We start from the raw sequence: 53,608 nt of genomic DNA, 5'->3' as shown, positions 1-53,608 counted from the left end.
CGGCGGCGGCGATGATGGCGACGACCGTGGGCGGGCCATGGGCCATCCCGACCGGGCTTGCCGTGGGACTCCTCGTCGGTCTCCTCAACGGCTTCGGCGTGGCTTACCTGCGCATTCCCTCGATGATCTTCACGCTCGGCGTCGACTCGGTCCTGCGTGGCCTGATGGTCGCGCATACCGGCGGCTTCGCGCCGCAGACCACCGCCTCGCCGCTCATGCGCTTCCTCGCCGCGGACCGCATCGCGGGTATCCCCGTGGCGATCTTCGTCTGGGCCGGCGTGTCTCTTGTGATCGCAGGCATCCTGACGCGCACCGGCCTCGGCAAGGCCATCTACGCCACCGGCGCGAAAGAGGGCGCCGCCTACCTGTCAGGCATCCGCACGCGCGGCGTCATCGTCGCGGCCTTCGTGATCTCGGCTCTCTGCGCCTCGACGGCCGGCGTCCTTCTCGCCGGGTACTCGGCCAAGGCCTATCAGGGCATGGGCAACGCCTTCCTTCTGCCCGCCATCGCCGCCGTCGTTCTGGGCGGCACGCACATCCTCGGCGGGCGCGGTCGCTATGCCGGAACGCTCGTGGGCGTGATCCTGATCGTCTTCCTCAATTCCGTCCTGTCGATCATGCAGATGCCGGAGGCCTTTCGCCAGATCATCTACGGCGTCGTCATCGTGGGGATGCTGCTGGTCTATGGCCGGGAGGGCGGATCGCGCACCTGAGACTCTTGTCGGTTTGACAGCCCTGCCGCCGGACGCCACCCTGACGGCAGGGAGGTGCCAGCCATGCCGCGCGACGTCGTGATCGACACCCATCACCACCTCTGGCGGATCGACCGGGGCGATTACTTCTGGATGTCGCCCGACTTGGGCGTGCTTTACCGCGACTACGGACCGGACGACCTCGCCCCGCATCTGAACGCGGCGGGCGTCACGAGGACGATCCTCGTCCAGGCCGCCGATACCGAGGCCGAGACCGATTTCCTGCTCGACCTCGCCGCGCGGACCGACTGGATCGCCGGCGTCTGCGGCTGGCTCGACCTCGACGACGAGGCCTTTCCCGACCGACTTGCCGCACGAATGGAGAACCCGTGGTTCAAGTCGCTGCGTCCGATGCTTCAGGACCTCGCGCCCGACGACTGGATCCTGAAGCCGCGCGCCCTGAAGAACCTCGCGCACATGGCAGAGACGGGCGCCCGGTTCGAGGTGCTGACGAAGCCGCCGCAGCTTCCGCACGCCGTCGAGGCGCTGCGCCGCACGCCGGGCCTCAAGGCCGTGGTCAATCACCTCTCGAAACCCGACATCGCGGGGCGCATGTGGGAACCCTGGGCGGGCGCGATGGACGAACTCGCGGCGATACCGGACGTCTTCTGCAAGATCTCGGGTATGGTGACCGAGGCCGGACCGGATTGGACGACGGACGACCTGACCCCTTATGCCGTCCACGCGCTGGAATCCTTCGGTCCCGACCGCTGCATGTTCGGCTCGGACTGGCCCGTTGCGCTTCTGGCGGCAGAGAGCTACGGCGACGTGCTCGACACCGCGCGGACGATCCTGGCGCCCTACCTGGACGCCACCGCACGGCGGAAGGTCTTCCATGACACCGGCGCGGCGTTCTACGGGATTTGAGTCTCAGCCCGAGTGCAGGAAGTGCAGGACGTCGCCGTCCTTCACGTCATAGGTCTTGCCCTCGACGCGCATCTTGCCCGCGTCCTTCGCCCCCGTCTCGCCGTTCAGCGCGACATAGTCGTCATAGGCGATGGTCTCGGCGCGGATGAAGCCCTTCTCGAAGTCGCCGTGGATCACGCCGGCCGCCTGCGGCGCCAGCGTGCCCTTGCGGATCGTCCAGGCCCGCGCTTCCTTCGGGCCGACCGTGAAATAGGTCTGAAGCCCCAGAAGCCCGTAGCCCGCCCGGATCAGCCGGTCGAGGCCTGCTTCCTCCAGTCCCATCTCGGAGAGGAACATCTCCGCCTCCTCGCGGTCGAGCTGGCTGATCTCCTCCTCGATCCGGGCCGAGATCACGACCGAGGCCGCACCCTGCTCGGCCGCCATCTGGGCCACCCGCTCGGACTGCGCGTTGCCCGTCGCCGCCTCGGCCTCGGAGACGTTGCACACGAACAGCACGGGCTTCGACGTCAGAAGCTGAAGCGCCTTCCAGGCCTTCTGGTCCTCCTCGTCGACCGCGACCGACCGCGCCGGACGCCCCTGCTCCAGGGCCGCCTGCGCGGCCTTCAGCAGACGCTCCTGCGCCACGGCTTCCTTGTCGCCGCCGCGCACCTTGCGCACGATGTTCTGCAGCCGCCGCTCGATGGACTCGAGATCGGCGAGCATCAATTCGGTCTCGATGGTCTCGGCATCCGCGATGGGATCGACGCGACCCTCGACATGGGTCACGTCGCCGTCCTCGAAGCAGCGCAGGACGTGCGCGATGGCATCGACCTCGCGGATGTTGGCCAGGAACTGGTTGCCCAGACCCTCGCCCTTGGACGCGCCCTTCACGAGGCCCGCGATGTCGACGAAGGTGATCCGCGCCGGAACGACCTGCTTCGACTTCGCGATCGTTGCCAGCTTGTCCAGGCGCGCATCCGGCACCGCCACCTCGCCCACGTTGGGTTCGATGGTGCAGAAGGGAAAGTTGGCCGCCTGCGCCGCGGCGGTCCGCGTCAGCGCATTGAACAGCGTCGACTTGCCGACGTTCGGCAGGCCCACGATCCCGGTCTTGAAGCCCATCGCGGACCCTCCTTCGGCAAAGACGACGCCTTCTACGGCGGCGCCCCGCCCGCCGCAACCCGGGGGTTGCCAGCCGCCGTCCACCCTATGTAAGTTGATATCAACACAATAGGGAGTCGACCGATGCAGCCGATCATCTACCTCTTCTTTCCGGGCAACTGCCGCGAGGCGTTCGAAACCTACGGCCGCGTCTTCGACGCCTCGCCCGAGATCATGTCCTTCGCCGACATGCCACCCGAGGCCCAGGGCTCGATGCCCGGCGTCACGAACGACATGGTGATGCACGCGTCGCTCAAGATCGGCGACGGCTGGATCTACGGCAGCGACGATCCCTCGATCTCGACGCAGGAGATGGCCGGCTGCAACGTCTCGCTCGCCTTCCCGACCGAGGCCGAGACACGCCGCGTCTGGGACGCCCTGTCCGAGGGCGGAGAGATCAGGATGCCGCTGCAACCGGAATTCTTCGCACCGCTCTACGGCGCCATGTCCGACCGCTTCGGCATCCGCTGGATGATCATGCAGGACGGCGAGGCGTCGTGACGCCCTAGTCGCGCGCCCGGCTCTCGCGGCCCTGGAAGATGATGAACCATGCCAGGAGCACGAACATCGGATGCGTCAGCCCGCCCGAGAAGAAAAGCGCGGGCAGCCAAATGAAGAAAATGATGACGCCCAGGAAGGGTCGACCGGCGAAGACGATCGACAGGGGCGGCAGAAGGATGGCGAGCAAGTAGTTCATGACCGTCATTTGGGGCGCGCCCTGCCGGTTGTCCAGTCCCGGCGCGGCGCTAGGTCAGGAGGTATGAACGGACCTGCCATCATCCTCGGCGCCGGCCCCGGCTTGGGCCAGGCGCTTTCCCGACGTTTCGCCGCCGGCGGCTTCGATGTCGCGATGCTCGCCCGCGACGGCTCGCGTCTGAACGCCCTGTCGCGGGACGTGGCCGAGGAGACGGGCCGCAGGGTCTATGGCTATCCCGTCGACGCGACCGACCTCGTCGGCCTCCGCGCCTCGCTCGAAAGGGTGACGGGCGACATGGGACCGGCCTCGGTCTTCATCCATTCGGTCAGCCGATGGATCCCGGGCCGAACGCCCGACATCGATCCCGCGACCCTGATGGCCGAGATGGCGCTGTCGGTCGGCGCGGCCCTCCTCGGTTCGCAGCACGTCCTTGCGGGGATGGAGGCAGCCGGCAAAGGCACGATCCTCTGGACCGGAAGCCGCATGGGGCTGAACCCCGGCAAGAACGCCGCGGCCCCTGCCCTCGGCGCATCGAAATGCGCCATTCGTGCCCTCGCCCTGTCGGGCGCGAAGGATTTCCACGACCGCGGCGTGAACTTCGCCACCGTCACCATCGACGGCACCATCAAGCCGGGAACCGCCTTCGACCCCCGCGCCATCGCCGACGCCTTCTGGGAGGTCCACGCCGCCCCGCGCGAAGACTGGGTCGCCGAACGCATTTTCACCGGCCGCGATTGATCTTCCGCCGGGCATCGGGCAAAGGAAGCCCGACCCAGAGGGAGGCCCCCATGACCCGCATCGACCGGACGTTCCAGCGCCTGCGCGCCGAAGGCCGCAAGGGCTTCGTCTCCTACGTCATGGCGGGCGACCCCGACTTCGACACCTCGCTCGCCATCGTGAAGGGCCTGCCCGCCGCCGGCGTCGACGTGATCGAGCTGGGCCTGCCCTTCACCGACCCGATGGCGGACGGCCCGACGATCCAGCTTGCTGGCCAGCGCGCACTCGAGGCGGGCATGACGCTGAAGCGTACGCTCGAGCTTGCCCGCCGCTTCCGCGAGGACGACGACACCACGCCCATCGTGCTGATGGGCTACTACAACCCGATCTATTCGCACGGCGTCGACCGCTTCCTTGTCGATGCGAAGGTCGCCGGCATCGACGGGCTGATCGTTGTCGACCTGCCGCCCGAAGAGGACGAGGAACTGTGCATCCCCGCCCAGAAGGCCGGCCTCAACTTCATTCGCCTCGCAACGCCCACGACCGACGACAGGCGGCTGCCCAAGGTGCTGACCAACACCTCGGGCTTCGTCTACTACGTGTCGATCACCGGCATCACCGGTGCGGCCAACGCCGTGGCCACCGACGTCGGCCCCGAGGTCGCCCGGATCAAGGCGCAGACCGACCTGCCCGTGATCGTGGGCTTCGGCATCAGGACCCCCGAGACCAGCCGCGACATCGCGCGCGTCGCCGACGGCGCGGTGGTGGGGTCGGCCATCGTCGACCTGATCGGCAAGGGAAAGTCGCCCGACGAGGTGCTGGAGTTCGTGCGCGGACTGGCCGAGGGCGCGCATTCCGCGTGACGTGAAGGGCTCTGCCCCTCGCCCCTGTCGGGGCTCACCCCGGAGTAGTTGAGGACAGAAGAAGCTCAGGGATCGCCCGCGATCTCGAACACCTTGTCCCGGCTCGTCGCGCCCCGCACCAGTGTCAGCCGCGAGGGTGCCACGCCAAGCGCCTTCGCCAGCGCCTTGCGCACCGCCGCATTGGCCTTGCCATCCTCCGGAGGGACAGTGACCCAGACGCGGACAAGCCCGGCGTCCTCCTCGATCCGCGCGCGCGAGGCTTTCGGCGTCACCCGCACCGCGATGCGGGCACCGGGCCGGGCGAGGTGCGACAGGTCCGTCATGGATCGAGCCTGCCGCGCGGCCGCCCGCGCTTCAAGACTTCCGTCCGCCCCGCCGGCCGTCTAGGCTTTGCCCATGACGACGGCATTCTACTGGGACGAGAGGTGCTTCTGGCACGCGGGCGGCACCTATTCCTTCATGGTGCCGCAAGGCGGCCTCGTGCAGCCCGGCGCGGGCCTGCCCGAAAGCCCCGAGACCAAGCGGCGGCTTAAGAACCTCCTCGACGTCACCGGCCTTCTGGCCGACCTCGACGCGCGTTCCGCCCCGCCTGTCACCGAGGAGGAATTGCGGCGCGTCCATCCCGCCGCCTTCCTCGCCACCTTCCGCGAGACGGCTGCGGCGGGCGGCGGCGAGACCGGCCTGCGCGCGCCCTATGGCCCGGACGGCTACGAGATCGCGGCCCTCTCGGCGGGCCTCGCCACCTCGGCGCTGCGCTCGGTCCTGTCAGGCGAACACCAGAACGCCTACGCGCTGTCGCGCCCGCCCGGTCACCATTGCCTGCCCGACTGGCAGAATGGCTTCTGCCTTCTCGCCAACATCGCCATCGCGGTCGAGGCGGCGCTGGCCGAGGGTCGCGCAGGGAGGATCGCCGTCCTCGACTGGGACGTCCACCACGGCAACGGCACCGAGGCGATCTTCCTCGACCGTGCCGACGTGCTGACCGTCTCGATCCACCAGGAGCGGAACTATCCGCTCGACACCGGCGACTTCGCCGTTCGAGGCGAGGGTGCGGGCGTAGGTTTCAACATCAACATCCCCCTGCCTCCCGGGACCGGCCACAAGGGCTACATGGCGGCGATGGAGCGCCTCGCCCTTCCCGCCATCCGCGCCTTCCGGCCCGACGCCATCGTGGTCGCCTGCGGCTTCGACGCCTCGGCCTTCGATCCGCTCGGGCGGATGCTGGCGACGCAGGACACGTTCCGCCAGATGACGCGCATGACGAAGGCCCTGGCCGAGGACGTCTGCGGCGGCCGCCTCGTCCTCGTCCACGAGGGCGGCTATTCCGAGTTCCACGTCCCCTTCTGCGGCCATGCCACCATCGCCGAACTCGCGGGCAGCGCCATCGACGCGCCCGATCCCTTCGCCGCGACACTGGCGAAGCGGCAACCGGGCCCTGCCTTCGACGCCTTCCTCGACGGGCTGATCGGCGATATGGCGGAAGCCCTTTGAGCAATCTCGCCGGCAGGCCTGACCCGCTGGAAATTCCGCTCGGCTGGCCTTACCTCTGGCGCAGCACAGGAGACCCGATGCCAGACCCGAACCCCAGCGCGCTCGCCTTCCTCGAAACCCGGCGCTCGCGCCCTGCGAAGACACTGGCGGGACCGTTTCCCGCCCGTGACGAGGTAAGGCGCCTGTTGACCGTCGCCGCCCGCGCGCCCGACCACGGCAAGCTCGAGCCCTGGCGGTTCCTCGTCCTCGAGGCGCCGGCACTCGCCCGCCTCGCCGGGACGCTGGCCGAAAAGGGCGCCGAGCTCGGGATCGAGCCCGAGAAGATCGACAAGGCGCGGGCCGAGATGGGGGGCGCAGGCCTTGCCGTCGTCGTCGTGGCCAGTCCGAAACCCTCAGACAAGATCCCCGGGATCGAACAGACGCTCTCGGCCGGTGCGGTCTGCATGAACCTGCTGTCCGCCGCGCTCGCCGCCGGCTGGGGCGCGAACTGGCTGTCGGGCTGGGCCAGCCACGACGCCGACTGGCGCGAGAGGCAGCTGGGCCTCATGCCGCACGAATGGATCGCGGGCATCGTCCACCTCGGCACCGAGACGTCTCCTCCCCCCGACCGCCCGCGCCCCGACGTCGATGCGCTGACGGAGTGGATCGAGGCGTGATCCCGGCGTCTTTCCTCGCCGCCCTCGGCCAGATGGGCGACGCGCGGTTCCAGCGCGTGCTGGTCATGGGCGTGGGCCTGACGGTGGCGCTTTTGATCGGCGCCTACGTCCTTGTCTTCTGGGGCGTGCAGTGGCTTTTGCCCGACAGCTTCACCCTGCCCTGGGTCGGAGAGATCTCGTTCGTGGACGAGATGCTGTCCTGGGGATCGGTTCTTCTGATGATGGTGCTGTCCATCTTCCTGATGGTGCCCGTCGCCTCGGCCTTCACCGGCATCTTCCTCGACGACGTTGCCGACGCGGTCGAAGAGACGCACTATCCGACCCTGCCGTCCGCGCCCCGCACCAGCTTCGCCGACGGGATGGGCGAGGCGTTGACCTCGCTCGGCGTGATCGTCGTGGCGAACCTCGCCGCACTTGTCTTCTATTTCACGCCGCTCGCGCCCTTCGTCTTTTACGGGCTGAACGGGTTTCTTCTCGGACGGGAATACTTCCGCATGATCGCGCTCCGGCGTCTGGGCAAGCCGGGCGCCCGCGCCGCCTTCCGCCGTCATATCGCGACGATCTGGGCGGCGGGCGCGCTGATGGCGGTGCCGCTGACGATTCCGCTGGTGAACCTCTTCGTGCCGATCCTGGGCGCGGCGACCTTCGTCCACCTGTTCCACAGGCTGGAGCGACAGGCCTAGTTCCGCTGCGCTCCCAGGCGGTCGAATATGTCGATGTCCGCGACGGTGATCCCGCCCCAGATGATGACGGCGCAGATCAGGGCCCAGACCGGCAGCGCGATCAACGTCACCTGCTTCAGCTTGCGCCTCATCGAGAACGACGAGGCGGGCGACCCGGCGTGCGTGCCCTTCAGCGTCTCGCCTTCGTCGCCCTGCGTGCGCAGCCCCACGGGCAACAGCACGAAGAGCGTCATGAACCAGACGATGGCAAGCAGGACGATGGCGGAGACGACGTTCATCAGACCTCCTCCAGCTCGATCAGGGTGCCGGTGAAATCCTTCGGATGCAGGAACAACACCGGCTTGCCGTGCGCGCCGATCTTCGGCTCGCCGGTGCCGAGGACGCGCGCGCCCGATGCGGTCAGGCGCGCGGCGGCGGCGCGGATATCCTCGACCTCGTAGCAGATGTGATGGATGCCGCCCGAGGGGTTCTTTTCCAGAAACCCGGCGATGGGAGAGCCTTCGCCCAAGGGATGAAGCAGCTCGATCTTCGTGTTCGGCAAGGTGATGAACACCACCGTCACCCCGTGATCGGGTTCGTCCTGTTCGGGGCCGACGTCCGCGCCCAGCGTGTCGCGATAAAGCGCAGCGGCGGCCGTCAGGTCGGGCACCGCGATGGCGACGTGATTGAGGCGTCCGATCATGCAGGTCTCCCTCGTCCGGCTTTTCGCCATATGGTCCCGCAAGACCCCCGGCGGCAAGGGACACGCCGCCGCAGAGCCGCGATTAACGCGACATTAGCCAATTCCGGTCCGTAATGGCGAACGCGTCCATTCAGGGAGAAGACCCTTGCCCAGCACGCTCGAAGACCTCGTCATGCTCCAACCGCCCACGGCGGAACGTCCGCTGCTCGGCACCGTCATCCTTCTGGTCGAGGACAGCCGCCACGCCTGCGAGGCGATGCGCCTGATCTGCCAACGCTCGGGCGCGCGTATCCGTCGCGCCGAAAGCCTGGCCTCGGCCGAACGCCACCTGAGGACCTACAGACCTCGCATCGCGGTGGTCGACCTGGGTCTGCCGGACGGCTCGGGCCTCGACCTCATCCGCCGCCTCGCGCGCGCCGAGCCACGCATTGACGGCATCCTCGCCGTTTCGGGCGACGAGGCTTTGGGCGCCGCGGCGCTCGACGCGGGCGCCGACGCCTTCCTGTCGAAGCCCCTGGCGTCCGTGTCGCGCTTCCAGGCGGTGGTGGTGGCTCTCCTCCCCGAGCCGATCCGCACGACAACCCTCGCCCGTCCTGTCATCGACACGGTCGAGCCCGATCCCATCGCGCTTCGCGACGACCTCTGCCTTGCCGCCGACCTCCTGCGCAGCGACCCCGAGGCGCGGACGATCGCCTATGTCGCCACCTTCCTCGCCAGCCTCGCCAAGGACGCGGGCGACCCCGCCCTTGCCGAGATCGCGGGCCGCATCGCGGCGCTGTCCGACGGAACGGGCGGCGTCGCCACGGCCCGACGCCTCGCGACCGAGGTGCAGTCCCGCATCGACCGTCTGGAACTGGTTTAGCCCAGGTGGACAGCGCGCACATGTTCGCCTAATGTTCCACTGGCAATCGGGGGCATGACGAACCATCATGTTGGACATGGGGCAGACGGCAGCACAACACCTGGAAGGCTTCCTGAACGGCGACCGTTTCGGCACCGTTCTGGCCGATCCGCCGTGGCGCTTCGTCAACCGCACCGGCAAGGTCGCGCCCGAGCACAAGCGCCTCGCGCGCTATCCGACGATGGACCTGGCGGAGATCTGCGCCCTCCCCGTCGCGGACCATCTCCAGGATCGCGCGCACTGCTATCTCTGGGTTCCGAACGCCCTTCTGCCCGAAGGCCTTCAGGTCCTGACTGCCTGGGGCTTCGACTACAAGTCGAACATCGTCTGGCACAAGGTCCGCAAGGACGGCGGGTCCGACGGACGCGGCGTCGGCTTCTACTTCCGCAACGTGACCGAGATCCTGCTCTTCGGCACCCGCGGCAAGGGTGTGCGGACCGAGGCGCCGGGGCGGCGCCAGGTCAACATGATCCAGACCCGCAAGCGCGAGCATTCGCGCAAGCCCGACGAACAGTACGGCATCATCGAAGATTGCTCCTGGGGCCCGTACCTCGAGCTGTTCGGGCGCGGCGTGCGCGACGGCTGGACGGTCTGGGGCAACCAGGCCGACGCCGACTACAAGCCCGACTGGAACACCTACAGCTACAACTCGGGCGTGGCAGCCGAATAAGGGAACGCATCCCGGCCGGACGCGTTGGCGTGCCGACTGAAGGGAGCGACACGCCATGCCGAACATCTACGACGCCATCAAGGCCGACCACGACACCCACCGGAAGCTTCTCGACCGCATCGCCGACACCGAGGGCGCGTCGGACGAGCGGCAGGATGCCTGGGACACCTTCTACGAGGACGTGAAAAGCCATTCCGCGGCCGAGGAAGAGACCTTTTACTCCAAGCTGATGTCCAAGACCTGGGGCCAGGACGCCGCCCGGCACTCCGTTCAGGAACACGCCGAGATGAACGACCTGCTGGAGGAATTGCGCGAGATGGACATGAGCCAGGGCTCGTGGATCGAGAAGTTCAAGCAGCTCAAGCACGACTACGAACATCACATGGACGAGGAAGAGGACGAGGTCTTCGAACGCGCGAAAGAGGTCATCCCCGACGACGAGATCGCGGGCTACGGCGACCGCTTCCTTGCGCGGAAGAAGGAAGAGCGCGGCCTGATCGAGGAAAAGCGCGAAGACGCGCTCGAGGATTGACGCCTCAGCCGTCGGTGGTCAACACGGCCGCCGGCAGACCGATCAGGAGGAGCGGACAGGGATTGCCGACGCCGCGCAGCACCCGCTCCTCCAGCTTCGCCCAATGCGTCGTCGCCTGCCCGAACTTGTCCGACACGAACTTGCGCGCGAAGGCCTCGTCGAACGCCATCCCGCGCGCCACCAGCCCCGCCACCGTCTTGCGCTGCGCGATCGTTCGCGCGCCAATGCCAAGACGGTCAAGATCGTCTTCCGAGGACAACCCCCGCTCCCGCATCCACTCGGTGATCCTCGGCAGGAAGGCCTGCTGCATCGTCGCGCCGCGCGTGACGACGACGCCCAGGCTGATGGCACTCAGAGCGTGAAGCCGCTGAAAGTTCTCCAGGTCGCGGTCGAAGAACGGATCCTTGTTGTTCCACTCGATTTCCAGCGCCAGCGTGCCGCCCGTCGCGAACTTGACGTGGTCGACCTCGTGGCTGACCCCCGCGCGTTCTACTCCGTCGACGATGGTCTGGACCTGGAAGCGGTGCTTCCGCCAACCGACATCCGACAATTCGTGACGAAGGCGCTGCGTCAGCCCCGCCTCGCCGCCGCCGCCCATCACGATCTCGCCCAGCGAGATGCGGAACTCGGACAGCACGCGCACCAGCATGTCGAATTCCGCCGGGAAATCCTGCGCCAGGATCGCACCCGCGTGGTTGCGCGTCATCACGTCGAAGCCGAGGTCGGAAAGCGCGGACAGCATGGCTCGCCTCTTACCGCGAGGGACGCGCGCGCCGCAACGTCCCTTCATCTTGCCTTAAATACGCAGATCCGCCCTCAGCCCGGATCGCGCGTGACGAGGATCGGCGCCGTCATCTCCGCCAGCGCCGTCTTCTGCCGCCCGTCGCCATCGAAGTTCGACGGGTCCAACCAAGCCTCGTAAGCCTCCCGCAACGCAGGCCATTCCCTGTCGATGCAGGCGAACCACGCCGTGTCGCGGTTCCGCCCCTTCACCACCGCCGCCTGCCGGAAGACGCCTTCGTAGGAGAAGCCGAACCGCTCTGCCGCGCGCCGCGAGGGCCCGTTGGCCGCGTCGCACTTCCATTCGAAGCGGCGATAGCCCGCCTCGAAGACCCAGCGCATGAACAAGTATAGCGCCTCGGTCGCCTCGCGCGTCTTCTGAAGCCGGGGTGTGTAGACGATGTATCCGACCTCTATCGTCCCCGCCGCGGGCGTGATGCGCATCAGGCTCATCGTACCGCCCAGCCGCCCATCCACCATCCGGACCGCGAACTGCAAGGGATCGTCGGCGGCGGAAACCGCCCGGACCCAGACTCCCAACTCCATCTCCGACGCGAAGGGACCGACGGGGATGTAGCGCCAGGTCTCGGGATCGGTCTGCGCCTCCCAAAGCTCCGGCACATGCGCCTCGGTCAAGGGCTCCAGGCGGACATACCGGCCCTGAAGAGGCGCGCGGGTCGGTACGGGCGGCGGGGTCCAGCGGGACAGGTCGGTCAAGGCGGCGCTCCTTCTTCGGTCGTCCGCGCCACAGAACCCCACCGCCCCTCCGCCCACAATGGCCAAACGAAAACGGCCGGGTCCGCGAAGGCCCGACCGGCCGGCGGTGGAGGCCGTCAGACCCGCACCGAGAAGAAGAGCGGGACCGCCCTTCACGTTCAGCGCGTCGACGGCAAGGCTGTCGCCCTCGTTCAGCGACAGGCGGCCGTGACTGCCTATCGGTCACAGGGCTCTGCACGGGCGGTCAGCGGCCTGAAAAGCTGAACCCCGGCGCATAGCTGTGCCAGCCGTCGAAGTCCGACTTGCCGACATCCAGACCCTCCGCCCGCAGGATCGCGAAGGCCATCGAGAGGTGGAACCACAGGTTCGGCAGCGCGAAGAGCCGCAGATAGACGTCGCCGTCCTGAGACAACGCCGCGTCGCCCGCGATATGGTCGACCGTCCGCCCGAAGGCGCCCGTGAAGTCGGCGGGGTCGAGAGATCTCACCTGCTCCGCCGCGAGTCTCAGCCGCGCCTCCAGACCCTCGGCGCCGTCCGCAAACCCACCCTGGACGATGTCCCTCGGCCAATCGCGTCCCAGAAGCGTGAAGGTCGAACGCAGGGCGAAGATGCCCACGGTGCGAAGCTGCGTCCCGCAGTCGAACATGCCGGGCGCCAGCGAGCGCGAAAGAAGATCCTCGCGCCCCGCCTCCGTGGTCCGCGCCAGCAGGTGCAAGGCCCTGCCGATGGCGACGAGGGCCGGCGTCACCGCCTCGCCGTACTCCGGGGGATGACCGTCCGACGCGGCCGCCATGTCAGTCCTCAGCCGGCAGCACCCGCAACCGCAACTCCCGAAGCTGCTCGTTCGTCGGCTCCGACGGCGCGCCCATCATCAGGTCCTCGGCCCGCTGGTTCATCGGAAACAGCATGACCTGCCGGATGTTGCTCTCGTCCGCGAGCAGCATAACCGTCCGGTCGATGCCCAGCGCGCAGCCCCCGTGCGGCGGCGCGCCATAGCGGAAGGCGTTGACCATCCCGCCGAAGCGCTTGCGCACCTCGTCCTCGCCGTAACCCGCAATAGCGAAGGCGCGGAACATGATGTCCGGGCGGTGGTTCCGGATCGCGCCCGATACCAGCTCGTATCCGTTGCACGCCAGATCGTACTGGAATCCAAGCACCTTCAGCGGATCGCCGTCCAGCGCATCCATCCCCCCCTGCGGCATCGAGAAGGGGTTGTGGCTGAAGTCGATCCCGCCCTCGTCGTCCTTTTCGTACATCGGGAAATCGACGATCCAGGCGAAGGCGAAACGGGTCTTGTCAGTGAGGTTCAGTTCCTCGCCGATGACATTCCTCGCCAGACCCGCGACACGCTCGAAGCCCTCGGGCTTCCCGCCGAGGAAGAAGGCGGCGTCGCCCTTGCCGAGGCCGAGTTGCGTTCGGATCGCCTCGGTCCGCTCGGGTCCGATGTTCTTGGCGAGCGGACCTGCGGCTTCCATGCCCGAGCCGTCTTCAGCCTCCCGCCAGAAGATATACCCCATCCCCGGCAGCCCTTCATTCTGCGCGAAGGCGTTCATCCGGTCGCAGAACTTGCGTGAACCGCCCGTGGGCGCCGGAATGGCACGGATCTCCGTCCCCTCCTGCTCCAGCAGCTTCGCGAAGATCGCGAAGCCCGAGCCGCGGAAATGTTCGGACACGTCCTGCATCTCGATGGGGTTGCGCAGGTCCGGCTTGTCGGTGCCGTACTTCAGCGCGGCGTCGGCATAGGTGATCTGCGGCCAGTGCTTGTCGACCGCGCGGCCGCCGCCGAACTCCTCGAAGATGCCCTGGATGACCGGCTGAACCGTCGCGAAAACATCGTCCTGCGTGACGAAGCTCATCTCGAGGTCGAGCTGGTAGAAGTCGGTCGGCGAGCGGTCGGCGCGCGGATCCTCGTCGCGGAAGCAGGGCGCGATCTGGAAATACTTGTCGAAGCCCGACACCATCAGAAGCTGCTTGAACTGCTGCGGCGCCTGCGGCAGCGCATAGAACTTGCCCGGATGCAGCCGTGACGGCACCAGGAAGTCGCGCGCGCCCTCGGGCGACGACGCCGTGATGATCGGCGTCTGGTACTCGCGGAAATCCTTTTCCCACATGCGCTTGCGGATCGACGCCACCACGTCCGAGCGCAGCGTCATGTTCTTCTGCATCTCGGCCCGGCGCAGGTCGAGGAAGCGATACCGCAGCCGCGTCTCCTCGGGATATTCCTGGTCGCCGAAGACCTGAAGCGGCAATTCCTCGGCCGCCCCCAGCACCTCGATGTCGCGGACGAAGACCTCGATCTCGCCCGTGGGCAGCTTCGGGTTCACCAGTTCCGGGTCGCGCGCCTTCACCTCGCCGTCGATGCGGATGCACCACTCCGACCGCACCTTCTCGACCGCCTTGAAGACCTTGGAGTCCGGATCGCACAGCACCTGCGTGATCCCGTAGTGGTCGCGCAGGTCGATGAACAGGATGCCGCCGTGGTCGCGGATGCGGTGGACCCAGCCCGCGAGTCGGACGGTCTCGCCCACGTTCGACGCGTCGAGGTCGGCGCAGGTGTGGGTGCGATAGGCGTGCATGGGCATTCCCTTCGGGGCGCAGGGGGCGTTAGGAGATCCGGGCCGATACACCGCGCGGCGGCGCGGAAGTCAAGGCGGCGGTCAGTAGATCGCGGCGCGGATCAGAAGCGCCACGACGCCAAGCGCGGCCACGCCCGCGATCCAGAGCGCCGCGAACCACAGAAGCCGCCGCGCCATCAGTGATAGCCCTCGTCCGGGTCGATCTTGCCGCGGAACACCCAATAGGAATAGGCGGTATAGATCAGGATGATCGGGATCAGGATCAGCGCGCCCACCAGCGCGAAGCGCAGCGAGGACTCGGGCGCCGCCGCCTCGACGATGGTAAGGGAGGGTGGCACGATCATCGGATAGAAGCTGACCCCGATGCCGACGAAGGACAGCACGAAGATCGACAGCGACGCGAGGAACGGCGTCACGTCGTGGCGATAGGCGATGCCGCGCCACAGGACGAAGGCCGCCGCCGCCATCAGGACCGGCACGATCACCGACCAGTACCACGTCGCGCCGGTGAACCAGCGCTCGAAGTAGACGCGGTCCTGGAACGGCGTCCAGAGGCTGACGATCCCGATGAAGACCAGCGTCGCTGCGCCAAGCTGAAGCGCGTGCCGCCGCATCCGGTCGGCGACCGTGCCCTCGGTCTTCATGATGATCCACGTCGCGCCCAGAAGCGCGTATCCCGTCGCCACCGCGACACCCGTCATCAGCGAGAACGGCGTCAGCCAGTCCCACCAGCCGCCCGCATAGGCGCGGTTCTCGACCTCGATGCCCTGCACCAGCGCGCCAAGCGCGATGCCCTGAGACAGCGCCGCAATCAGCGAGCCGCCGAAGAAAGCGATGTCCCACACCCCGCGCCACCGCGTCGTCTTCCAGCGGAACTCGAAGGACACGCCCCGGAAGACAAGCGCGAGCAGCATCAGGATGATCGGCATGTAGAGCGCCGGCATCACCACGGCATAGGCCAGGGGAAAGACCGCCATCAGCCCGCCCCCGCCCAGGACCAGCCAGGTCTCGTTGCCGTCCCAGACCGGGGCGACCGAATTCATCATCACGTCGCGGTGCTTCTCGTTGGGATAGAACGGAAACAGGATGCCGATCCCCAGGTCGAAGCCGTCGAGCACGACATAGGTCAGCACGGCGAAGGCGATGAGCCCGGCCCAGAGGAAGGAAAGCTCGTATCCGAACATCATTGCTGCATCTCCGGCCGTTCGTCCTGAACCTGCTGCGCGGGCGTGGTGCCCGCCGTCCGCGTCGGCCCCTCGACCTTCGCCTGTCCCGGCCCCTTGTCCATCAGCCGCAGGATGTAATAGATGCCAGCGCCGAAGACGAAGAAGTAGACGATGATGAAGGCGACAAGCGACGAGGCCACGGCCGGCGCATCGATGGGCGACAGCGACTCGGACGTCCGCATCAGCCCGTAGACCGTCCAGGGCTGGCGTCCAACCTCGGTCGTGATCCATCCCGCCAGCACCGCTATGAATCCCGCAGGCCCCATGACGACGGCCGCGCGCTGAAGCCACGTCGCCTCGCCCAGACCGCCGCGCCACCGCGCCCAGAGGCTCCACAGCCCGATCCCCAGCATGGCGAAGCCAAGGGCGACCATTACGCGGAACGTATAGAACACGATGGAAACCGGTGGCTCCTCGTCGTCGGGGATGGTGTCCAGCCCGTCGAGAGGAGCGTCGAGGTGGTGCTTCAGGATCAGCGAGGACAGCTTCGGAATCTCGATCGAATAGTCGATCCGCTTCTCGTCCTCGTTCACCAGCCCGAACAGGATCAGCGGCGCGCCGTCGGGATGGCTTTCGAAATGGCCTTCCATCGCCATGACCTTGGCGGGCTGATGCTCGAGCGTGTTCAGCCCGTGCATGTCGCCCGCGAGGATCTGCAAGGGCGTCACCAGCGTCGCCATCCACATCGCCATCGAGAACATGACCAGCGCCGACCTCCGCCCCGGCGTCCTGAGCAGGTGCCATGCGCCCACCGCTCCCACCACGAAGGCCGTCGTCAGGTAGGCCGCAAGCACCATGTGTGTCAGGCGATAGGGGAAGGACGGGTTGAAGATGATCGCCCACCAGTCGAGCGGGATGAACTGCCCGACGTCGTTCATCCCGAACCCCTGCGGCGTGTGCATCCACGAGTTGACCGACAGGATCCAGGTCGCCGACACCAGAGTGCCGACGGCCACCATCCCCGTCGCCATCATGTGCAGCCCGTCGCCCACGCGCTTTCGGCCGAACAGCATGATCCCCAGGAAGCCGGCCTCGAGGAAGAAGGCGGTCAGCACCTCGTAGGCCATCAGCGGCCCCAGCACCGGCCCCGTGCGGTCCGAGAAGACGGACCAGTTGGTCCCGAACTGGTAGGACATCACGATGCCCGAGACGACGCCCATCCCGAAGGCGATGGCGAAGATTGCCTTCCAGAAGTCGAAGAGCGTCAGGTAGACCCGGTCGCGCGTCCAGAGCCACAGCCCGTTCAGCACGGCAAGGTAGGACGCCAGCCCGATCGAGAACGCGGGAAAGACGATGTGGAACGACACCGTGAACGCGAACTGGAGGCGGGCAAGTGTCTCGGCGGTATAACCGGCCAGCATGGGCGACCCCTGTTGGTTGGAACAGAAGGTAGGCGCCTTTGCGCGCGCCGCCACCGGACGCGCTGTCGCAGGTCAGAACGGGCGGCGCACGTTGCCCGAGTAGAAATAGGCCCCCATCCCCACGGCGAACAAGACGATGCCCGCCACCGCATGGACAACGACCGCCTCGGGGAAGTTGCGGCGGACCCTGTGGCTCCAGCCAAAGAGCAATCCGCCCGCGAAGGTCATCCCCAGGACGATCCAGCTCCAGTACATCAGATGCGCGAAGGAAAAGACAGCCGCGTTCAAAAGCACCGCCGGTCCCGCTTCGCGCGGCAGGATCGCGACATAGCGGCCGAAGAACAGCGCGCGGTAGACCAGCTCCTGCGGCAAGGCCGACACGAGCGGGTAAAGCGCCGCGATCATCAGCATCAGCCCCGGATTGCCACGGACGAGGCCCAGGAAGGAGCCAGGCGCCGTGGCGAGCACGACGGCGCTGCCGACCCCCGCCGTCACCACCGCGACGCCCAGAACGAGACGAAGCGAAACCCGCCGCCAGCCCTCCACAAGCTCTAGCAGGTGGAAGCTGGGCGTGACGAGAAGAAGGGCGATACTGAGAAGACTGAAGACGCCCAGCACCGGAAACAGCCACCCCGGAGGCACCGCGACCGCCATCACGGCGGGGGCCGCAAGATATAGCAGGGCGAACTCGATATGCAGGCGGATCGGCGGGGACATCGGTCCGTCTTGTTGCGATTTCACAACTCGCCCCTTCCTCGCACGCCCACGGCCATTGTTCCGCCTTCGACCCTGCATAACCTGCGCGCGCGAACAAGGAAGAAGAGCAGGCTCGCAGGCACATGGACTACACGCGCTCTGAAGTTGCGATCCTGATCGCGATTGCGGCTACGCTCGTAGCAAGCATTGGGTTCCCGTCTTCTTCAGACCTGCTTGCCTTGTGGTTGGCTGGGAACTTCTGGAACGACGGTTCGGTGCCCGAACTGATCTACCGGGGGTCGGACGGCCTCTTCACGATGCGCCCGCCTCAGCCGTGGATCGACACCGTCGTCGCGGAAGGACGGGAAACGGCGGTGTACCCGTTCATCTATCCCCCGCTCTGGGCCTGGGTCATGTCCAAGGTCGTCGCAATTTCGACCTTCAAGTCCTTCGGATTGTTCATGGCGGCAGCAAATCTTTCGATGATCGCCGCAATGGTCGTCCTCGTTCCCCGTATCACGCAGCTCGCCATCCCGCGTCGCCTTTACCTGCTTCTGGCGTGGCCGACCGCGAGCGTGACCCTTCCCTTCATGTTGGCGCTCGATGAAAATCAGCCTCAGATCCTCGTGAGCTTCCTCATTCTCCTCGGGATCGAGCGTACCACCCGTGGCGCCCCCATTGCAGGAGGCGCAGCAATGGCGCTTGCCGCCTCTCTCAAGCTCTATCCGGTGCTTTTCGCCGTCTTCTGGCTTGCGGGAGGCGAGCGGCGGGCGTTCACCTCATTCGCGCTCATGGGCTGTGCGCTGGGACTTCTTTCCATAGCCGTCGCCGGATGGCCGATGCACGCCGCCTTCCTGAACGAGATTCGCGCCATCTCTGGCAGCGTGCTCTATACACTTGCCAACTATTCCTTCGATCCCATGATCGCGAGGCACCTGTACTGGGATGAGTTGACTCGCTTCAGCACCGAAGAGACGGGGCTGAAGATCGGGTGGCACGTCATGCTGAAGACGCCCGCCTGGCGGATCTTCGACGTCGTGCTGCAGATGACGGTCGTGCTCGGCGTGTCGTGGCTGGCGTGGCGTCGGGGAACCCGCGCGCCCTTCTTCTGGCCGGCCGCGATCATCGCAGTCGCCGTCGTGTCTCCGCTGACATGGGTATACCACCTGATCCCTGCGCTGGTCTTTCTGCCGGCGCTTTATGGCTACGTATCGCCCTGGGGTGTTGTCCCGCTTCAGGTCCTTCTGACCTTCGTACTTCGTTCGCCTTACGTCTATCCGTCGTTGGGACTGACGATCATGCATCCCGGAGGGCACGAAGTCGCGTTCCTTGCCGTCTGCGCCTTGGGAGCGCTGTGCTTGTGGGTCGCAGCCCTCCCACCCAAACGCCCCTTGCACCTCGGACCCCAATCCCTATAACGCCGACAATTTGCGTGACCTATGGGGGATCGGCCGATGCCGAAGAGAACCGACATCCAGTCGATCATGATCATTGGAGCCGGTCCCATCGTCATCGGTCAGGCCTGCGAGTTCGACTATTCCGGCGCGCAGGCCTGCAAGGCGCTCCGCGAGGAAGGCTACCGCGTCATCCTCGTCAACTCGAACCCCGCCACCATCATGACCGACCCGGGTCTGGCCGACGCGACCTACATCGAGCCGATCACCCCCGAGGTCGTGGCCAAGATCATCGAGAAGGAACGCCCCGACGCCCTTCTGCCGACCATGGGCGGGCAGACCGGGCTCAACACCTCGCTTGCGCTCGAGGAGATGGGCGTGCTGGCGAAATACGGCGTCGAGATGATCGGCGCCAAGCGCGAGGCCATCGAGATGGCCGAGGACCGCAAGCTCTTCCGCGAGGCGATGGACCGCATCGGGCTCGAGAACCCCAAGGCCGCCATCGTCTCGGCGCCGAAGATCTCGCAAGGCCGCTACGACATCGCCAAGGGCCTCGAAGCCGCGATGGAGGCACTCGAGGAAGTCGGCCTGCCCGCGATCATCCGCCCCGCCTACACCCTCGGCGGCACCGGCGGCGGCGTCGCCTACAACCGCGACGAATACTTCGAGACCTGCCGCCGCGGGCTCGAGGCCTCGCCCGTCGCCCAGATCCTGATCGACGAAAGCCTTCTCGGCTGGAAGGAGTTCGAGATGGAGGTGGTTCGCGACCGCGCGGATAACGCCATCATCGTCTGCTCGATCGAGAACATCGACCCGATGGGCGTCCACACCGGCGACTCGATCACCGTCGCCCCTGCGCTGACGCTGACCGACAAGGAATACCAGGCCATGCGCACGGCCTCGATCGCCGTCCTGCGCGAGATCGGGGTCGAGACGGGCGGATCGAACGTCCAGTGGGCCGTGAACCCCGCCGACGGCCGCATGATCGTGATCGAGATGAACCCCCGCGTGTCGCGCTCCTCGGCGCTGGCGTCTAAGGCCACGGGCTTTCCCATCGCCAAGATCGCCGCGAAGCTCGCCGTCGGTTTCACCCTCGACGAACTCGACAACGACATAACCAAGGTCACGCCCGCCTCGTTCGAGCCGACCATCGACTATGTCGTGACCAAGATCCCGCGCTTCGCCTTCGAGAAGTTTCCCGGCGCCAAGCCCGAACTCACCACCGCGATGAAGTCGGTGGGCGAGGCGATGGCCATCGGCCGCACCTTCCACGAAAGCGTGCAGAAGGCGCTGGCCTCGCTCGAGACCGGGCTGACCGGCTTTGACGAGGTCGACATCCCCGGCGCGCCCGACAAGGCCGCGATCACCGCCGCGCTGTCGAAGCAGACGCCCGACCGGATGCGCACCATCGCGCAGGCGATGCGCCACGGGCTGTCGGACGACGACATCAACGCCGTCACGGCCTTCGACCCCTGGTTCCTCGCCCGCATCCGCGAGATCGTAGAGACCGAGGATGCCGTCCGGGCCGAGGGCCTGCCTGCGACCGAGACGGGTCTGAGACACCTCAAGATGATGGGCTTCACCGACGCCCGCCTCGCCACGCTGACGGGCAAGACCGAGGAGCAGGTCCGCAAGGCGCGGCTCGACCTGGGCGTCATCGCGGTCTTCAAGCGCATCGACACCTGCGCGGCCGAGTTCGAGGCCCAGACGCCCTACATGTACTCGACCTACGAGGTCCCCATGATGGGCGAGGTCGAATGCGAGGCGCGGCCGTCGGGCAAGACCAAGGTCGTCATCCTCGGCGGCGGCCCGAACCGCATCGGCCAGGGGATCGAGTTCGACTACTGCTGCTGCCACGCCTGTTTCGCGCTTTCGGACGTGGGTTACGAGACCATCATGGTCAACTGCAACCCGGAGACGGTCTCGACCGACTACGACACCTCGGACCGGCTCTATTTCGAGCCGCTGACCTTCGAGCACGTCATGGAGATCCTGCGCGTCGAGCAGCAGAACGGCACGCTCCACGGCGTCATCGTCCAGTTCGGCGGCCAGACACCGCTCAAACTCGCCAACGCGCTCCACGACGCCGGCATCCCGATCCTCGGAACCACGCCCGACGCCATCGACCTCGCCGAGGACCGCGAGCGGTTCCAGGACCTCGTCAACCGGCTCGGCCTGAAGCAGCCGCACAACGGCATCGCGCGGTCCGACGAGCAGGCGTTGGAAATCGCAGCCGAGATCGGCTTCCCGCTGGTCATCCGCCCGTCCTACGTCCTTGGCGGCCGCGCGATGGAGATCGTGCGCGACATGGACAACCTGCGCCGCTACATCCGCGACGCGGTCGTCGTCTCGGGCGACAGCCCCGTCCTTCTCGACCGCTACCTCGACGGCGCGACGGAGGTCGACGTGGACGCGCTCTGCGACGGCGAGGCCGTTCACGTCGCGGGCATCATGGAGCACATCGAGGAAGCCGGCGTCCATTCCGGCGACAGCGCCTGCTCGCTCCCGCCTCACACGCTGCCGAAGGCCATCATCGACGAGTTGATCGTCCAGACAAAGGCGCTGGCGCGCGAGCTGCACGTCGTCGGGCTGATGAACATCCAGTTCGCGATCAAGGGCGACGACATCTACCTGATCGAGGTGAACCCCCGCGCCTCGCGCACAGTGCCCTTCGTCGCCAAGGCGACCGACAGCGCCATCGCCTCCATCGCGGCGCGGCTCATGGCGGGCGAAAAGCTCTCGGCCTTCCCCGCCTCTCCGCCGCATGTTCAGGTGGACGAGGATACCGTGATCCCGATGTCCGACCCGATGGCCCTGTCCGACTTCCGCACGCCCTGGTTCAGCGTCAAGGAAGCCGTCCTGCCCTTCGCCCGCTTCCCCGGCGTGGATACCCTCCTCGGCCCCGAGATGCGTTCCACCGGCGAGGTCATGGGCTGGGACCGCACCTTCGCGCGCGCCTTCCTCAAGGCGCAGCTAGGTGCCGGAACCGTCCTGCCCGAACGCGGCACGGTCTTCATCTCGATCAAGGACTCCGACAAGACGTCCATGCTGGTCGAGACCGCGCGGATGCTGACCGGGCTCGGCCTCAAGATCCTCGCCACGCGCGGGACGGCGAAATTCCTGAACGAGAACGGCATCTCGTCCGACATCGTCAACAAGGGCTACGAGGGTGGACGCACCATCGTCGACGTGATGAAGGACGGCGAGGTCGATCTCGTGATGAACACCACCGAGGGCACGCAGGCCATCGAGGACTCGCGGTCCATGCGCAACGTGACGCTGATGGACAAGATCCCCTACTTCACCACGGCCGCCGCCGCCCACGCCGCGGCGCTGGCGATGGTCAGCCGGGCCGAAGGCGAGATGACGGTGAGGCCGCTTCAGGGCTAGGGCGGCGGGCAGGTGCCTGAAAAGGCCTCGCCCGCGAACCGCGCCCGCGTCCAGCCGATCAGCTCGGCGGTCAGCGGCGAGACCGGCTGCACGACCGAGACGTGGTCCTCCTCCGGATAGGTCCGATAGTCCACGGCCTCGCCCGCCGCGCAGAGGCTCGCGACATAGCCGTCCTGCACCTCCGGCAGGACAAGGTCGTCGCGCCCCCCGTGACCGACAAGAAGCGGCACCGGAAAGGGTCCGCGAGGCACGTTCATCCTCAGCCGGTCCCCGAAGGCGCCCTCTCCCGGCAAACGCGCGAAGACCCCCCGTTCCGGGATCAGCCCGGCCTCGGCGATGGACATCCAGATGTCGGGAAACTCGATGCAGCGCCGCGCCATGTCGCGGACGAGCGGCTGCACCCTCCAGTCGACGTGACCCCAGGCGTCGATGTCGGGATAGGCGCGGTCGTACCCCGCCACGAGGTAGGCCTGGATGATCGTGCCGAAGATCGAATGGCCCGCCGCCGCCAGAAGCGCGGGCAGGTCGCTGGCCGGCGAGATCGCGGCCACGCCCGCCAGATCGAGGTCGGGCGCATAGTCGCGCACAATCTGCGCCGTCCAGAGCGCCGAGTGACCGCCCTGCGAATGGCCCCAGACCGCCACGGGGCCGCCAAGGGGCGCTTCGGCCAAGGTCCGGGCCGCCCGGACCGAGTCGAGCACCGCCCGCGCCGCGTCGGGTCCGTCGAGGTAGCGGTGCCCGCCCCCTGTCCCCAGGCCGACATAGTCCGTCGCCACATAGGCCCAGCCTTCGTCGAGAAGTGCGGGAAAGCCCGGCACGTTCGGGAAGGGATTGTCGAACATCGACGGCGCGCAGCCCGCCGCGACGCCGGTGGTGCCGTGGGCATAGGCAACGACCGGCACCTGACCCTCCGCGCCCTCCGGCGCCACGATCACCGCGCTCGCCACCGCCGGCGACCCGTCGCCCCGCGTCGTCGTGTAGAGGATGCGCCAGCCCCGCGCGCCCTCGGGGACACCTCGGGTGAAAGCCTCCGCCGCGATCAGGCGTCCCGGAGGTCCCGGCTCACCGTCACCCGCGCGGTAGAACCCATCCGGACGGGAGGGCAGCGCCACGATCCAGACGGTCACGATCAGAACCGTCAGCGCCGCCGCCACACCCCCGAGCCATCGTCTCATGCCAGCCTCCGGTCACCGTTTCAGGACAGTCTCGGCTCGTGTCCCGCACCGACGCAATACCGACGTGATACCGACGCGATACCGAAGGCCCTCATCGCAGCATCCACCGCCCCTCCGGCCAGAACGCATGGAAGGCGAAGAGAACATCATGCGCCACGTCCGCCCCCGAGCCGTCCCGCACCCGGATCGTGCCGACCTCTCGCCCTTCGCCGATCCGCGCCGCGTCCAGCGCCGACGCCTGACCCTGAGACCACGAGATCGTCACGCCCGCCTCCGTCACCTGACCCTCGCGCCGGATCCGCTCCACCGGCCAGGCACGCTCGCCGACGCGAACCACGCGGGCCAAGGGGTTTATGCCATGCGGCGGCAACTCCCCCGAATAGAGAAACGGCCGCGCGGCGGAATCGTAGGAAACATAAGGGTTTCGCCCGTAGGATCGCCCCGAGGCGGGCTCGGCCATCACCAGTGCGTCCGGGTTTCGCATACGAAACTCGTCCCAGCTTTCCATCCACGACGGCAGGGGCCGCAGGTCGCGCCCGGTCATCTCGCCCACGATCCCCTCGCCCGTGGCCTGCTGCCACCAGCTTTCGGTCTCCCGGTCGTACATCACCATGTCCGAATTGCGCAGCTTCCCCGTCACCCCGAAGGACAGCACGCGCCCACCCACGCGCCGGTCGAACACGATGCCGGAATTGCACAGCGGGCAGAACGTCACCGCCACAGGCATCCCACCCACAGTGTCGTTGACGATCTCGTGCCACATCAGGTAGCGCACGGGATAGGCGCGGGGCGTTTCGCCTTCGACCTCGAGAGCGATCACCGGCTCCCGATCCTCGATCCCCCGCTTTGCCGCGACTTTCACGAAGCCCGGCGCGTCGAGAGCCGGGATCCCGTCCCGCGGCGGTCCGCCCGACTGGATCTCGACCCAACTCTCCACGGCGGTGCGCCCGAAATCCGTCCGTGGCCACTCGGACTTCCAGAACTCCGGATCGGCACCGGCTCGACCTCCCGCCAGACACAGAAAAACAAGACAGGACAGCACAGCGCGGCGATGCATCCCCGGACCTCCTCTTCCCGAGGTCACCCATACCACGGACCCACCAAGGCCGAGGTCACGCCTCGGTGAGACCTCGCCCGCCTTGCACCAGCCTCGACCGGACGCCATTCTGAGGCATGGACGCGGATCTCTGGACGCAGCTCGCCGACCTCTGGAACCAGGCCCTGCTCCAGGGTCGGCTGCTGCTGCAGCCCTCGCGGCTTTACCAGATCGGGATTCTCGTCGTCTGTATCGCCTTCGCCTGGGGCGTCTCGCGCTGGATCAAGCCGCATTTCAACGCATGGATGCACACGCTCGAAGGCAGGCCGAAGTGGCAACTGCGCTGGCTTCTTCTGATCCGCCGACGCATTTTCCTCATGGCCTTCACGCTTTTCGTGTGGATCGCCGCGCGCATCATGGCCGAGATCAACCCCTTCCCCTCGCGCCGCTTCCTGCTCGAGCTCGTGGGCACCATCGCGATTGCCATCCTCCTCGTGGGTCTGGCGGCGCGCCTTGTTCGCAACGAGCTTCTCCGCCGCATCGTGTCCTGGGCGCTGTGGATCTTCGTGACGCTCTACTACCTCGGCGTCGCGGACGAGGCGTCGCGGCTTCTCGACAGCCTCGCCATCGACATCGGCGACTTCCACCTCTCGATCCTGACGGTGATCCAGGCCGCGGCGGCCATCGCCGTCCTCTTCACCCTCGCCCGGCTCATCAGCCAGACCACGGCGAACCGCATCCGCGCGAACGACGACATCTCGCCTTCGATGCAGGTGCTGGCGGTCAAGATCCTCCAGATCCTCCTCTTCGGCGCGGCCTTCTTCATCGGCCTCAAGTTCGTCGGGGTCGACCTGACGGGCCTCGCCGTCCTGTCCGGCGCCATCGGCGTCGGCCTCGGATTCGGCCTCCAGAAGGTGGTCTCGAACCTCGTCTCGGGGGTCATCATCCTCCTCGACAAGTCGATCAAGCCGGGCGACGTCATCTCGATCGGTGACACCTTCGGATGGATCAACGCCCTTGGCGCGCGCTATGTCTCGATCACCACGCGGGACGGCAAGGAGTATCTGATCCCGAACGAGGATCTGATCACCGGGCAGGTGGTGAACTGGTCGCATTCCAACGACTTCGTCCGCATCGACATCGACTTCGGCACCAGCTACGACGACGACCCCCACAAGGTGCGGAAACTGGCGATCGAGGCGGCCGCGAGCGTCAACCGCGTCCTCTCCTCGCGCCCGCCCGTCTGCCACATCACCGGCTTCGGAGACAGCTCGGTGAACTACATCCTGCGCTTCTGGATCGTAGATCCGTCGGACGGCCTGACCAACATCCGGGGCAACGTCTTCCTCGCCCTCTGGGACACCTTCAAGGCCAATGGCATCTCGATCCCTTTCCCTCAGCGCGAGGTCAGGGTGCTGAACGACAGCTTGGCCGTCACGCGGTCCGAGGCTCAGCCATAGAAGCCGTCCGCCCAGGCCCTCTTCACCGACGCACGACCCTCCATCGCGGCCTTGAACGCGGCCAGCTTGGGGAAGTCCGAGACATCCACCTTGTCCCCTTCAAGCCAATAGACCGGCGTGTAGAGATAGAAATCCGCGATCGTCGGGCGGTCGCCGAAAAGAAACGGCCCCTCGACGACGCCCTCGAGGTAGGCTGCCGAGGCGCGCATCGTCTCGGGCACCTTGGCCGACATCGCCTCCTGTGCGGCGGGGTCGTCGGCCCACCGGGACGCGCGGCGCAGGTGCGCGTGGTTCACGTGCATCGTCGAGGCGAGGTAGAACATCACCTCGCGCACCCGCGCCTTGCCGAAGGCATCCGTCGGCATGAAGTCGGGCAGCGCGGTCTCGGCGATGTATTCGAGGACGGCGCCCGTCTCGGTCAGAAGACCCTCCGGCGTCACCAGCACCGGCACCCGGCCCTTCGGATTGATCCGAAGATACTCTGGCCGCGACTGCTCGCCTCCGCGCACATCGACGCGGATCGGCTCCCATTCCGCGCCCTCGTTCAGAAGGCACACGACGGCGGTCGAGATGGTGACGGGGGCGCAGTAGAGTTTCAGCATCGCAAATCCCTCAGTAATAGCTCCGCGACCCGGCGCGCTCGGGCGCCTCGAGGTGCGGAATGGCGTTGTATCCGGCGAGGATCGTCTCGCCGTCGCGGACGTGAAGGCGGTGGATAGAGGTGTTCCAGATCGGCAGCATGACCCGGCTCATCTTCATCATGTCGAGGTCGAGGACATGGCGCAGCATCATCCCGATGACGCCGCCCGAGGTGATGCAGAGCAGCCGCCGCCCGGGAACCGCGGCCTCGGTCAGAAGCTCGGCCACCCGCGTCTCGAACCGCTCGTAGGTCTCGGCGCCGATGATCTCGGCCGCCGCCCAGGCGGCAAAGACCTTGGGCATGTGGTCGGCGAAGCTGTCGCCCGTGGGCATGGGCTCGCCGCTTCGGTCATGCAGGCTTTGGCTCAGGGTGTAGTAGTCCAGCTCGTTCAGCCGCGCGTCCTCGTCGGGGGCGATCTTCATCGCCGCCGCCGTCTCGCGGTGCCGTCGCATGGTGCCGGCCAGGACATGGTCGAACGCGTAGTCGTTCTCGCGCATCCACTCGCCCAGCCACGCGGCCTGGCGGTGACCGAGGTCGCTCAGCCGGTCATAGTCGGCCTCGGTCAACGCGCCCGAATTGGCCTGGCCGTGACGCACCAGGATGATTTCGCCCATGCCGTCCTCCCTGCTCCGAGGGCTAGGCAACAGGACGGGCGGGCGCAATCGCAAATCCGCCGCGCTCGATCCTTCTCCGTCCTCCGTGCTGCCCCATAGGGGACTTGACGCCGCGCGCCCCTTCGCCGACACCGCGCGGATGGGAGCCGCGCATCTCACCGTCGATCTCGATGCCGTCGCCGCCAACTGGCGCGCCCTCGATGCCCTGTCCCAGCCCCATGTCGAGACCGGAGCGGCCGTCAAGGCCGACGGCTATGGCACGGGTGCGACGGACGTGGCGCGCAAGCTCCATGCCTCAGGTGTACGAAGCTTCTTCGTCGCCGTCGCCTCGGAAGGGGTCATCATCCGGCGGGCAGTCGGGACGGACGCCGACATCCATGTCTTTTCCGGCCACATGCACGGCGACACCGACCTTCTGCAACAGCACCGACTGATCCCGATGCTCAACGCGCCCGAGCAGGTCGCTCGGCACTTCCAGTCCGCTCCCGGTCACCCCTTCGGCGTCCAGCTCGACACCGGGATGAACCGCCTGGGGATGGAGCGCGGCGATTGGGACGCGCTCAAGTCCGAGTTGATGGATGCAGGGCCGCGCCTCGTGATGAGCCACCTCGCCTGCGCCGACGAACCAGACCATCCGATGAACGCGCAGCAGCTTCACAGCTTCCGCACCATGACGGACGGCATCGCGCATCGCCGGTCGCTCGCCGCGACGGGCGGCATCCTCCTCGGAACCGAATACCACTTCGATCTCGTGCGCCCCGGCATCGGCCTTTATGGCGGTCGGCCTTTCGATGATGCGACGCCCGTCGTCGCCCTCTCCGCTCCGATCGTGCAGACCCGCATCGTGCGGCCCTTCGAGACCGTGGGGTACGGCAACACCTGGACCGCCAATGTCGAAAGCTGCATCGCCACCATCTCGGCCGGCTATGCCGACGGGCTGATCCGCGGCTTGGGATCCAACGGTCGGGTCTGGGCGGGCGACGTCCCCTGCCCCATCGTGGGGCGCGTGTCGATGGACCTCATTACCGTCGACGTGACCCACCTCGAGGAGATCCCCGAGACGCTCGATATCCTCGGCCCGCACCAATCGGTCGACGACCTGGCCGATGCAGCGGGCACCATCGGCTACGAGATCCTGACCTCGCTCGGCCACCGCTATGCCCGCCACTACGAGGGCGCCGCATGAGCCTTCTCGCCGCCGTCGGACGGGCGGTGCTGGCGCTTCTCGCCGCCATCGGTCGCACGGCGCTTTTCGGGATCGAGACCGTCTCGCACCTGTTTCGGCCACCCTGGTATCCCCGAGAGTTCGGACACGCGCTGCTCCAGATCGGCTACTTCTCCCTCCCCGTCGTCGGGCTGACGACCATTTTCACCGGTGGCGCGCTGGCGCTTCAGATCTACGCTGGTGGCGCGCGCTTCTCGGCCGAGGCGGTGGTGCCCCAGATCGTCGCCATCGGCATGGTGCGCGAGCTTGGTCCCGTCCTCGTCGGCCTGATGATCGCCGCCCGCGTCACCTCGTCCATCGCCGCCGAGATCGCCACGATGAAGGTGACCGAGCAGATCGACGCCCTCGTCACCCTGTCGACGCACCCGATGAAGTACCTGACCTTGCCGCGCGTCCTCGCCGCGACGCTCGTCATGCCGCTGCTCGTGGCCGTGGGCGACGTCATCGGCATCTTCGGCGGCTACGTCGTCGGCGTGAACCGCCTCGGCTTCAACGCCTCGACCTACCTGCGCAACACCATCGACTTCCTCGAACCGCTCGACATCGTGTCGTCCATGACGAAAGGCGCCGTCTTCGGCTTTCTCGCGGCGCTGATGGGGTGCTACTACGGGATGCAGTCCGCCCGCGGCGCGCAGGGCGTCGGCAGCGCCACCAAGACAGCCGTTGTCGCGGCAAGCGTGCTGATCCTCGCCGCCAACTTCATCCTCACCGAACTGTTCTTCGCCGCATGATCGAGCTTCGCGACGTCCACAAGGCCTTCGGACCCAAGGAGGTTCTGCGCGGGATCGACCTGTCGATCGGCAAGGGCCGCAGCATGGTCATCATCGGCGGTTCGGGGACGGGCAAGTCGGTCTGCCTCAAGTGCGTCCTTGGCCTGATCGAGCCCGACCGAGGCATCATCACCGTCGACGGTCAGGACGTGACGCGCCTTCGCCAGGGCTCGTCCGAGCGCGACGCCTTCCTCGCGCGGTTCGGGATGCTGTTCCAGGGCGGCGCGCTGTTCGACTCTCTGCCCGTCTGGCAGAACGTGGCCTTCCGCCTGTTGCGCGGCTCGCTGAAACGTCCCTGGACCGAGGCCCGCGAGATCGCCATCGAAAAGCTGCGGCGTGTCGGCCTGTCGCCCGATGTGGCCGACCTTTATCCGGCCGAGCTTTCGGGCGGGATGCAGAAGCGCGTCAGCCTCGCCCGCGCCATCGCGGCAGAGCCCGAGATCATCTTCTTCGACGAACCGACAACGGGCCTCGACCCGATCATGTCCGGCGTCATCAACGACCTGATCCGCGAGATCGTGGTCGAGATGGGCGCCACCGCCATGACCATCACGCACGACATGACCAGCGTGCGCGCCATCGCGGACGAGGTCGCGATGCTGCACCGGGGAAAGATCCGCTGGACCGGCCCCGTGACCGAGATGGACGCAAGCGGCGACCCTTACCTGACGCAGTTCATCACGGGCAGTCCCAACGGACCGATCGAGACGCTTCGGTAATGACCCTCGGCGAGCCGGAGCAGACCGAGTTCTTGCATTCTTGCAACAATTCGGTTCCCAGACGGAAACAGTCGCGGGACAAGTTACGCATTTTTAACGACAATGCGCGATATGCCGCGTCGGGGTGGCAGACGGAGTCATAGAATGGACATCCTCAGCCCGTTGTTCCTTCTCCTTTTCAAGACCTTCGTGGTCGTTCTTCCGATGACCGTCGGATGGCTGGCGTTTCGTCGGCTGATGCTGTCGAAGTCGGCCAACTCGTGGATTTACGCCTTTGCCTGCCTCTTAGCGGCGATCACGGCGGCCGGCCTTGCGCCCTGGACCCTCGGCCTCGCACGGGCAAGCTGGGTGTTCTTCATCCTCGCCGCGTTCTGCCCCGCGATCTGGATCGGTGTCGTTCTCTTGTGCGACGTCTCGCGGCGACAGCGGTACGAGGCCGACCCCTTGACCGATGTCGTCCTGACATTCACGTCACGCCAGCGGCCCGCCCCCCTTGTCCTTGAGGATCCGGACACACCCGGCACACCGGTGCCCGTCTTCCGGCACAGCAAACCGTCGCTGCCGTCGATCTTCGACAAGGGGCCGTTCCGACCAGCCCGCAACCCCGTCACGCGCACCCGGATGCTCATGTCCATCGCGCGGGACATGCGCGGCAACGGCTCGTCCGACACACGGCGGCCGAAGCTTCTTCCTGCGCCGGATACTCTGGAGTTGCCCTTTCTCAGCAGGGGTTGACAGGCCGCGACTGATTGATCCGTGTTTGGAAACAAATGGTTTCACGCGGAACTCTCGACACTCCCATGCGTAGTTCCGGTGCGACAGGCGGAAATTCGCCGAGTGCCGGATAGGTGGTGATCGATGTCCAAGGTCGGTTTTTGGTGGTGGGCGAGGGCGATGCAGGTTGCGTCGATGGTATTCGTCCTCGGTTTGGTGCTGTGTGTCGGTGGAACCTTCCTCCTGTCGCTTTCGGGTCTCCTGCCCCGGCTGGAGGTTCCTCTCGTCCTCTCGGACGGCAGCGTCCGGGAGGCGGGACTTCTCCTTCATGGCGCGGCTTTCGCGCTGACCCTCCTCCTCCTGGCCTACATGCCGGCGAACTGGCGCATCCTCGCGCTTGAAACGTCGCATCGCAGCTTCCGGATGCGGATGGAGGATGTGGCGAACGCCTATTGGGCCGCGCACCGCGCCGACCGCACCGGTGTCTTCAACGTCTCCAGCGAATACGACGCTGTCCGCGAACGTCTCATCTGGCTGAAAGAGCATCCCGACCTCGGCCATCTCGACGCCGACCTTCTCGAGGTCGCGGCCCAGATGAGCCGGGTCAGCGAGGGCCTCGCAGAGCGTTATTCCGACGAAGCCGTTGCGCGCGCCCGCGACAGCCTCGAGGCACGCCAGCGCGAAGCCGACCAGATGGAGGTGCGGATCGCGCGGGCTCTGGAGGTCACCCGCGATCTAAGACAGTGGAAGAGCCGCGTCGAGATCGAGGAGGACGTCGCCGTCTCTCGGATGAACCAGCTCATCGCGGAACTCGACACGCTGACGGAAGAACTGGGTCTGTCGCCCGTTCGCCGTCGTCGCGACCCGCAAGTCCTGGAGCTTCCCCAGCTGCCCCGCCCCCGGCCTGCGGCGGTCCCCGCCGAGTGACGCGCCGATGCGCTTGCCCCCGCTTCGGGGGGCAGGCATGAAGGCCGCATGGCGAAGTCCCCCTCGTTCACCTGCACGAATTGCGGCGCGGTCCACGCCAAGTGGTCCGGCCGCTGCGACGACTGCGGCGCATGGAACTCGATCTCGGAAGACGTTCCGCTCTCATCCGGTCCATCGACCAAGGGTCTGGGTGCTTCGCGCGGCAAGACGATCGCGCTAAGCGACCTGTCCAGCGCCGATGCACCGCTTGCCCGCACCTTGTCCGGCCTCGACGAGCTTGACCGCGTTCTGGGCGGCGGCCTCGTCCCGGCCAGCGCGATCCTCGTGGGGGGAGACCCGGGCATCGGAAAGTCGACGCTCCTCCTCCAGGCCGCGGCGGCCTTCGCGATGGCGGGCCTGAAGGCGGTCTATGTTTCGGGCGAGGAGGCGGCGAGCCAGGTGCGCCTCCGCGCGCAACGTCTTGGGCTGGCCGAGGCGCCCGTTCGCCTCGCTGCCGAAACGAACCTGCGCAACATCCTGACCACTCTTGAAAAAGAGGCGCCGCACCTCGCCATCGTGGATTCGATCCAGACCATGTGGCTCGACACCGTCGACAGCGCTCCGGGATCAGTCAGTCAGGTCCGAGCCACGGCACACGAGCTCACGACCTTCGCCAAGCGCACCGGGATCAGCGTCATCCTCGTGGGGCATGTCACCAAGGACGGCCAGATCGCAGGCCCCCGCGTCGTCGAACACATGGTCGACACCGTGCTTTATTTCGAGGGCGAGCGCGGCCACCAGTTCCGCATCCTGCGTGCCGTCAAGAACCGCTACGGCCCCGCCGACGAAATCGGCGTCTTCGAGATGACGGGTGCGGGGTTGGCGCAGGTCGCCAACCCCTCGGCCCTGTTTCTCTCCGACCGCGAGGCCGACAGCCCCGGTTCGGTGGTCTTTGCGGGGATCGAGGGCACGCGGCCCGTCCTCTGCGAGATCCAGGCGCTGGTCTCTCCCGCCCCCGCGGGCCAGGCGCGCCGCTCGGTCGTCGGGTGGGACGGCGGGCGGCTCGCGATGATCCTCGCCGTGCTCGAGGCGCGCTGCGGCATCCCCTTCGCCGGGCTCGACGTCTATCTCAACGTCGCGGGCGGTCTCAGGATCACGGAACCCGCCGCCGATCTGGCTGTGGCCGCTGCGCTACTTTCGGCCCGCGAAGATGCACCATTGCCGCAGCGCACTGTGGTTTTCGGCGAAATCAGCCTATCAGGAGGTTTGAGACCGGTCGGCCAGACCGAGACGCGCTTGAAAGAGGCCGCGAAGCTGGGCTTCGAGGCGGCCATCCTTCCCGAGCGCAGCAAGGCCGGAACGGTCGCCGGGGTGAGGGTGCAGCAGATGCCCGACCTGGCCGCGCTGGTGGGTGACGTGTTCGGGGCAGGATAGCCCCTGGGGCAGAGAAAAGACGAGGCAAGACATGGACGGCTTCACCATCATCGACGGCATTGTGGCCGTGATCATCATCCTTTCGGCGGTGCTGGCCTATTCCCGCGGCTTCGTGCGCGAGGTGCTGTCGATCGGCGGCTGGATCGCAGCCGCGGTCGTGGCCTACATCTTGGCCCCCACGGTCGAGCCGCTGATGCGCGAGGTTCCGGTCCTGAAGGACTTCCTCGGCGCGTCCTGCGAACTGTCCATGATCGCCGCCTTCGCCGGCGTCTTTGCCCTGGCGCTCATCATCTTCTCCGTCTTCACGCCGCTCTTCGCGGGCGCCGTGCAGCGGTCGGCCCTTGGCGGCATAGACCAGGGCCTGGGCTTTCTCTTCGGGGTCGCCCGGGGCGTGATCCTCGTCGCAATCGCATATATCGTCTACGAGCGCGTCATCGTCTCGGACCCGATCCCGATGGTGAACGACAGCCGCACCGCCGTCGTCCTCGGCGATCTGTCCGACCGCATCGACGCCGAGATGCCGACCGATGTGCCGGACTGGATCGGCGGGCGCTATGACGAGTTGATCGGGAAGTGCTCGATCCCCGTCGAAGGCCAGTCCTCGGGCACCTGAGTCTCTCCACGACCGATCCTGAACGCCGCGGGCCGCAAGGCATGCGGTTTTCGTTTCCGCGACCCTCAATCTGTACTCTGGACAGTGTGTTCACGTCGGGGAAACAGGGTAATTGTGGCGCCACCTGTTTCGGCCACAACTAATAGAACCCCGCGACTGTGTCGCACAGCGCGACAACCTGCCCGACAAGCAAAGCAACAGCGCATCTGAAACACGCTTAGCGCGAAAACTGTTTCCAAGCTCTGGCGAATAGGGGTGTGTCACGGCTGTTACAGATTACGTCGCATCTTAAACTCGCCCAGATGCTCTGAATTTCTGCCCCACTGTCGACAACAGCCGTTGGCATACAAGCAGCCGTGAACGGGATTGCGGTGGTTCCAAGGTTCCGTGTGATGAGTGAGTGAGTTGGGCGTCGGGTCGGCTGCGAGGCCTCCCGGCGCCGCCCCGGCGGGCCGTTTGGCGGTGCAAGGGTTAGTGAGTTCGACCCGAGTGCGAGTGACGCCAGATACGGCATATGATTTCCTGAAGGCCTGCCGCGTCGGCAGGCCTTCACTTATTTGGAGCCCCGGCCGCTTTTCGGTGCCCGCCCCCGTGACACCACCGGGCGATGGGTCTAAGTAAGGGTCGCATCGCAGCCAGCCGAGTCACCGGATGTCCGATCAACACTCTCCGCGACTGCCGACCACCGACCCATTCGATGATGACAAGCTCCGCGAGGAATGCGGCATCTTCGGTGTGACCGGCGTGTCGGACGCTGCGAACTTCGTGGCCCTCGGGCTTCACGCGCTCCAGCATCGCGGGCAGGAGGCGGGCGGCATCGTCACCTACGAACCCGTCGACGGCTTCCACTCGGCCCGCCGCTTCGGCCTCGTGCGCGACAACTTCACCCGTCAGGACGTCATCGACGGCCTGCCCGGCCCCCTTGGCATCGGTCATGTCCGCTATTCCACCGCAGGCTCGAAGGGCGCGACGCAGATCCGCGACGTGCAACCCTTCTTCGGCGAGTTCAGCATGGGCGGCGCGGCCATCGCGCATAACGGCAATATCACCAATGCCGACGCGCTGAGGCGCGAGCTGATCGGCATGGGGTCGATCTTCCAATCCTCGTCGGATTCGGAATGCATCATCCACCTCATGGCCCGGTCGCTGCAAAAGTCGGTGCCCGAGCGGATGAAGGACGCACTGCGCCGGGTCGAGGGCGCCTTCAGCGTCGTCGCCATGACCCGCACCAAGCTGATCGGCGTGCGCGATCCCCTTGGCGTCCGGCCCCTCGTCATCGGACGCATCGGGCAGGAAGGCTGGGCGCTGTCGTCCGAGACCTGTGCGCTGGACATCATCGGCGCCGACTTCGTGCGCGAGGTCGAACCGGGCGAGATGGTCGTGATCGAGAACGACGCCCTCTTGTCGTATCGACCCTTCGAACACAAGAAGTCGCGCTTCTGCATCTTCGAGCACGTCTACTTCTCGCGCCCCGATTCCACGCTGAACGGCCGTTCGGTCTACGAGACCCGCTCGGCCATCGGCGCGGAATTGGCGAAAGAGGCGCCGGTCGACGCCGACCTCGTGTGCCCGGTCCCCGATTCCGGCACGCCCGCTGCAATCGGCTACAGCCAGCAGTCGGGCATTCCTTACGCCATGGGGATCATCCGCAACCAGTACATGGGCCGCACCTTCATCGAGCCGACCGAGCAGATCCGCAACATGGGCGTGCGTCTCAAGCTCAACGTCAACCGCGCGCTGATCCGCGGCAAGCGCGTGATCCTCGTCGACGACAGCGTCGTACGCGGCACTACCTCGCGCAAGATCAAGGAGATGATCCTCGACGCCGGCGCGGCAGAGGTCCACTTCCGCATCGCGTCGCCGCCGACGGCCTGGCCCTGCTTCTATGGCGTCGACACGCCGCAGCGCGAAAAGCTTCTCGCCGCTACAATGAGCGAGGACGAGATGCGCGAGCACCTGGGCGTCGACAGCCTCAAGTTCATCTCGCTCGACGGCCTCTACCGGGCCGTGGGCGAGGCGAACGGCCGCGATCCGAAGTCGCCGGCCTATTGCGATGCCTGCTTCTCCGGCGAATACCCGGTCGCCCCCTCCGACCAGATCGAGAAGGGCTTCCTGCTGAAGGCGGCCGAGTGAGCCTGGCTGGCGATCCACGCTGGCAGCGCTTCAACGACAGCAGTCGCGCCTGCCCCTGTTGCGGCCAGGCGTTCAGCGGCGTCTTCGATATCGGCTACGATCATCCGGATCCTTGGCCCCATGGCAACCGCGCGCAGAGCGGCAAGGATGTGCTGGCCGTTGGGGATGACAAGCTGACCGCCGACCTGTGCGCCTTCGGCAAATACCGCTTCGTCCGATGCGTGTTGCCCATCCCGATCATCGGTAGCGATCAGCGCTTCGCGTTCGGGCCCTGGGGCAGCGTGAGCCAGGACAGCTACGACATCTATGTCCGCAACTTCTACAATCCCGACGAGCCCTTCGACGGATGCTTCGCCTGGCTGACGAACCAGCTTCCCGGCTTCGAGATCGACGAGCCCCTGCCCTGCAATCTCGTTCCCGGCGCCAACGGGCAGCGGCCCGTCCTTGAGGTACATGACGGCGCGCACGAACTGGCCGAGTTGCAGGAAACCGGCATCACCTTCGACCGGCTTCTGGACATTTACGCCGCCGCCGGCCAGGACATCAGGCCGCATTTGCTGCAATCCTGAACCGCCAGCTCGCAGGCCATGGCGGTTGACGCGGGTCACGCCGGACGCCATTCAGACGCAAAACCGGAGCAGACATGGCCACGCCAGCCCCCTTCTCGCGTTACGAATTCCTGATCGCCTGGCGCTATCTCCGCGCCAAGCGGGCCGAGGGCGGCGTCAGCGTCATGACCTGGATCAGCCTTGTCGGCATCACCCTCGCGGTCGCCGCCCTGATCATCACCCTCGCCGTACGGGCCGGGTTTCGGGACGAGTTCGTGTCGACCATCCTCGGCGCCAACGCCCACGTCACCGTCTACAGCCAGGCCCGCGAGACCGAAACGGGGGGCGTGACGCGGACCATCCCGGACTACGCCGAATGGGCCGAGCGCCTGCGAGGGGTCGAGGGCGTGACCCGCGTTGCGCCGCTGGTGAAGGGCCAGGTCATGGCAGTCCACCAGGAGCAGAACACAGGGCTCGAGGTCTTTGGCATTGCGCCCGAGGACTTGGCCCGGATCGAGAGGATCGCGGATCCCGAGACGGCGCAGGGCAGCCTCGAGGACTTTCCGAATGGCATCGCCATCGGGCGTGAGGCGGCAAGGTCGCTTGGCGTCGGCGTGGGCGACGTCATCCGCGTCATCAACCCGAACGGGGTCCGCAACCCTTTCGGCATGAGCCCGCGGATCAACGAGTACTTCGTCACCTACATCTTCAACTCGGGCCGCTACGACATCGACCGCACCCGCGCCTACCTGCCCTTTGCCGAGGCGCAGACCTACTTCAACCGCGAGGGCGTGGCCGACGAGCTTGAAGTCAACGTCACCGACCCCGAGCAGGTCGACCAGATCGCGCCCCGCCTCGCCGTCGCCGGGGGCGAAGGCGCCTATACCTGGACGTGGAAGGACAGCGCAGGTGGGTTCCTCCGCGCTTTGGAGGTCGAGGACACGGTGATGTTCGTCCTGATGTCCGTTCTCGTCCTGATCGCGTCGATGAACATCATCTCGGGCCTCGTGATGCTGGTGAAGAACAAGGGCCGCGACATCGGCATACTCCGGACCATGGGCCTGACCCAGGGCGCGATCATGCGCGTCTTCTTCCTGACCGGCGCGCTGGTCGGCACGATTGGGACTCTCTTCGGCGTCATCATCGGCTGCCTCTTCGCGATCTACTTTGACCAGATCCTCGCGCTCGTGAACGGCGCTGCCGGTGGCGGCGTGTGGGAGGCGTCGGTGCGCGGCATCTACCGCCTGCCTGCGAAGCTGGAGCTGAACGACGTTCTGTCCGCCGTGTCGCTGTCGCTGATCCTGTCCTGGGGCATCACGCTGTTCCCCGCCCGGCGCGCGGCGCGCATGAACCCGGTTGAGGCGCTGCGCTATGAATGATGCGCTGACGCTGGACGGGATCGGCAAGACCTACAACCCCGGCAAGCCGAACGCCCTGACGGTCCTCGACGGCGCATCACTGTCGTTGAAGCCGGGCGAGGTCGTGGCTCTTGTCGCACCCTCGGGCGCGGGCAAGTCGACGCTCCTGCATATTGCGGGCCTCCTCGACAGCGCCGATACAGGCCGCGTCCTGATCGGCGGAACCGAGATGACACGCCTTTCCGACGCCCGCCGCACCGCAGCCCGGCGCGAGGAAGTAGGCTTCGTCTACCAGTTCCACCACCTCCTGCCCGAGTTCTCGGCGGTCGAGAACATCGTCCTGCCGCAACTCGCGAACGGCGTACCGGACCGCGAGGCGCGGGAGCACGCGCTGTCCCTGATGGCCCGCGTCGGCGTCGAGGGCCGCGCCGACAACCGGCCCGCCGCCCTGTCGGGCGGAGAGCAGCAGCGCGTCGCCTTCTGCCGGGCACTGGCCAACCGTCCCCGCGTCCTTCTCGCCGACGAGCCGACCGGCAACCTCGACCCCGCGACGTCGGACACCGTTTTCGCGGCGCTGATGGACGTCGTGCGGGACACCGGCCTCGCTGCGCTGATCGCGACACACAATCCCACCTTGGCGGCGCGCATGGATCGCACCGTTCGGCTGGAGGGCGGGCGGCTGGTCTAGGCCTTCTGCGTCAGCGCGACGCCTGCCGCCATCAGAGCGATCCCGGCCGCACGCGTGAAGCCGAGCGGCGAGACGCGGGCGCCGAAGAGACCGAAGTGATCGATGGCGGCCGCGGCGGCGAGCTGTCCCAGAAGCACGAAGAACACCGCGTTGCCGACGCCGAAGTGAGGCGCGATGTAGGTGATCGACAGGATGTAGAAGGCGACGAGCACACCCGCAAGGAACAGGTGTCGGGGTTGGCTCGCCAGATGCCTGACGGCCCCCGGCCCTGTCAGCATCACGACCGCAGCCGTCACCGAGAAGGCCACGAGGAAGAGGCACAGCGCCGCCACCGCCGGGCTGCCGATCCGTGCGCCGAGCGCCGCGTTCAGCGCCGCGAGAAGGGGAATTCCGATCCCGGCGAGGAACATGACAGAGGCATAGGCTGCGTTCGGCGACATGCGCCTTGGTGGCACCGCTCTTGTTCTGGATCAAGGCGGATCGTCTCCTCCCGCGCGAGGCTTGCCCGACCAAGGAGGTGACCCATGCGCATGATCCTGACCATTCTGCTTCTTGCCACCCCCGTCTTCGCCGCTGACGTCGAAGAGGGTGCCGACCACTTCGCCGACTATTGCGCGACCTGTCACGGCGTCGAGGCGAAGGGAAACGGGCCGATGGCCGATCTCTTGACTGTCCAGCCCGCCGACCTGACGCAGCTTTCGGCTCGGAATGGCGGCGAGTTCCCTCTCGACCGCGTCGTGCGGCGCATCGACGGCACCATGGACGTGGCCGCGCACGGCGGGCCGATGCCGCTTTTCGGTCTCCTGCTCCAGGGCCCCTCCGAAGCGATAATGGCCCCCGACGGAAGCGAGATCGTCGCCCCGGAAGCCATCGCGATGATCGCGGCCTGGCTTCAGACGGTGCAGGAGGGCTTGTGATGCGTTTCGCCCTTTTCCTCGCCGTCGCCGCCCTGCCCGCCTGGGCCGAGCCCGATCTCGTCGCCGGGCGAGAGGTCTACTTCACGCACTGCGCCGGATGCCACGGCGCCGAAGCCCGTGGCGACGGCGCGCTGGCCGACCTTCTGATCCAACCGCCCGCCGATCTGACGCGCCTGTCACGCGACAACGGCGGGACCTTCCCGGTCTTCCGCGTCGTCCGTCAGATCGACGGTCGCGACCCGATGCTGTCGCATGGCGGAGAGATGCCAACCTTCGGACGTCTCTATGCTTTTCCCGACGGTGCCATCGCCACCGAGACCGGACAGCCGATCATTACGGCACAACCGATCGCCGATGTGGCGGGCTGGCTTGCGACCGTTCAGGAGTAGCGGAATCGCGCCGCGTCCGCTGGCGAAAGAGGAACATTCGCAGCGCTTCAACGTTGTTTCCCCGATACGGATTTGGAAGGAGACAACCATGAACTGGGACCAGATCGAAGGTAACTGGAAGCAATTCACCGGCAAGGTCAAAGAGAACTGGGGTGAATTGACCAACGACGAGATCACCGAGGCCCGCGGCGAGCGCGAGCAGCTGATCGGCCTCGTCCAGTCGAAGTACGGCAAGGCGCGCGACGAAGCCGAGCGCGAAGTCGACACCTGGCAGCGCGACCTGAACTGACCTTTTCCAACTGCCTCAGAACTGGCCGGGCCTTGTGCCCGGCCTTTTTCATGCATTCGGAAGGCCGAGGTGGCACAGGCGCAGGCCGCCGTCGGTCCTGCGCCCTGTCAGTCTACTTGATCTTTTTTCCGCCGATGATCGGTTCGGTCTTGCCCGAGCTGAAGTTGGCGGTCGCCGAGACCTTCGGCTTCTCCTTCTTCGGCTTCTTGGTTTCCTTGTTGCCGCGGTTCTTGTCTTTGGACATGGGGTCTCTCCTGAACGTGCCGCCCGGGCGGGATGCCCAGGGCAGGTCTTGGCATCAGAAGATCAGGGTTGCCTGAGAAGATGTCAGGGCGATGATCCTTGGACGGCAGGCTGGGTGGCCTGTGTGGGTGTGGATCTAAGCCATCGATCCCATTTGGGCAATAGAAGCGCGCTTGGATGGGAAGGCGCGCGTCGCACTCGCGATTGTTGCAGCGTGAGAGAGTTGGAATGAGGTCAGCGCCCGCTCGGAAGTGAGCGTTGCATGGTGTCTCACACCGAAGTGCGGGTGAGAGTGATGAGCAGAGCAATATTGCACCGCAACACCGGCAAGCGGTGGAACGTTGACTAAGTGATTCTCAATTGGGATATTTCAAAGTAGGATTTTCCAACTCGAAGTGGGAAGACCATAGCAAGGAAAAATAGAGCAAGGGTTCTAGTCAGCAAAAACTTTCGGCCCTTTTCGTTTTCGTACCAAGATAGCTGAAGCTCAGCAAATTTCAGCTTTAAGTTTTCAAAGTCTTGCCTTATAGAAACATATTCGTAACCTGCCTCTTCATACAGCCCCGCATCTATTAGTACAGAAGCTGACTGAAGAACATCTTTCATAGGGAGTTGAAATGCGAATAAGCCTCGCAGCTCCAGTGCATCCATCATTTCATAGGCTGCTTTTGATGTCCCAAACTCTGCTTTGGACCAGTCTATTTCCTGAAATTCCAAACCCGGCTTAAGTCCGTCAAATTTCTCTACCTGCATACTTGATCTATTTTTATTCTCCCTTTGCTCCTGAAACCAATCAATAAAAGTAGCTAGCGTGGTATGAGTTGAAGATTCATCTTTCAATATTTCAGCATCTCTGCAAACCAGCATGAGATGCTCAGTTATTACAGGAAGAGAGATTGAAAATCTTTGGGAATTACACCATCTCTCAACAAAAACTCCTGTGTTTCTATTCAAGCGAAAGAGTTCCGATTTGGCAGCATCAATCTGCCGACTTAAGTCGTCAACATTGCTCAAAAAAATTGATGCTAGAACAGCGAAAAAAGTGGAAAAGCCACCAACAGTAACCCACGCTAAGTCAGCAATGCGCCAAGCAGTTACGCTAGAGAGTTTCCAAGCTATGATGAGCGCGAGGAAGGTACCCAGCAAAAAGCCTATTAGAATGCATGGGACTTGGTTGGCCGCTATCCAACCAAGAATGTTATACATCCAGCTCCTCCACGAACCGCGCGTTCTCCTGGATATACCGGAACCGCTCCTCGGGCTTCTTCCCCATCAGCCGCTCCACCAGATCGCCCGTCTCGCCCGCCACGTCCTCGTCGATGGTCACCCGGATCAGCGTGCGCGATTTCGGGTCCATCGTCGTCTCTTTCAGATCCTTGGCGTCCATCTCGCCCAGGCCCTTGAAGCGCTGCACGTCGATCTTGCCCTTGCCGCCCAGCCCCTCGGCCAGCACGCGCTCCTTCTCGGCGTCGTTCGCGACGTAGAGGCGCTTCGCCCCCTGCGTCAGCCGGTACAGCGGCGGACAGGCGAGGAAGAGGTGCCCGTGATCGATCAGCGGCCGCATCTGGCTGAAGAAGAACGTCATCAGAAGCGAGGCAATATGCGCCCCGTCCACGTCGGCGTCGGTCATGATGATGACCTTCTCGTAGCGCAGGTCGTCGACGTTGAAGCGGGTGCCCATGCGGACGCCAAGCGCCTCGCAGAGGTCGTTGATTTCCTGGTTCTGGGTCAGCTTCGACGACGCCGCGCCGAGGACGTTCAGGATCTTGCCCCTTAGCGGAAGCAAGGCCTGGTTCTCGCGGTTCCGCGCCGCCTTGGCCGATCCGCCCGCGCTGTCGCCCTCGACGAGGAAGATCTCGGTCCCTTCCCGCGTCTTCGACGAGCAGTCCGTCAGCTTGCCCGGCAACCGCAGCTTCTTGGTCGCGGTCTTGCGCTGCGTCTCCTTCTCCATCTTGCGGCGCAGACGCTCTTCGGCGCGCAGGACCAGGAAGTCGAGGATGGAGCCCGCCGACTTCGTGTCGGACGCCAGCCAGTGGTCGAAGTGATCGCGCACCGCGCCCTCGACCATCTTCGCAGCGTTCTCGTTCGACAGCCGGTCCTTTGTCTGGCCGACGAACTGCGGTCCCTGGATGAAGATCGACACCAGCGCGCCCGCCCCGGTGGCAAGGTCGTCGCGGTTGATCTGCGCGGCCTTTCGGTTGCCGACGCGCTCGCCATAGGCCCGGATGCCCTTGAGGAGCGCGGCCCAGAAGCCCGCCTCATGGGTGCCGCCCTCGGGCGTGGGCACGGTGTTGCAGTAGGACTGGATGAACCCGTCGCGGGACGGGGTCCAGTTGACGGCCCATTCGACCTTGCCCGGTTCGCCGAACTTCTCGCGGAAGTCGACAGTGCCCGAGAAGGGCGCCTCGGCATAGGTGGTGGCGCCAGACAGGGAGTCCGAAAGATAGTCCGCAAGCCCGCCCGCAAAGTGGAACTCGGCGGAGAGGGGCGTGTCGCCATCGGCGATGGCGGTCTTCCAGCGGATGGTCACGCCCGAGAACAGGTAGGCCTTCGACCGCGCCATCGCGAAGAGGCGGGCGGGGCGCAATTTGAGAGAGCCGAAGATTTGCGGGTCGGGATGGAAGGTGACGGTCGTGCCGCGGCGGTTCGACGCCGCTCCGATCTTCTGAAGTCCACCCGTCGGCACCCCGCGCGAGAACTCCATCGCGTGGACTTCCTTGTTGCGCGCGACCTCGACCCGCAGGTGGTCCGACAGGGCGTTGACGACCGACGAGCCGACGCCGTTCAGGCCGCCCGAGGTCTCGTAGTTGTCGCCCGAAAACTTGCCGCCTGCGTTGAGCGTGCAGAAGATGATCTCCAGGGTCGACTTCTTCAGGTTCGACGGATGAGGGTCGACGGGCATCCCGCGCCCGTTGTCGCGGACGCTTACATGGCCGTTCTCGTGCATCTCGACCTCGATCCAGGTCGCGTGCCCCGCCACGGCTTCGTCCATCGCGTTGTCGACGATCTCGGCCACCATGTGGTGCAGAGCCCGGTCATCGGTGCCTCCGATGTACATGCCGGGGCGCAGACGGACGTGCTCCATGTCCTCGAGAACCTGAATCGACGACGCGTCATAGACCTTGGCCGAGGCGGCGGAGAGGAGGTCATTGGCCATGCTGCTGCTCATATCTTGTGGTTGCGGGACAGTAACCCACACCGGCTGGTGCGGGCAACCGGAAGCGAAGCACGCTCCCTTCGTCTTCTTCTGTCCTCGCAGTACTCCGGGGGAGCCGGCCCAGGCGGCGGGGGCAGAGCCCCCTATCGCCGCCCGAACAGGCGCCAGAACCGTCCGCGCGCGGCCTCGGCACCTTCGTCGATCTCGTTAAACACGGGCTGAATGCGGCGCCTGCGGAAGTTGCGGATAAGCCGCCAGATCGTAATGAGCAGAAGGGCCAGCAGCGTGCAGAAGACGATGGTGAACCAGGGGATCAGCGTCACTTCGGGTCCCGCCACCGGCTTCAGCGAAAGCGCGTTCGGGAAAATCGAGAAGAAGTTGTTACGCCAGCCATAGTGCCGCAGCGCAACCCACTGGGGGTTGGCCTCGGTCGACTCGAGGTTCTTCGCCTGGGCCTGAAGATCGGCCGTGTCGAACTTGAAGAAGGGCGGCCAGCCCCAGCCCGTGTCCTCGTTGCGGTACACGCGTGGCTTGCCGTTCGGTCGGATCGTCTCGATGAACAGCACGTCGCGGTTCTCGGCGTTCACCGCGTCGCCGACGCCAGAGTTCTGCCAGAACAGACCGTTGGTGCCGAAGTCGACGCGTCTCACCTCGGTATTGACGATCCGCACGATGTCACGGTCGGGCAGGTTGTAATGTAGGAGAAGCGCGATCATCCCGAAGAAAAGGATGCGGATCGTCCATCGGAAATAGGTCATCGGTCGGCACTCCTTCGTCCTCTACCTAAGGGCGCGAATGCCGGGTCCACAAGGGCTTCACAGAGTCGCGGGACCATGCCACGGTCCGGGGAATGAGACTGAAGGGCAAGACGGCCGTCGTCACCGGCGGCGGATCGGGGTTCGGCGAGGGCATCATCAGGCGCTTCGCCGCAGAAGGCGCGCGCGTGGCCGTCGTCGATCTGAACGGTGAGGCCGCAGAACGGGTCGCACAGGCCGTAGATGGCATTGCCGTGGCCTGCGACGTGTCGCGCGGCGCGGATGTGGCGCGAATGGCCGACACTGTGCGCGAGGCGTTCGGCGCCGTCGATATCCTCGTCAACAACGCGGGCACGACCCATCTGCCGACGCCCTTGGACGAGGTCGAGGAGGAGATGTTCGACCGGGTCTTCGCCGTGAACTGCAAGTCGGTGTACCTGACCGCGCGCGCCTTCGTACCGGCGATGAAGGAACGGGCCTCCGGCGTCATCCTGAACGTCGCCTCGACGGCGGGCGTCAGCCCCAGGCCCCGGCTCAACTGGTACAATGCCTCCAAGGGCTGGATGATCACCGCCACGCGCACGATGGCGATCGAACTCGCCCCCTTCGGCATCCGCGTGAACGCGGTCAATCCCGTAGCGGGCGAGACGCCGCTTCTTGCGTCCTTTATGGGCGAGGACACGCCCGAGATGCGCGCGAAGTTCCTCTCGACCATCCCGCTGGGCCGCTTCTCGCGTCCCGACGACATCGCCAACGCCGCGCTATACCTCTGCTCGGACGAGGCCTCGATGGTGACGGGGGTGGCGATGGAGGTCGACGGGGGCCGCTGCATTTGAGGCCGGGTCCGCGCAACGCCATCACCGACGTCGCGGGACTGTCCGTCGGCCAGTCGAAGGACGAGCGTCTGAAATCAGGCGTCACCGTCGTCGTGGGCGACGCGCCGATGGTGGCTGGCGTTCACGTCATGGGCGGCGCGCCAGGCACGCGCGAGACCGACCTTCTTGCGCCGGACAAGAGCGTCGGCGGGGTCGATGCGCTGGTGCTCTCGGGCGGCTCGGCCTTCGGTCTGGCAGCGGCGGATGGCGTCATGGCTGGTCTTCGCGCCGCCGGGCGCGGATTCGAGGCCGCGGGCTACCGCGTGCCGATCGTGCCGGCGGCCATTCTCTTCGACCTGGCGAACGGCGGCGCCAAGGCGTGGGACGCGAACCCCTACCCCGCACTCGGCCGCGCGGCCTTCGACGCGAAAGGCGGCGACGTCGCGGTCGGAAGCGAAGGCGCGGGGACGGGTGCGAACGTCGCTGGCCTGAAAGGCGGTCTGGGCACGGCATCGGCGGTCCTGCCGTCGGGCGCCGTGGTGGGTGCGCTCGTCGCGGTCAATGCGCTGGGGCAGGTCACCGTCGGCGACGGCCCGCATTTCTGGGCCGCCCCTTTCGAGGAAATCGACGAGTTCGGCGGCTTCGGGCCCGGCCCCTGTCCCGCTCCGCCTGCCCGCACGAAGCTTGGCGGCGCGGGCAACACGACCATCGCGGTCGTGGCCACCGACCTGATCCTAACCAAGGCGCAGGCGACGCGCATGGCAACCGCGGCACACGACGGCATCGCGCGGGCCATCGTGCCAGCACATACACCGATGGACGGGGACCTGATCTTTGCGGCCGCGACCGGACAGCGCGAGGCGACGGAGGCCGACCTCGCATGGCTGGGCCATGCCGCCGCCACCTGCCTGGCGCGCGCCATTGCACGAGGGGTGTATCACGCCAGGGAAGCGCCGGACGATGTCCTTCCGACGTGGGCGGCTATGTTCGGCTAGGCCAGTATCGCGGTCACGAGCGGACTATCGGGCTCGCGCAGCCCGTCGATGACATCGAAGTGGTGTCGCCCGGCGTCGATGCGATGTTCGACCCCCCAAGCCCCGGCCAGCCATCGCGCCTGGTCGAGAAAGGCCGGTCGTTCCTCGGCGCCGACCCAGACCGTCACCGGCACATCTGGGGCCAGGTGCAGGACAGGGCTCTCTGCCTCGGCTTCGTCGGCATCGAGTTGCAGCGTGCCGTTCATCGTGAGGTCGCACAGCGGCCGCAGGTCGCTGACGGGCGAGATCGGCACGACCCGCACGATGCGGTCGCGGACCTCCTGTGCAAGCTCGCCGCCGCCGCACGCAAGGCGAGCGACAAGATGGCCGCCCGCCGAATGGCCCGTCAGGCGAATCGGACCCCGAACGAGGGCCGCCGCAGTCTCGACGGCGCGCGCGGTCTCGCGCGTGATCTCCGAGATGCGCGCCTCGGGCGCCAGCGTGTACGAGGGCATCGCCACGGCCCATCCATGCGCTGTCAGCCCCTCGGAAAAGTGTGACCAGACGTCCCTGTGAAAGCGCATCCAGTAGCCGCCGTGGATGAACACGACCAGGCCCTCCGGCTTTCCGGGCGGGAGGTAGAGGTCCAGTTTCTGCCGCTCGCCCGTCCCGTAGGCGACGTTAAGGCGCGCCCTGCCCACGGCCGCCTCGCGCTCTCGCCAGGCGCGCGCCTCCTCGATCCAGCGGTCGGGATACGACGCGCCATCCGGGATGAAGTCCGCGTTGTTGTAGGCCAGGTCCAGACTCATGCGCCCTCCTCGGGCAGGACGCGGATCAAGGCGCCATCGGGATCATCCGTCAGGACAAGTAGCGCGCCATCGGCGTCGATGTCGATGTCGCGGACGCGCCCCAACTCGGGAAGATAGCGCGACTCGCCCGTCACGCGGTCATCCTCGAGGTTCAGGCGCACGATGCCGCCGGGGGTCAACGAGGACGCGACCACATCGCCGGCCCAGCCCTCGAACATGTCGCCCTCGTAGAAGGTGAAGCCTCCCGGCGCGATCACGGGGTCCCAGTAGTAGACCGGCTCGGTCACACCTTCGGCGCTGGTCTCGCCTGACCCTACGGGCGCACCGCTGTACTTCTGGCCGTAGCTGACGTCGGGCCATCCGTAGTTTGCGCCCGGCTCGACCAGATTCAATTCGTCACCGCCTGCCGGACCATGCTCGAGCACCCAGAGCCGCCCTTCGGGGCCCAGAGCCGCGCCTTGCGGGTTGCGGTGACCATAGGTCCATACTTCGGGCAGAGCCTCTTCTTCCGCGGCGAAGGGGTTGTCCTCGGGCACGCTTCCGTCGGGCTCGATGCGGATCACCTTGCCGTAGGAGGCGCCCAGGTCCTGAGCGAGGACGCGCTCGGCCTCCGAGGAATGCTCGCCGAGCGTCACGTAGAGAACGTCGCCGTCCGGCACGACGCGAGAGCCGAAGTGCATGGCCGTCGGCGAGGGCGGTGTCTGCACGTAGAGGTCCGAGACCTCCTCCAGCGAGGCGGCATCGTCCGAGAGACGTGCGGAGGCGACGGCCGTCGCGGCGTCGCCCGAGCCCTGAGGCTTCGAGTAGGTCAGGTAGATCTCACGAGACGTCTCGAAATCTGGCGCAAGCGCCACGTCCAGAAGACCGCCCTGACGCCGTGCCACGACCTCGGGGACACCCTCCACCTCGGTCATGGTGCCGTCGGCGGCGACGTGCTGAAGCCGTCCGACACGCTCGGTCACAAGGTAGCCGCCGCGCGGCAGAGGCTCGACGCCCCACGGGTGGACAAGACCGTCCGCGACCGTTTCGGTGCGAAGCGTGCCCGCATCGTCGATCTCGGGCGCGCGGGTCTGGTTTTCGAAGGCGGGCGTGTTGCCGGGCACGTTCGGCGGTCCCTGGTTGACCTGGGCGAGAGCAGGTGTGGCGACAATAAGAGCAAAGGCGGTGGTGGCGCGAAATGTCATCTGGAAGTCCTCCTTTGCACCAAAGGTAGGCAGGACGCCCCCACAGTCGAACCGGAACGGGCCGACAGCCATTCACAAATGCATCAGGTCTGTCTCGGCAATCGACCTGACCACAACGCAACCTGTCAGAAATGCTTGCCTTCTGCCGCGAAGTCCGCGTGCCGGAGACCCGAGGCTTCCGCCGCTCTTCGCCCCTTGGCGGCCCAGAGAAGCCCGCGCCTCAACATCTCGCGGGGCGCACCCGACGCGATCACGTCGGCCTTGTGGCCGAGGGCGTTGTAGTAAACCCGCCCCAGACCCCAGGCCCGCGTCCACGCCACCGGCATGTCCACCGGCCCGTTCGCACTGTGATACCACGTCACCGTAGGGAACCGCGTCGTGGCGAGGATGTGGTTCGCGGGATCGACATGGAGGTAGTACTGCTCGGACGAGACATCGAAGCCCTCGATGCCCTGGACCAGCTCGTGACCCGAATCGGTGATCGTGACGCGATAATTCACCCCGTCCCCGCCCGGATGCGCGACCCAGTTTGCGCCGGTCATGAATTGCCACAGCACGTTCGACCGGAAGGCGTCGCACATCCCTCCGTGACAGCCAGCGAGCCCGGTGCCGCGCGAAACCGCCTCGGACACGTTGGCGGCGGCCTCCTTCGACAACTCCGACATGGTCCAGACTGGCACGATCAGGTCGAGGCCACGCAGCGCCTCGCCGTCGTCGAAGCACGCGAGGCTGTCGGTCACCTCGACGTCCATGCCGGCGTCTTCCAGCATCGCGCGGAAGATGGTGGCGACCTTGTCCGGCTCGTGCCCCGGCCAGCCGCCCCAGGTGATGAGTGCCTGTGTCATGTCTCCCCCAACTTGTCCCGAAAGGGTTGAAAACCCTCAGGCGGCATTTGTCGAGCGCCGTCGAGCCGATTACGCAGTTTGGCCAGGCATTCAACGGCAATGCGTAGCTGTTCGTCATTCAGACCCTGCGCGAGTTCTACAGTCCAGGGCCGCCGCAGGGCGTCTGCGTCCTGGGCGAGTTTTCGACCGCTTGTCGTCGGCGTGGCGAGCCGCGCCCGCCGGTCAGACGGATTGTCGCGCATCTCCACAAGCCCCGCCGCCTCGAGATCGTTCACGACCCGTTGGACCGACTGTCGCGTCAGGGACAGCCGTCGGGCGAGGCCGGACACCGTCTCCGGAGACTCCAGAAATTCCAGCGTCGAAAGCACTTGCCAGCGCGCCGGTGTCAGACCGAGCGGCGCAACCAGTTCGGCGCCACGCTCATCGAGCGCGGCAGCAGTGCGCAGCACCTCGAAAATCAGGCGGCCAAGCGCATCGGGTGCCGGATTCATCTCATCCATATTGACAGTGTGCTGTCGTTCATTAGTCTGACAGCATGTTGTCAAAGTGGAGTCGTCATGACCAGTTCATTTCGTATCGACCGGTTCAAATTTCCAGCCGAACACAGAACGGCGCTTCTTGAAGCCGTTGCCGCAACTCATGAAGTCCTGCGCACACAATCGGGATTCCTGCGGGACATGATCGCCGAACGCACTCATGCGGATGGCCGCATCGAAGTGCAGACAATGGTCGAATGGGACGCCACGGCGGATATCCCCGCCATCAAGGCCCGGGTGAAAGAAGCCCAGCGGGCGCGCGCGTTCGACACCGCCGCTGCGCTTGCTTCCTGGGGTGCGGAAGCGGACCTCGGCTGGTGGAGCGAGGTTCAGACGCCCTCGTAGATTTGCACCAGCCGCTCGACGGCCGCCTCTGCGGTCATCTCTTCGCTCTTCCCCGTCCGGCGCGAGGTGAGTTCGACCACGCCCTTGTCGAGCCCCCGGGGGCCCACCGTGATCCGCCAGGGCAGACCGATCAGGTCCATGGTGGCGAACTTGGCACCGGCGCGCTCGTCGCGGTCGTCGTAGAGGGGGTCGAGACCCTTTGCGATCAGCGCCTTCTCCAGCCCTTCGCAGGCGGCATCGCAGGCGGCGTCACCCTGACGAAGGTTCACGATCCCGGCGTGGAACGGCGTCACACCCTCGGGCCAGATGATGCCCTTGTCGTCATGGCTGGCCTCGATGATCGCGCCCAGAAGGCGGCTGACCCCGATGCCGTGCGAACCCATGTGGACCGGCGCCTGGCTTCCGTCCGGCCCCTGCACCGTGGCGCCCATGGGTTCGGAGTACTTGGTGCCGAAGTAGAAGATCTGCCCGACCTCGATACCCCGCGCAGAGCGGCGGCGATCCTCGGGGATCTCGTTGAAGATGGCGGCGTCGTGCGTCTCATCCGTGCGGGCGTAGCGCGAGGTGAACTCCTCTAGCACCGCCTGGCATTCTGCGTGGTTGTCGTAGTCGATTTCGCGGTCGCCGAAGGTCAGGTCGGTGATCTCGCTGTCGTAGAACACCTCGCTTTCGCCGGTCTCGGCCAGGACCAGGAACTCGTGCGTGTAGTCGCCCCCGATCGGGCCGCCGTCGGCGCGCATGGGGATGGCCTGAAGACCCATGCGTTCGTAGCTGCGCAGATAGCTGACCAGGTGCCGGTTGTAGGCGTGAAGCGCGTCTTCCTTCGTCAGGTCGAAGTTGTAGCCGTCCTTCATCAGGAACTCGCGGCCGCGCATGATGCCGAAGCGGGGGCGGATCTCGTCCCGGAACTTCCACTGGATGTGGTAGAGCGTCAGCGGCAGGTCGCGGTAGCTTTTCACGTAGGACCGGAAGATGTCAGTGATCAGCTCTTCGTTCGTCGGGCCGTAGAGCATGTCCCGGTCGTGGCGATCCTTGATCCGCAGCATCTCCTGCCCGTAGTCGTCGTAGCGCCCGCTTTCGCGCCACAGGTCGGCGGACTGAAGGGTCGGCATCAGCATTGGGATATGCCCCGCGCGCTGCTGCTCCTCGTGGACGATCCGCTCGATGTTCTTCAGGACCTTGAAGCCAAGAGGCAGCCACGAATAGATGCCGGCAGAGGCCTGCTTGATCATTCCCGCGCGCAGCATGTAGCGGTGCGAGACGATCTGCGCCTCGGCGGGCGTTTCCTTGAGGACGGGCAGGAAGTAGCGGGACAGGCGCATCGGAACTCGCTCGCGCTTTGGGTTCGGGCCGGTGTAGCGGCCCGTCTTCGGCCAGACAAGGGTCGGAACATCGGACCTACCCGACCTGACGGGAGACGGGCCTTGCATGAAGACCTCCCTCCGGGCGATATGGCGTGACGCCATTGCGAGGAAAAGATGGCCCTGCCCGTCAACCAGCAAGCCAAGTACTGGGGGATCGCCGCCGCGATCTTCTTCGTCCTGATGTGGGCCCTCGGCGACGTGATCCTGCCCTTCCTTCTCGGTGCGGCCGTGGCCTACATGCTGGACCCTGTCGCAGACCGGCTTCAGCGGTTGGGGACAAGCCGTGCGGTGGCGACGGGCATCATCACCTTTTTCGCGGTCCTCCTCTTCGTCGTGGCGATCCTGGTGATCGTGCCGCTTCTGGTGCGGCAGGCGAGCGACCTGATCGCGTCCGCACCCGAGATCGCGTCGAACCTCCAGTCCTTTCTGACCGAGCGGTTCCCCAGCCTCGTCGACGCCGACTCGTCGGTGCGGAAGTCGCTGTCCGGCCTGGGCGACACCATCAGCGAGCGCGGAGGCGAGCTTCTCAACACGGTGATCGCGTCCTTCTCGGGGCTGGTGAACGTGATCGTGCTTTTCGTCATCGTTCCCGTCGTGGCGTTCTACCTGCTCTACGACTGGGACAACATGGTCGCCAAGGTCGACGCGCTCCTCCCGCGCGAGCATGCGCCGACCATCCGCCGCCTCGCCCGCGAGATCGACGACACCATGGCGGGCTTTGTCCGGGGCCAGGGCACCGTGTGCCTGATCCTCGGCGTCTATTATGCCGTCACGCTCATGGCCGTGGGCCTGAAGTTCGGCCTGATCGTGGGCTTCATTGCGGGCGGTCTGACCTTCATTCCCTATGTCGGCGCCCTGGTGGGAGGCCTTCTGGCCATAGGTCTGGCCCTGTTCCAATTCTGGGGCGACTGGATCTGGATCGTTCTGGTCTGGGCGATCTTTCAGTCAGGCCAGTTCGTCGAGGGCAATATCCTCACGCCGCGTCTGGTGGGCTCGTCGGTCGGGCTTCACCCGGTCTGGCTGATCTTCGCCCTCTCGGCCTTCGGCGCGCTGTTCGGCTTCGTCGGTCTATTGGTCGCCGTACCAGTGGCGGCGGCGCTCGGCGTCATGGCGCGGTTCGGGATCGAGCGGTACAAGGAAAGCCTTCTGTACCGGGGCACGTCCGGTCAGGGAACGCCCGATGGCCGTCAGTGACGCGCAGATCGAGAACGTCCGAGAGCTGTTCGATGGCGTAGGTCCGATCACGACACGGAAGATGTTCGGAGGTCTCGGCATCTATCAGGAAGGCCGCATCTTCGCGGTCGTCATGTCCGACGGAACGCTTCGCCTCAAGGGCGCGGGAGACATGGTAGCCGTCCTGGACGCTGCGGGATGGGAGCGGTGGACCTATACCCGCGACGGTTCGGACACGCTGCGTTCCATGCCCTACTGGTCGCTTCCAGAGGCCCTGCTCGACGACCCGGAAGAAGCAAGCGCCTGGGCCCGGCGGGCGCTTGAAGCGCTTTGAGATGCCCCGGCAACTGATCTTCGAGCTTCCCGCGAAGGTATCGCGCGACCGTGGCGACTTCTTCGTCTCGGACGCCAACGCGCTGGCGGTTCGTCGGATCGAGGACACCTCTGCGTGGACCCAGGGGAAGCTGGCGCTGGTCGGTCCCGAGGGATCAGGAAAATCCCACCTCCTCCAGGTCTGGGCCGAGGCCCAGGGCGCCATGGTTTTGACGCCGCATGCGCTCTCCGACACCGAGATCGGCACGATTGCCCAGCCTGTCGCCGTTGACGATGCAGATCGCGTTCAAGGCGAGGCCGAGGTCGCGCTCTTTCACCTGCACAACCGGCTTGCATCCTTGGGCCTTCCATTTCTGATCGTCGGCCGCGAGGCCCCTGCCCGCTGGCGAGCCGAACTGCCCGACCTGAAGAGCCGACTGGAGGCCACCGAGGTCGCGCGGATCGAGCCGCCGGACGACGCGCTTCTATCCGCCGTCCTCGTCAAGCTCTTCACCGACCGTCAGATCGCGGTCGCCCCCGCCGTCATCGATTATCTCGCCACGCGGATGGAACGATCCTTCGCCGGCGCTCAACAGCTTGTCGACCGGCTCGACCGCGCCGCGATGGCCGAAGGGCGGGCTGTGACACGAACGCTGGCGAGGGCCGTTCTGGACAAG

General features: G+C 66.2%; 61 protein-coding genes (2 of these 61 cut by a window edge). 34 read left to right on the top strand and 27 right to left on the bottom strand.

Annotated elements, in window-relative coordinates:
• Both C8D95_RS14215 and C8D95_RS14210 read left to right on the top strand, forming a co-directional pair.
• Nucleotides 1–713, top strand: the 3' portion of a protein-coding gene (locus tag C8D95_RS14215) for an ABC transporter permease (RefSeq protein WP_109759847.1). 244 nt of this gene lie to the left of the window's left edge; 713 of the gene's 957 nt are visible here — the last part of the coding sequence; its start codon lies off the left edge, out of view; it ends in the stop codon at nucleotides 711–713.
• A gap of 63 nt (nucleotides 714–776) precedes the next feature.
• Complete coding sequence (locus C8D95_RS14210) at nucleotides 777–1,619, top strand: amidohydrolase family protein (protein ID WP_109759846.1); 843 nt, start codon at nucleotides 777–779, stop codon at nucleotides 1,617–1,619.
• A gap of 3 nt (nucleotides 1,620–1,622) precedes the next feature.
• Here C8D95_RS14210 and ychF read toward each other — a convergent pair whose 3' ends face one another.
• A complete protein-coding gene (gene ychF / locus C8D95_RS14205; protein WP_109759845.1) occupies nucleotides 1,623–2,720 on the bottom strand; it encodes a redox-regulated ATPase YchF in 1,098 nt (365 codons plus the stop codon).
• A gap of 123 nt (nucleotides 2,721–2,843) precedes the next feature.
• On the opposite strand from ychF, the gene C8D95_RS14200 reads away from it, so the two are divergent.
• A complete protein-coding gene (locus C8D95_RS14200) occupies nucleotides 2,844–3,260 on the top strand; it encodes a VOC family protein (protein ID WP_109759844.1) in 417 nt (138 codons plus the stop codon).
• Nucleotides 3,261–3,264: 4 nt separating this feature from the next.
• Here C8D95_RS14200 and C8D95_RS14195 read toward each other — a convergent pair whose 3' ends face one another.
• Nucleotides 3,265–3,456: a hypothetical protein gene (locus C8D95_RS14195; protein WP_109759942.1), complete on the bottom strand. Its 192-nt coding sequence runs from the start codon at nucleotides 3,454–3,456 to the stop codon at nucleotides 3,265–3,267.
• Between the two features lie 63 nt (nucleotides 3,457–3,519).
• Between C8D95_RS14195 and C8D95_RS14190 the strand changes: the two genes are divergently transcribed.
• Together C8D95_RS14190 and trpA are read left to right on the top strand one after the other, a co-directional pair.
• Nucleotides 3,520–4,194 (top strand): SDR family NAD(P)-dependent oxidoreductase, encoded by a 675-nt coding sequence (locus C8D95_RS14190; RefSeq protein WP_109759843.1) that lies wholly within the window; start codon nucleotides 3,520–3,522, stop codon nucleotides 4,192–4,194.
• 50 nt (nucleotides 4,195–4,244) lie between these two features.
• The gene (trpA, locus tag C8D95_RS14185) at nucleotides 4,245–5,036 is read left to right on the top strand and encodes a tryptophan synthase subunit alpha (RefSeq protein WP_109759842.1); all 792 of its coding nucleotides are present in this window, start codon (nucleotides 4,245–4,247) and stop codon (nucleotides 5,034–5,036) included.
• 65 nt (nucleotides 5,037–5,101) lie between these two features.
• On the opposite strand, the gene C8D95_RS14180 is transcribed toward trpA, so the two are convergent.
• A complete protein-coding gene (locus tag C8D95_RS14180; RefSeq protein WP_109759841.1) occupies nucleotides 5,102–5,359 on the bottom strand; it encodes a DUF167 domain-containing protein in 258 nt (85 codons plus the stop codon).
• A gap of 73 nt (nucleotides 5,360–5,432) precedes the next feature.
• On the opposite strand from C8D95_RS14180, the gene C8D95_RS14175 reads away from it, so the two are divergent.
• The 3 genes from C8D95_RS14175 to C8D95_RS14165 all read left to right on the top strand — a co-directional run bounded on the left by C8D95_RS14175 (nucleotide 5,433) and on the right by C8D95_RS14165 (nucleotide 7,866).
• Nucleotides 5,433–6,527 carry a class II histone deacetylase gene (locus tag C8D95_RS14175; RefSeq protein ID WP_109759840.1) on the top strand — a complete coding sequence of 365 codons (1,095 nt, stop codon included), beginning with the start codon at nucleotides 5,433–5,435 and terminating at the stop codon, nucleotides 6,525–6,527.
• 77 nt (nucleotides 6,528–6,604) lie between these two features.
• Complete coding sequence (locus tag C8D95_RS14170; protein WP_109759839.1) at nucleotides 6,605–7,183, top strand: nitroreductase family protein; 579 nt, start codon at nucleotides 6,605–6,607, stop codon at nucleotides 7,181–7,183.
• Nucleotides 7,180–7,866, top strand: coding sequence for an EI24 domain-containing protein (locus C8D95_RS14165; RefSeq protein WP_241239699.1), 687 nt, complete (start codon nucleotides 7,180–7,182; stop codon nucleotides 7,864–7,866). Before C8D95_RS14170 ends, C8D95_RS14165 begins: the two co-directional genes overlap by 4 nt.
• Here the strand turns inward: C8D95_RS14165 and C8D95_RS14160 are convergent.
• Both C8D95_RS14160 and mce read right to left on the bottom strand, forming a co-directional pair.
• A complete protein-coding gene (locus C8D95_RS14160) occupies nucleotides 7,863–8,144 on the bottom strand; it encodes a DUF1467 family protein (protein ID WP_109759837.1) in 282 nt (93 codons plus the stop codon). The genes C8D95_RS14165 and C8D95_RS14160 overlap by 4 nt on opposite strands.
• Entirely contained in the window at nucleotides 8,144–8,548 is a 405-nt protein-coding gene (gene mce, locus C8D95_RS14155; protein ID WP_109759836.1) for a methylmalonyl-CoA epimerase, read from the bottom strand. Before mce ends, C8D95_RS14160 begins: the two co-directional genes overlap by 1 nt.
• Nucleotides 8,549–8,693: 145 nt before the next feature.
• On the opposite strand from mce, the gene C8D95_RS14150 reads away from it, so the two are divergent.
• The 3 genes from C8D95_RS14150 (at nucleotide 8,694) to C8D95_RS14140 (ending at nucleotide 10,651) form a co-directional block, all read left to right on the top strand.
• A complete protein-coding gene (locus C8D95_RS14150; RefSeq protein WP_241239700.1) occupies nucleotides 8,694–9,410 on the top strand; it encodes a response regulator in 717 nt (238 codons plus the stop codon).
• A 76-nt stretch (nucleotides 9,411–9,486) separates the two neighbouring features.
• Nucleotides 9,487–10,119, top strand: a complete 633-nt coding sequence (locus tag C8D95_RS14145) for an MT-A70 family methyltransferase (RefSeq protein ID WP_109759940.1) — start codon at nucleotides 9,487–9,489, stop codon at nucleotides 10,117–10,119.
• 55 nt (nucleotides 10,120–10,174) lie between these two features.
• Complete coding sequence (locus tag C8D95_RS14140; RefSeq protein WP_109759835.1) at nucleotides 10,175–10,651, top strand: hemerythrin domain-containing protein; 477 nt, start codon at nucleotides 10,175–10,177, stop codon at nucleotides 10,649–10,651.
• Nucleotides 10,652–10,655: 4 nt separating this feature from the next.
• On the opposite strand, the gene C8D95_RS14135 is transcribed toward C8D95_RS14140, so the two are convergent.
• From C8D95_RS14135 to C8D95_RS14100, 8 genes are all read right to left on the bottom strand, one after another.
• Nucleotides 10,656–11,393 (bottom strand): BglII/BstYI family type II restriction endonuclease, encoded by a 738-nt coding sequence (locus C8D95_RS14135; protein WP_109759834.1) that lies wholly within the window; start codon nucleotides 11,391–11,393, stop codon nucleotides 10,656–10,658.
• Nucleotides 11,394–11,467: 74 nt separating this feature from the next.
• Nucleotides 11,468–12,148 carry a GNAT family N-acetyltransferase gene (locus C8D95_RS14130; protein ID WP_109759833.1) on the bottom strand — a complete coding sequence of 227 codons (681 nt, stop codon included), beginning with the start codon at nucleotides 12,146–12,148 and terminating at the stop codon, nucleotides 11,468–11,470.
• A 244-nt stretch (nucleotides 12,149–12,392) separates the two neighbouring features.
• Nucleotides 12,393–12,941, bottom strand: coding sequence for a DUF1993 family protein (locus C8D95_RS14125; protein ID WP_109759832.1), 549 nt, complete (start codon nucleotides 12,939–12,941; stop codon nucleotides 12,393–12,395).
• Nucleotide 12,942: 1 nt separating this feature from the next.
• On the bottom strand, nucleotides 12,943–14,724 hold the full coding sequence (gene aspS, locus C8D95_RS14120) for an aspartate--tRNA ligase (RefSeq protein ID WP_109759831.1): 1,782 nt from the start codon (nucleotides 14,722–14,724) through the stop codon (nucleotides 12,943–12,945).
• Between the two features lie 81 nt (nucleotides 14,725–14,805).
• Nucleotides 14,806–14,901, bottom strand: a complete 96-nt coding sequence (locus C8D95_RS14115; protein ID WP_109759830.1) for a DUF2474 family protein — start codon at nucleotides 14,899–14,901, stop codon at nucleotides 14,806–14,808.
• Nucleotides 14,901–15,908: a cytochrome d ubiquinol oxidase subunit II gene (gene cydB / locus C8D95_RS14110; RefSeq protein WP_109759939.1), complete on the bottom strand. Its 1,008-nt coding sequence runs from the start codon at nucleotides 15,906–15,908 to the stop codon at nucleotides 14,901–14,903. Before cydB ends, C8D95_RS14115 begins: the two co-directional genes overlap by 1 nt.
• Nucleotides 15,908–17,311: a cytochrome ubiquinol oxidase subunit I gene (locus tag C8D95_RS14105; RefSeq protein WP_109759829.1), complete on the bottom strand. Its 1,404-nt coding sequence runs from the start codon at nucleotides 17,309–17,311 to the stop codon at nucleotides 15,908–15,910. The genes cydB and C8D95_RS14105 overlap by 1 nt, the downstream gene beginning before the upstream one ends.
• A gap of 72 nt (nucleotides 17,312–17,383) precedes the next feature.
• The gene (locus C8D95_RS14100; protein WP_109759828.1) at nucleotides 17,384–18,028 is read right to left on the bottom strand and encodes a CPBP family glutamic-type intramembrane protease; all 645 of its coding nucleotides are present in this window, start codon (nucleotides 18,026–18,028) and stop codon (nucleotides 17,384–17,386) included.
• Nucleotides 18,029–18,282: 254 nt separating this feature from the next.
• On the opposite strand from C8D95_RS14100, the gene C8D95_RS14095 reads away from it, so the two are divergent.
• Nucleotides 18,283–19,425 carry a glycosyltransferase family 87 protein gene (locus tag C8D95_RS14095; protein ID WP_164721735.1) on the top strand — a complete coding sequence of 381 codons (1,143 nt, stop codon included), beginning with the start codon at nucleotides 18,283–18,285 and terminating at the stop codon, nucleotides 19,423–19,425.
• Between the two features lie 36 nt (nucleotides 19,426–19,461).
• Nucleotides 19,462–22,791, top strand: a complete 3,330-nt coding sequence (carB, locus tag C8D95_RS14090) for a carbamoyl-phosphate synthase large subunit (RefSeq protein ID WP_109759826.1) — start codon at nucleotides 19,462–19,464, stop codon at nucleotides 22,789–22,791.
• On the opposite strand, the gene C8D95_RS14085 is transcribed toward carB, so the two are convergent.
• The gene (locus tag C8D95_RS14085; protein ID WP_109759825.1) at nucleotides 22,788–23,966 is read right to left on the bottom strand and encodes a lipase family protein; all 1,179 of its coding nucleotides are present in this window, start codon (nucleotides 23,964–23,966) and stop codon (nucleotides 22,788–22,790) included. The genes carB and C8D95_RS14085 overlap by 4 nt on opposite strands.
• A 91-nt stretch (nucleotides 23,967–24,057) precedes the next feature.
• Nucleotides 24,058–25,023, bottom strand: coding sequence for a DUF3179 domain-containing protein (locus tag C8D95_RS14080; RefSeq protein ID WP_109759824.1), 966 nt, complete (start codon nucleotides 25,021–25,023; stop codon nucleotides 24,058–24,060).
• A gap of 116 nt (nucleotides 25,024–25,139) precedes the next feature.
• Here C8D95_RS14080 and C8D95_RS14075 point away from each other — a divergent pair, with 116 nt between their 5' ends.
• Complete coding sequence (locus C8D95_RS14075; RefSeq protein ID WP_109759823.1) at nucleotides 25,140–26,462, top strand: mechanosensitive ion channel family protein; 1,323 nt, start codon at nucleotides 25,140–25,142, stop codon at nucleotides 26,460–26,462.
• On the opposite strand, the gene C8D95_RS14070 is transcribed toward C8D95_RS14075, so the two are convergent.
• Nucleotides 26,453–27,061, bottom strand: coding sequence for a glutathione S-transferase family protein (locus tag C8D95_RS14070; protein WP_109759938.1), 609 nt, complete (start codon nucleotides 27,059–27,061; stop codon nucleotides 26,453–26,455). The two genes, C8D95_RS14075 and C8D95_RS14070, sit on opposite strands and share 10 nt — an antisense overlap.
• A gap of 13 nt (nucleotides 27,062–27,074) precedes the next feature.
• Nucleotides 27,075–27,716 (bottom strand): histidine phosphatase family protein, encoded by a 642-nt coding sequence (locus C8D95_RS14065; protein WP_109759822.1) that lies wholly within the window; start codon nucleotides 27,714–27,716, stop codon nucleotides 27,075–27,077.
• Between the two features lie 139 nt (nucleotides 27,717–27,855).
• Here C8D95_RS14065 and alr point away from each other — a divergent pair, with 139 nt between their 5' ends.
• The 11 genes from alr (at nucleotide 27,856) to C8D95_RS14010 (ending at nucleotide 38,824) form a co-directional block, all read left to right on the top strand.
• Nucleotides 27,856–28,902 carry an alanine racemase gene (alr, locus tag C8D95_RS14060; RefSeq protein WP_109759937.1) on the top strand — a complete coding sequence of 349 codons (1,047 nt, stop codon included), beginning with the start codon at nucleotides 27,856–27,858 and terminating at the stop codon, nucleotides 28,900–28,902.
• On the top strand, nucleotides 28,899–29,672 hold the full coding sequence (locus C8D95_RS14055; RefSeq protein ID WP_109759821.1) for an MlaE family ABC transporter permease: 774 nt from the start codon (nucleotides 28,899–28,901) through the stop codon (nucleotides 29,670–29,672). Before alr ends, C8D95_RS14055 begins: the two co-directional genes overlap by 4 nt.
• Nucleotides 29,669–30,430, top strand: coding sequence for an ABC transporter ATP-binding protein (locus C8D95_RS14050; RefSeq protein WP_109759820.1), 762 nt, complete (start codon nucleotides 29,669–29,671; stop codon nucleotides 30,428–30,430). Before C8D95_RS14055 ends, C8D95_RS14050 begins: the two co-directional genes overlap by 4 nt.
• A 144-nt stretch (nucleotides 30,431–30,574) precedes the next feature.
• Complete coding sequence (locus C8D95_RS14045) at nucleotides 30,575–31,165, top strand: hypothetical protein (protein WP_109759819.1); 591 nt, start codon at nucleotides 30,575–30,577, stop codon at nucleotides 31,163–31,165.
• 123 nt (nucleotides 31,166–31,288) lie between these two features.
• Nucleotides 31,289–32,071, top strand: coding sequence for a DNA repair protein (locus tag C8D95_RS14040; RefSeq protein ID WP_109759818.1), 783 nt, complete (start codon nucleotides 31,289–31,291; stop codon nucleotides 32,069–32,071).
• A 48-nt stretch (nucleotides 32,072–32,119) separates the two neighbouring features.
• Nucleotides 32,120–33,484, top strand: a complete 1,365-nt coding sequence (radA, locus tag C8D95_RS14035) for a DNA repair protein RadA (protein ID WP_109759817.1) — start codon at nucleotides 32,120–32,122, stop codon at nucleotides 33,482–33,484.
• Nucleotides 33,485–33,515: 31 nt separating this feature from the next.
• Complete coding sequence (locus C8D95_RS14030; RefSeq protein WP_109759816.1) at nucleotides 33,516–34,097, top strand: CvpA family protein; 582 nt, start codon at nucleotides 33,516–33,518, stop codon at nucleotides 34,095–34,097.
• Between the two features lie 651 nt (nucleotides 34,098–34,748).
• Nucleotides 34,749–36,230 (top strand): amidophosphoribosyltransferase, encoded by a 1,482-nt coding sequence (purF, locus tag C8D95_RS14025; protein WP_109759815.1) that lies wholly within the window; start codon nucleotides 34,749–34,751, stop codon nucleotides 36,228–36,230.
• Nucleotides 36,227–36,799 carry a DUF2199 domain-containing protein gene (locus tag C8D95_RS14020; RefSeq protein ID WP_164721736.1) on the top strand — a complete coding sequence of 191 codons (573 nt, stop codon included), beginning with the start codon at nucleotides 36,227–36,229 and terminating at the stop codon, nucleotides 36,797–36,799. The genes purF and C8D95_RS14020 overlap by 4 nt, the downstream gene beginning before the upstream one ends.
• Nucleotides 36,800–36,873: 74 nt before the next feature.
• On the top strand, nucleotides 36,874–38,157 hold the full coding sequence (locus tag C8D95_RS14015) for a lipoprotein-releasing ABC transporter permease subunit (protein WP_109759813.1): 1,284 nt from the start codon (nucleotides 36,874–36,876) through the stop codon (nucleotides 38,155–38,157).
• Entirely contained in the window at nucleotides 38,150–38,824 is a 675-nt protein-coding gene (locus C8D95_RS14010; RefSeq protein WP_109759812.1) for an ABC transporter ATP-binding protein, read from the top strand. Before C8D95_RS14015 ends, C8D95_RS14010 begins: the two co-directional genes overlap by 8 nt.
• Here C8D95_RS14010 and C8D95_RS14005 read toward each other — a convergent pair.
• Entirely contained in the window at nucleotides 38,821–39,264 is a 444-nt protein-coding gene (locus C8D95_RS14005) for a DMT family transporter (RefSeq protein ID WP_109759811.1), read from the bottom strand. The genes C8D95_RS14010 and C8D95_RS14005 overlap by 4 nt on opposite strands.
• Before the next feature lie 84 nt (nucleotides 39,265–39,348).
• Here C8D95_RS14005 and C8D95_RS14000 point away from each other — a divergent pair, with 84 nt between their 5' ends.
• From C8D95_RS14000 to C8D95_RS13990, 3 genes are all read left to right on the top strand, one after another.
• Nucleotides 39,349–39,741: a c-type cytochrome gene (locus C8D95_RS14000; protein ID WP_109759810.1), complete on the top strand. Its 393-nt coding sequence runs from the start codon at nucleotides 39,349–39,351 to the stop codon at nucleotides 39,739–39,741.
• The gene (locus tag C8D95_RS13995; RefSeq protein WP_109759809.1) at nucleotides 39,741–40,130 is read left to right on the top strand and encodes a c-type cytochrome; all 390 of its coding nucleotides are present in this window, start codon (nucleotides 39,741–39,743) and stop codon (nucleotides 40,128–40,130) included. Before C8D95_RS14000 ends, C8D95_RS13995 begins: the two co-directional genes overlap by 1 nt.
• Nucleotides 40,131–40,218: 88 nt before the next feature.
• Nucleotides 40,219–40,419: a CsbD family protein gene (locus C8D95_RS13990; RefSeq protein WP_109759808.1), complete on the top strand. Its 201-nt coding sequence runs from the start codon at nucleotides 40,219–40,221 to the stop codon at nucleotides 40,417–40,419.
• Between the two features lie 112 nt (nucleotides 40,420–40,531).
• Here C8D95_RS13990 and C8D95_RS22775 read toward each other — a convergent pair whose 3' ends face one another.
• From C8D95_RS22775 to C8D95_RS13975, 4 genes are all read right to left on the bottom strand, one after another.
• Nucleotides 40,532–40,663 carry a hypothetical protein gene (locus C8D95_RS22775; RefSeq protein ID WP_277601024.1) on the bottom strand — a complete coding sequence of 44 codons (132 nt, stop codon included), beginning with the start codon at nucleotides 40,661–40,663 and terminating at the stop codon, nucleotides 40,532–40,534.
• A 344-nt stretch (nucleotides 40,664–41,007) separates the two neighbouring features.
• Nucleotides 41,008–41,868: a hypothetical protein gene (locus C8D95_RS21760; RefSeq protein ID WP_126918596.1), complete on the bottom strand. Its 861-nt coding sequence runs from the start codon at nucleotides 41,866–41,868 to the stop codon at nucleotides 41,008–41,010.
• Entirely contained in the window at nucleotides 41,861–43,819 is a 1,959-nt protein-coding gene (parE, locus tag C8D95_RS13980) for a DNA topoisomerase IV subunit B (RefSeq protein ID WP_109759936.1), read from the bottom strand. Before parE ends, C8D95_RS21760 begins: the two co-directional genes overlap by 8 nt.
• A 143-nt stretch (nucleotides 43,820–43,962) precedes the next feature.
• Nucleotides 43,963–44,577, bottom strand: coding sequence for a DUF1523 family protein (locus C8D95_RS13975; RefSeq protein ID WP_109759806.1), 615 nt, complete (start codon nucleotides 44,575–44,577; stop codon nucleotides 43,963–43,965).
• Between the two features lie 92 nt (nucleotides 44,578–44,669).
• Between C8D95_RS13975 and C8D95_RS13970 the strand changes: the two genes are divergently transcribed.
• Together C8D95_RS13970 and C8D95_RS13965 are read left to right on the top strand one after the other, a co-directional pair.
• Entirely contained in the window at nucleotides 44,670–45,410 is a 741-nt protein-coding gene (locus tag C8D95_RS13970; RefSeq protein WP_109759805.1) for a glucose 1-dehydrogenase, read from the top strand.
• Nucleotides 45,407–46,384, top strand: coding sequence for a P1 family peptidase (locus C8D95_RS13965; protein WP_109759804.1), 978 nt, complete (start codon nucleotides 45,407–45,409; stop codon nucleotides 46,382–46,384). The genes C8D95_RS13970 and C8D95_RS13965 overlap by 4 nt, the downstream gene beginning before the upstream one ends.
• Here the strand turns inward: C8D95_RS13965 and C8D95_RS13960 are convergent.
• From C8D95_RS13960 to C8D95_RS13945, 4 genes are all read right to left on the bottom strand, one after another.
• Complete coding sequence (locus C8D95_RS13960) at nucleotides 46,381–47,172, bottom strand: alpha/beta hydrolase (protein WP_109759803.1); 792 nt, start codon at nucleotides 47,170–47,172, stop codon at nucleotides 46,381–46,383. The genes C8D95_RS13965 and C8D95_RS13960 overlap by 4 nt on opposite strands.
• Nucleotides 47,169–48,356, bottom strand: a complete 1,188-nt coding sequence (locus C8D95_RS13955) for a PQQ-dependent sugar dehydrogenase (protein WP_109759802.1) — start codon at nucleotides 48,354–48,356, stop codon at nucleotides 47,169–47,171. The genes C8D95_RS13960 and C8D95_RS13955 overlap by 4 nt, the downstream gene beginning before the upstream one ends.
• A gap of 125 nt (nucleotides 48,357–48,481) precedes the next feature.
• On the bottom strand, nucleotides 48,482–49,201 hold the full coding sequence (locus C8D95_RS13950; protein ID WP_109759801.1) for a ThuA domain-containing protein: 720 nt from the start codon (nucleotides 49,199–49,201) through the stop codon (nucleotides 48,482–48,484).
• On the bottom strand, nucleotides 49,198–49,701 hold the full coding sequence (locus tag C8D95_RS13945) for a MarR family winged helix-turn-helix transcriptional regulator (RefSeq protein ID WP_109759800.1): 504 nt from the start codon (nucleotides 49,699–49,701) through the stop codon (nucleotides 49,198–49,200). The genes C8D95_RS13950 and C8D95_RS13945 overlap by 4 nt, the downstream gene beginning before the upstream one ends.
• 9 nt (nucleotides 49,702–49,710) lie before the next feature.
• Between C8D95_RS13945 and C8D95_RS21755 the strand changes: the two genes are divergently transcribed.
• Entirely contained in the window at nucleotides 49,711–50,082 is a 372-nt protein-coding gene (locus C8D95_RS21755; RefSeq protein WP_211312649.1) for a hypothetical protein, read from the top strand.
• Here the strand turns inward: C8D95_RS21755 and proS are convergent.
• Nucleotides 50,067–51,404 (bottom strand): proline--tRNA ligase, encoded by a 1,338-nt coding sequence (proS, locus tag C8D95_RS13935; RefSeq protein WP_109759798.1) that lies wholly within the window; start codon nucleotides 51,402–51,404, stop codon nucleotides 50,067–50,069. The two genes, C8D95_RS21755 and proS, sit on opposite strands and share 16 nt — an antisense overlap.
• A gap of 156 nt (nucleotides 51,405–51,560) precedes the next feature.
• Between proS and C8D95_RS13930 the strand changes: the two genes are divergently transcribed.
• The 3 genes in view from C8D95_RS13930 to C8D95_RS13920 are tightly spaced (at most 1 nt apart) and all read left to right on the top strand, a layout consistent with a single transcriptional unit that may run on beyond the window.
• Nucleotides 51,561–52,640 (top strand): AI-2E family transporter, encoded by a 1,080-nt coding sequence (locus C8D95_RS13930; RefSeq protein ID WP_109759797.1) that lies wholly within the window; start codon nucleotides 51,561–51,563, stop codon nucleotides 52,638–52,640.
• On the top strand, nucleotides 52,627–52,953 hold the full coding sequence (locus C8D95_RS13925; protein ID WP_109759796.1) for a TfoX/Sxy family protein: 327 nt from the start codon (nucleotides 52,627–52,629) through the stop codon (nucleotides 52,951–52,953). The genes C8D95_RS13930 and C8D95_RS13925 overlap by 14 nt, the downstream gene beginning before the upstream one ends.
• Nucleotide 52,954: 1 nt before the next feature.
• Nucleotides 52,955–53,608: the 5' portion of an HdaA/DnaA family protein gene (locus tag C8D95_RS13920; protein WP_109759795.1), read on the top strand. Its footprint extends 6 nt past the window's final position; 654 of the gene's 660 nt are visible here — the first part of the coding sequence; its start codon is at nucleotides 52,955–52,957; its stop codon lies off the right edge, out of view.

The organism is Silicimonas algicola (assembly GCF_003148765.1).
GTDB classification, from domain to species: domain Bacteria; phylum Pseudomonadota; class Alphaproteobacteria; order Rhodobacterales; family Rhodobacteraceae; genus Silicimonas; species Silicimonas algicola.
Note: the sequence above shows the minus strand (reverse complement) of the source record. Positions and strands in the feature narration are given on the sequence as shown.

What these genes read in the sequence shown, in the direction of transcription:
- C8D95_RS14140 (WP_109759835.1), top strand. Translation starts at nt 10,175, where the DNA reads ATGCCGAACATCTACGACGCCATCAAGGCCGACCACGACACCCACCGG.
- C8D95_RS14170 (WP_109759839.1), top strand. Translation starts at nt 6,605, where the DNA reads ATGCCAGACCCGAACCCCAGCGCGCTCGCCTTCCTCGAAACCCGGCGC.
- trpA (WP_109759842.1), top strand. Translation starts at nt 4,245, where the DNA reads ATGACCCGCATCGACCGGACGTTCCAGCGCCTGCGCGCCGAAGGCCGC.
- C8D95_RS14015 (WP_109759813.1), top strand. Translation starts at nt 36,874, where the DNA reads ATGGCCACGCCAGCCCCCTTCTCGCGTTACGAATTCCTGATCGCCTGG.
- C8D95_RS14195 (WP_109759942.1), bottom strand. Translation starts at nt 3,456, where the DNA reads ATGAACTACTTGCTCGCCATCCTTCTGCCGCCCCTGTCGATCGTCTTC.
- C8D95_RS13990 (WP_109759808.1), top strand. Translation starts at nt 40,219, where the DNA reads ATGAACTGGGACCAGATCGAAGGTAACTGGAAGCAATTCACCGGCAAG.
- C8D95_RS14145 (WP_109759940.1), top strand. Translation starts at nt 9,487, where the DNA reads ATGGGGCAGACGGCAGCACAACACCTGGAAGGCTTCCTGAACGGCGAC.
- C8D95_RS14040 (WP_109759818.1), top strand. Translation starts at nt 31,289, where the DNA reads ATGTCCAAGGTCGGTTTTTGGTGGTGGGCGAGGGCGATGCAGGTTGCG.
- C8D95_RS13960 (WP_109759803.1), bottom strand. Translation starts at nt 47,172, where the DNA reads ATGAGTCTGGACCTGGCCTACAACAACGCGGACTTCATCCCGGATGGC.
- C8D95_RS13970 (WP_109759805.1), top strand. Translation starts at nt 44,670, where the DNA reads ATGAGACTGAAGGGCAAGACGGCCGTCGTCACCGGCGGCGGATCGGGG.
- C8D95_RS13975 (WP_109759806.1), bottom strand. Translation starts at nt 44,577, where the DNA reads ATGACCTATTTCCGATGGACGATCCGCATCCTTTTCTTCGGGATGATC.
- C8D95_RS14160 (WP_109759837.1), bottom strand. Translation starts at nt 8,144, where the DNA reads ATGAACGTCGTCTCCGCCATCGTCCTGCTTGCCATCGTCTGGTTCATG.
- C8D95_RS14115 (WP_109759830.1), bottom strand. Translation starts at nt 14,901, where the DNA reads ATGGCGCGGCGGCTTCTGTGGTTCGCGGCGCTCTGGATCGCGGGCGTG.
- mce (WP_109759836.1), bottom strand. Translation starts at nt 8,548, where the DNA reads ATGATCGGACGCCTCAATCACGTCGCCATCGCGGTGCCCGACCTGACG.
- C8D95_RS14085 (WP_109759825.1), bottom strand. Translation starts at nt 23,966, where the DNA reads ATGAGACGATGGCTCGGGGGTGTGGCGGCGGCGCTGACGGTTCTGATC.
- C8D95_RS14105 (WP_109759829.1), bottom strand. Translation starts at nt 17,311, where the DNA reads ATGCTGGCCGGTTATACCGCCGAGACACTTGCCCGCCTCCAGTTCGCG.
- C8D95_RS13955 (WP_109759802.1), bottom strand. Translation starts at nt 48,356, where the DNA reads ATGACATTTCGCGCCACCACCGCCTTTGCTCTTATTGTCGCCACACCT.
- C8D95_RS13950 (WP_109759801.1), bottom strand. Translation starts at nt 49,201, where the DNA reads ATGACACAGGCACTCATCACCTGGGGCGGCTGGCCGGGGCACGAGCCG.
- aspS (WP_109759831.1), bottom strand. Translation starts at nt 14,724, where the DNA reads ATGCACGCCTATCGCACCCACACCTGCGCCGACCTCGACGCGTCGAAC.
- C8D95_RS13995 (WP_109759809.1), top strand. Translation starts at nt 39,741, where the DNA reads ATGCGTTTCGCCCTTTTCCTCGCCGTCGCCGCCCTGCCCGCCTGGGCC.
- C8D95_RS14100 (WP_109759828.1), bottom strand. Translation starts at nt 18,028, where the DNA reads ATGTCCCCGCCGATCCGCCTGCATATCGAGTTCGCCCTGCTATATCTT.
- C8D95_RS14075 (WP_109759823.1), top strand. Translation starts at nt 25,140, where the DNA reads ATGGACGCGGATCTCTGGACGCAGCTCGCCGACCTCTGGAACCAGGCC.
- C8D95_RS22775 (WP_277601024.1), bottom strand. Translation starts at nt 40,663, where the DNA reads ATGTCCAAAGACAAGAACCGCGGCAACAAGGAAACCAAGAAGCCGAAG.
- C8D95_RS14190 (WP_109759843.1), top strand. Translation starts at nt 3,520, where the DNA reads ATGAACGGACCTGCCATCATCCTCGGCGCCGGCCCCGGCTTGGGCCAG.
- C8D95_RS13930 (WP_109759797.1), top strand. Translation starts at nt 51,561, where the DNA reads ATGGCCCTGCCCGTCAACCAGCAAGCCAAGTACTGGGGGATCGCCGCC.
- C8D95_RS14055 (WP_109759821.1), top strand. Translation starts at nt 28,899, where the DNA reads ATGAGCCTTCTCGCCGCCGTCGGACGGGCGGTGCTGGCGCTTCTCGCC.
- purF (WP_109759815.1), top strand. Translation starts at nt 34,749, where the DNA reads ATGTCCGATCAACACTCTCCGCGACTGCCGACCACCGACCCATTCGAT.
- carB (WP_109759826.1), top strand. Translation starts at nt 19,462, where the DNA reads ATGCCGAAGAGAACCGACATCCAGTCGATCATGATCATTGGAGCCGGT.
- C8D95_RS14065 (WP_109759822.1), bottom strand. Translation starts at nt 27,716, where the DNA reads ATGGGCGAAATCATCCTGGTGCGTCACGGCCAGGCCAATTCGGGCGCG.
- C8D95_RS14045 (WP_109759819.1), top strand. Translation starts at nt 30,575, where the DNA reads ATGGACATCCTCAGCCCGTTGTTCCTTCTCCTTTTCAAGACCTTCGTG.
- C8D95_RS14135 (WP_109759834.1), bottom strand. Translation starts at nt 11,393, where the DNA reads ATGCTGTCCGCGCTTTCCGACCTCGGCTTCGACGTGATGACGCGCAAC.
- C8D95_RS14125 (WP_109759832.1), bottom strand. Translation starts at nt 12,941, where the DNA reads ATGGCGGCCGCGTCGGACGGTCATCCCCCGGAGTACGGCGAGGCGGTG.
- radA (WP_109759817.1), top strand. Translation starts at nt 32,120, where the DNA reads ATGGCGAAGTCCCCCTCGTTCACCTGCACGAATTGCGGCGCGGTCCAC.
- proS (WP_109759798.1), bottom strand. Translation starts at nt 51,404, where the DNA reads ATGCGCCTGTCCCGCTACTTCCTGCCCGTCCTCAAGGAAACGCCCGCC.
- C8D95_RS14210 (WP_109759846.1), top strand. Translation starts at nt 777, where the DNA reads ATGCCGCGCGACGTCGTGATCGACACCCATCACCACCTCTGGCGGATC.
- C8D95_RS14030 (WP_109759816.1), top strand. Translation starts at nt 33,516, where the DNA reads ATGGACGGCTTCACCATCATCGACGGCATTGTGGCCGTGATCATCATC.
- alr (WP_109759937.1), top strand. Translation starts at nt 27,856, where the DNA reads ATGGGAGCCGCGCATCTCACCGTCGATCTCGATGCCGTCGCCGCCAAC.
- cydB (WP_109759939.1), bottom strand. Translation starts at nt 15,908, where the DNA reads ATGTTCGGATACGAGCTTTCCTTCCTCTGGGCCGGGCTCATCGCCTTC.
- C8D95_RS14175 (WP_109759840.1), top strand. Translation starts at nt 5,433, where the DNA reads ATGACGACGGCATTCTACTGGGACGAGAGGTGCTTCTGGCACGCGGGC.
- C8D95_RS14180 (WP_109759841.1), bottom strand. Translation starts at nt 5,359, where the DNA reads ATGACGGACCTGTCGCACCTCGCCCGGCCCGGTGCCCGCATCGCGGTG.
- C8D95_RS14005 (WP_109759811.1), bottom strand. Translation starts at nt 39,264, where the DNA reads ATGTCGCCGAACGCAGCCTATGCCTCTGTCATGTTCCTCGCCGGGATC.
- C8D95_RS13925 (WP_109759796.1), top strand. Translation starts at nt 52,627, where the DNA reads ATGGCCGTCAGTGACGCGCAGATCGAGAACGTCCGAGAGCTGTTCGAT.
- C8D95_RS14000 (WP_109759810.1), top strand. Translation starts at nt 39,349, where the DNA reads ATGCGCATGATCCTGACCATTCTGCTTCTTGCCACCCCCGTCTTCGCC.
- parE (WP_109759936.1), bottom strand. Translation starts at nt 43,819, where the DNA reads ATGGCCAATGACCTCCTCTCCGCCGCCTCGGCCAAGGTCTATGACGCG.
- C8D95_RS14080 (WP_109759824.1), bottom strand. Translation starts at nt 25,023, where the DNA reads ATGCATCGCCGCGCTGTGCTGTCCTGTCTTGTTTTTCTGTGTCTGGCG.
- C8D95_RS13945 (WP_109759800.1), bottom strand. Translation starts at nt 49,701, where the DNA reads ATGGATGAGATGAATCCGGCACCCGATGCGCTTGGCCGCCTGATTTTC.
- C8D95_RS14010 (WP_109759812.1), top strand. Translation starts at nt 38,150, where the DNA reads ATGAATGATGCGCTGACGCTGGACGGGATCGGCAAGACCTACAACCCC.
- C8D95_RS14200 (WP_109759844.1), top strand. Translation starts at nt 2,844, where the DNA reads ATGCAGCCGATCATCTACCTCTTCTTTCCGGGCAACTGCCGCGAGGCG.
- ychF (WP_109759845.1), bottom strand. Translation starts at nt 2,720, where the DNA reads ATGGGCTTCAAGACCGGGATCGTGGGCCTGCCGAACGTCGGCAAGTCG.
- C8D95_RS14050 (WP_109759820.1), top strand. Translation starts at nt 29,669, where the DNA reads ATGATCGAGCTTCGCGACGTCCACAAGGCCTTCGGACCCAAGGAGGTT.
- C8D95_RS21760 (WP_126918596.1), bottom strand. Translation starts at nt 41,868, where the DNA reads ATGTATAACATTCTTGGTTGGATAGCGGCCAACCAAGTCCCATGCATT.